Source organism: Luteibacter sp. 1214 (assembly GCF_031455395.1).
In the GTDB taxonomy this organism is placed as follows: domain Bacteria; phylum Pseudomonadota; class Gammaproteobacteria; order Xanthomonadales; family Rhodanobacteraceae; genus Luteibacter; species Luteibacter mycovicinus.
Genome location: NZ_JAVDSQ010000002.1, coordinates 403701 through 461371 on the forward strand (window position 1 = coordinate 403701; position 57671 = coordinate 461371).

48 protein-coding genes (2 of these 48 cut by a window edge) are annotated in these 57671 nt (G+C 66.2%); 22 read left to right on the plus strand and 26 right to left on the minus strand.

From position 1 onward, the window contains the following. Both J2X57_RS06400 and J2X57_RS06405 read left to right on the plus strand, forming a co-directional pair. A protein-coding gene (locus tag J2X57_RS06400) for a DegV family protein (RefSeq protein WP_176809146.1) crosses the window boundary here: on the plus strand, nucleotides 1-360 show its 3' portion. Its footprint begins 585 nt before the window's first position; 360 of the gene's 945 nt are visible here — the last part of the coding sequence; its start codon lies beyond the left edge, outside the window; it ends in the stop codon at nucleotides 358-360. A 2-nt stretch (nucleotides 361-362) separates the two neighbouring features. Beyond that, nucleotides 363-1007 (plus strand): DUF4124 domain-containing protein, encoded by a 645-nt coding sequence (locus tag J2X57_RS06405; RefSeq protein ID WP_079523090.1) that lies wholly within the window; start codon nucleotides 363-365, stop codon nucleotides 1005-1007. Nucleotides 1008-1019: 12 nt separating this feature from the next. Here J2X57_RS06405 and J2X57_RS06410 read toward each other — a convergent pair whose 3' ends face one another. Beyond that, nucleotides 1020-1802 carry an SDR family oxidoreductase gene (locus J2X57_RS06410; RefSeq protein ID WP_043696263.1) on the minus strand — a complete coding sequence of 261 codons (783 nt, stop codon included), beginning with the start codon at nucleotides 1800-1802 and terminating at the stop codon, nucleotides 1020-1022. 46 nt (nucleotides 1803-1848) lie between these two features. On the opposite strand from J2X57_RS06410, the gene J2X57_RS06415 reads away from it, so the two are divergent. Further along, nucleotides 1849-2649 carry an ATP-binding cassette domain-containing protein gene (locus J2X57_RS06415; protein ID WP_036109812.1) on the plus strand — a complete coding sequence of 267 codons (801 nt, stop codon included), beginning with the start codon at nucleotides 1849-1851 and terminating at the stop codon, nucleotides 2647-2649. A 47-nt stretch (nucleotides 2650-2696) separates the two neighbouring features. Beyond that, complete coding sequence (locus tag J2X57_RS06420) at nucleotides 2697-2912, plus strand: hypothetical protein (RefSeq protein WP_308846459.1); 216 nt, start codon at nucleotides 2697-2699, stop codon at nucleotides 2910-2912. Nucleotides 2913-2983: 71 nt separating this feature from the next. Here the strand turns inward: J2X57_RS06420 and sppA are convergent, their stop codons facing one another. Together sppA and J2X57_RS06430 are read right to left on the minus strand one after the other, a co-directional pair. Next, complete coding sequence (gene sppA, locus J2X57_RS06425) at nucleotides 2984-4810, minus strand: signal peptide peptidase SppA (RefSeq protein ID WP_239739928.1); 1827 nt, start codon at nucleotides 4808-4810, stop codon at nucleotides 2984-2986. A 146-nt stretch (nucleotides 4811-4956) separates the two neighbouring features. After that, nucleotides 4957-6345, minus strand: coding sequence for an MATE family efflux transporter (locus J2X57_RS06430; RefSeq protein ID WP_309865023.1), 1389 nt, complete (start codon nucleotides 6343-6345; stop codon nucleotides 4957-4959). Between the two features lie 87 nt (nucleotides 6346-6432). On the opposite strand from J2X57_RS06430, the gene J2X57_RS06435 reads away from it, so the two are divergent. The 3 genes from J2X57_RS06435 to tal all read left to right on the plus strand — a co-directional run bounded on the left by J2X57_RS06435 (nucleotide 6433) and on the right by tal (nucleotide 11193). Continuing rightward, a complete protein-coding gene (locus J2X57_RS06435; protein WP_309865025.1) occupies nucleotides 6433-7605 on the plus strand; it encodes a DUF3667 domain-containing protein in 1173 nt (390 codons plus the stop codon). Between the two features lie 371 nt (nucleotides 7606-7976). Continuing rightward, nucleotides 7977-10151 carry a primosomal protein N' gene (locus tag J2X57_RS06440; RefSeq protein WP_309865027.1) on the plus strand — a complete coding sequence of 725 codons (2175 nt, stop codon included), beginning with the start codon at nucleotides 7977-7979 and terminating at the stop codon, nucleotides 10149-10151. An 88-nt stretch (nucleotides 10152-10239) separates the two neighbouring features. After that, nucleotides 10240-11193 carry a transaldolase gene (gene tal / locus J2X57_RS06445; protein WP_036109799.1) on the plus strand — a complete coding sequence of 318 codons (954 nt, stop codon included), beginning with the start codon at nucleotides 10240-10242 and terminating at the stop codon, nucleotides 11191-11193. A 68-nt stretch (nucleotides 11194-11261) separates the two neighbouring features. On the opposite strand, the gene J2X57_RS06450 is transcribed toward tal, so the two are convergent. The 12 genes from J2X57_RS06450 to J2X57_RS06505 all read right to left on the minus strand — a co-directional run bounded on the left by J2X57_RS06450 (nucleotide 11262) and on the right by J2X57_RS06505 (nucleotide 27044). After that, a complete protein-coding gene (locus tag J2X57_RS06450) occupies nucleotides 11262-12659 on the minus strand; it encodes a coniferyl aldehyde dehydrogenase (protein ID WP_309865033.1) in 1398 nt (465 codons plus the stop codon). 121 nt (nucleotides 12660-12780) lie between these two features. Then, the gene (locus J2X57_RS06455) at nucleotides 12781-14274 is read right to left on the minus strand and encodes an efflux transporter outer membrane subunit (RefSeq protein ID WP_308846455.1); all 1494 of its coding nucleotides are present in this window, start codon (nucleotides 14272-14274) and stop codon (nucleotides 12781-12783) included. Beyond that, on the minus strand, nucleotides 14261-15436 hold the full coding sequence (locus J2X57_RS06460; protein ID WP_036109792.1) for an efflux RND transporter periplasmic adaptor subunit: 1176 nt from the start codon (nucleotides 15434-15436) through the stop codon (nucleotides 14261-14263). The genes J2X57_RS06455 and J2X57_RS06460 overlap by 14 nt, the downstream gene beginning before the upstream one ends. Beyond that, nucleotides 15426-18626, minus strand: coding sequence for an efflux RND transporter permease subunit (locus tag J2X57_RS06465; protein ID WP_309865038.1), 3201 nt, complete (start codon nucleotides 18624-18626; stop codon nucleotides 15426-15428). The genes J2X57_RS06460 and J2X57_RS06465 overlap by 11 nt, the downstream gene beginning before the upstream one ends. Before the next feature lie 80 nt (nucleotides 18627-18706). After that, entirely contained in the window at nucleotides 18707-20080 is a 1374-nt protein-coding gene (locus J2X57_RS06470) for a HAMP domain-containing sensor histidine kinase (protein WP_309865040.1), read from the minus strand. Then, nucleotides 20064-20744 carry a response regulator transcription factor gene (locus J2X57_RS06475; RefSeq protein WP_079522281.1) on the minus strand — a complete coding sequence of 227 codons (681 nt, stop codon included), beginning with the start codon at nucleotides 20742-20744 and terminating at the stop codon, nucleotides 20064-20066. Before J2X57_RS06475 ends, J2X57_RS06470 begins: the two co-directional genes overlap by 17 nt. A gap of 82 nt (nucleotides 20745-20826) precedes the next feature. After that, a complete protein-coding gene (rpoH, locus tag J2X57_RS06480) occupies nucleotides 20827-21687 on the minus strand; it encodes an RNA polymerase sigma factor RpoH (protein ID WP_036109786.1) in 861 nt (286 codons plus the stop codon). Nucleotides 21688-21927: 240 nt separating this feature from the next. Beyond that, entirely contained in the window at nucleotides 21928-22635 is a 708-nt protein-coding gene (gene ung, locus J2X57_RS06485) for a uracil-DNA glycosylase (RefSeq protein WP_309865043.1), read from the minus strand. Beyond that, nucleotides 22632-23471, minus strand: a complete 840-nt coding sequence (locus J2X57_RS06490; RefSeq protein ID WP_051943227.1) for a response regulator — start codon at nucleotides 23469-23471, stop codon at nucleotides 22632-22634. Before J2X57_RS06490 ends, ung begins: the two co-directional genes overlap by 4 nt. A gap of 15 nt (nucleotides 23472-23486) precedes the next feature. Then, nucleotides 23487-24467 carry a permease-like cell division protein FtsX gene (gene ftsX, locus J2X57_RS06495; RefSeq protein ID WP_309865046.1) on the minus strand — a complete coding sequence of 327 codons (981 nt, stop codon included), beginning with the start codon at nucleotides 24465-24467 and terminating at the stop codon, nucleotides 23487-23489. Continuing rightward, nucleotides 24464-25141 (minus strand): cell division ATP-binding protein FtsE, encoded by a 678-nt coding sequence (gene ftsE, locus J2X57_RS06500; RefSeq protein ID WP_036109778.1) that lies wholly within the window; start codon nucleotides 25139-25141, stop codon nucleotides 24464-24466. The genes ftsX and ftsE overlap by 4 nt, the downstream gene beginning before the upstream one ends. A gap of 133 nt (nucleotides 25142-25274) precedes the next feature. Beyond that, nucleotides 25275-27044: a DEAD/DEAH box helicase gene (locus tag J2X57_RS06505; protein ID WP_309865050.1), complete on the minus strand. Its 1770-nt coding sequence runs from the start codon at nucleotides 27042-27044 to the stop codon at nucleotides 25275-25277. Nucleotides 27045-27475: 431 nt separating this feature from the next. Between J2X57_RS06505 and trxA the strand changes: the two genes are divergently transcribed. Continuing rightward, entirely contained in the window at nucleotides 27476-27802 is a 327-nt protein-coding gene (gene trxA / locus J2X57_RS06510) for a thioredoxin TrxA (RefSeq protein ID WP_043696284.1), read from the plus strand. 151 nt (nucleotides 27803-27953) lie between these two features. Beyond that, nucleotides 27954-29837, plus strand: a complete 1884-nt coding sequence (rho, locus tag J2X57_RS06515) for a transcription termination factor Rho (RefSeq protein WP_309865055.1) — start codon at nucleotides 27954-27956, stop codon at nucleotides 29835-29837. A 219-nt stretch (nucleotides 29838-30056) separates the two neighbouring features. On the opposite strand, the gene J2X57_RS06520 is transcribed toward rho, so the two are convergent. Further along, nucleotides 30057-30956, minus strand: coding sequence for a DUF3800 domain-containing protein (locus tag J2X57_RS06520; RefSeq protein ID WP_079522287.1), 900 nt, complete (start codon nucleotides 30954-30956; stop codon nucleotides 30057-30059). Between the two features lie 248 nt (nucleotides 30957-31204). On the opposite strand from J2X57_RS06520, the gene J2X57_RS06525 reads away from it, so the two are divergent. Together J2X57_RS06525 and J2X57_RS06530 are read left to right on the plus strand one after the other, a co-directional pair. Further along, a complete protein-coding gene (locus J2X57_RS06525) occupies nucleotides 31205-32575 on the plus strand; it encodes a glutamate--cysteine ligase (protein ID WP_036109768.1) in 1371 nt (456 codons plus the stop codon). A 9-nt stretch (nucleotides 32576-32584) separates the two neighbouring features. Next, nucleotides 32585-33283 (plus strand): UPF0149 family protein, encoded by a 699-nt coding sequence (locus J2X57_RS06530; RefSeq protein ID WP_036109764.1) that lies wholly within the window; start codon nucleotides 32585-32587, stop codon nucleotides 33281-33283. 114 nt (nucleotides 33284-33397) lie between these two features. Here J2X57_RS06530 and J2X57_RS06535 read toward each other — a convergent pair whose 3' ends face one another. Then, nucleotides 33398-34822, minus strand: coding sequence for an outer membrane protein transport protein (locus J2X57_RS06535; RefSeq protein ID WP_309865059.1), 1425 nt, complete (start codon nucleotides 34820-34822; stop codon nucleotides 33398-33400). 231 nt (nucleotides 34823-35053) lie between these two features. Here J2X57_RS06535 and J2X57_RS06540 point away from each other — a divergent pair, with 231 nt between their 5' ends. Together J2X57_RS06540 and J2X57_RS06545 are read left to right on the plus strand one after the other, a co-directional pair. Further along, a complete protein-coding gene (locus J2X57_RS06540) occupies nucleotides 35054-35356 on the plus strand; it encodes a YcgL domain-containing protein (RefSeq protein WP_036109757.1) in 303 nt (100 codons plus the stop codon). Nucleotides 35357-35421: 65 nt separating this feature from the next. Next, complete coding sequence (locus J2X57_RS06545; RefSeq protein ID WP_309865062.1) at nucleotides 35422-38877, plus strand: ankyrin repeat domain-containing protein; 3456 nt, start codon at nucleotides 35422-35424, stop codon at nucleotides 38875-38877. Nucleotides 38878-38961: 84 nt separating this feature from the next. Here J2X57_RS06545 and J2X57_RS06550 read toward each other — a convergent pair whose 3' ends face one another. The 3 genes from J2X57_RS06550 to ugpC form a co-directional block, all read right to left on the minus strand. Beyond that, the gene (locus J2X57_RS06550) at nucleotides 38962-40764 is read right to left on the minus strand and encodes a monovalent cation:proton antiporter-2 (CPA2) family protein (RefSeq protein WP_036109754.1); all 1803 of its coding nucleotides are present in this window, start codon (nucleotides 40762-40764) and stop codon (nucleotides 38962-38964) included. Between the two features lie 71 nt (nucleotides 40765-40835). Further along, nucleotides 40836-41825, minus strand: a complete 990-nt coding sequence (hemB, locus tag J2X57_RS06555; RefSeq protein WP_309865065.1) for a porphobilinogen synthase — start codon at nucleotides 41823-41825, stop codon at nucleotides 40836-40838. 158 nt (nucleotides 41826-41983) lie between these two features. Next, nucleotides 41984-43078 carry a sn-glycerol-3-phosphate ABC transporter ATP-binding protein UgpC gene (gene ugpC, locus J2X57_RS06560; protein WP_090352886.1) on the minus strand — a complete coding sequence of 365 codons (1095 nt, stop codon included), beginning with the start codon at nucleotides 43076-43078 and terminating at the stop codon, nucleotides 41984-41986. Nucleotides 43079-43303: 225 nt separating this feature from the next. Here ugpC and glk point away from each other — a divergent pair, with 225 nt between their 5' ends. Beyond that, nucleotides 43304-44344, plus strand: coding sequence for a glucokinase (gene glk / locus J2X57_RS06565; protein WP_036109744.1), 1041 nt, complete (start codon nucleotides 43304-43306; stop codon nucleotides 44342-44344). A gap of 151 nt (nucleotides 44345-44495) precedes the next feature. On the opposite strand, the gene J2X57_RS06570 is transcribed toward glk, so the two are convergent. The 3 genes from J2X57_RS06570 to secB all read right to left on the minus strand — a co-directional run bounded on the left by J2X57_RS06570 (nucleotide 44496) and on the right by secB (nucleotide 49163). Beyond that, nucleotides 44496-47468: a DEAD/DEAH box helicase gene (locus tag J2X57_RS06570; RefSeq protein WP_309865068.1), complete on the minus strand. Its 2973-nt coding sequence runs from the start codon at nucleotides 47466-47468 to the stop codon at nucleotides 44496-44498. 159 nt (nucleotides 47469-47627) lie between these two features. After that, entirely contained in the window at nucleotides 47628-48665 is a 1038-nt protein-coding gene (locus tag J2X57_RS06575) for an NAD(P)H-dependent glycerol-3-phosphate dehydrogenase (RefSeq protein ID WP_309865071.1), read from the minus strand. A gap of 3 nt (nucleotides 48666-48668) precedes the next feature. Next, nucleotides 48669-49163: a protein-export chaperone SecB gene (gene secB, locus J2X57_RS06580; protein WP_036109736.1), complete on the minus strand. Its 495-nt coding sequence runs from the start codon at nucleotides 49161-49163 to the stop codon at nucleotides 48669-48671. A 305-nt stretch (nucleotides 49164-49468) separates the two neighbouring features. On the opposite strand from secB, the gene rpmB reads away from it, so the two are divergent. Continuing rightward, on the plus strand, nucleotides 49469-49705 hold the full coding sequence (gene rpmB / locus J2X57_RS06585; protein WP_036109731.1) for a 50S ribosomal protein L28: 237 nt from the start codon (nucleotides 49469-49471) through the stop codon (nucleotides 49703-49705). A gap of 11 nt (nucleotides 49706-49716) precedes the next feature. Beyond that, nucleotides 49717-49881, plus strand: coding sequence for a 50S ribosomal protein L33 (gene rpmG / locus J2X57_RS06590; protein ID WP_036109728.1), 165 nt, complete (start codon nucleotides 49717-49719; stop codon nucleotides 49879-49881). A 226-nt stretch (nucleotides 49882-50107) separates the two neighbouring features. On the opposite strand, the gene J2X57_RS06595 is transcribed toward rpmG, so the two are convergent. Continuing rightward, on the minus strand, nucleotides 50108-51301 hold the full coding sequence (locus J2X57_RS06595; protein ID WP_036109723.1) for a fatty acid desaturase: 1194 nt from the start codon (nucleotides 51299-51301) through the stop codon (nucleotides 50108-50110). A gap of 235 nt (nucleotides 51302-51536) precedes the next feature. Here J2X57_RS06595 and J2X57_RS06600 point away from each other — a divergent pair, with 235 nt between their 5' ends. The 6 genes from J2X57_RS06600 to J2X57_RS06625 all read left to right on the plus strand — a co-directional run bounded on the left by J2X57_RS06600 (nucleotide 51537) and on the right by J2X57_RS06625 (nucleotide 56724). Next, nucleotides 51537-52265, plus strand: coding sequence for an ABC transporter ATP-binding protein (locus tag J2X57_RS06600; RefSeq protein ID WP_309865082.1), 729 nt, complete (start codon nucleotides 51537-51539; stop codon nucleotides 52263-52265). Continuing rightward, complete coding sequence (locus tag J2X57_RS06605; RefSeq protein WP_309865084.1) at nucleotides 52262-53017, plus strand: ABC transporter permease subunit; 756 nt, start codon at nucleotides 52262-52264, stop codon at nucleotides 53015-53017. The genes J2X57_RS06600 and J2X57_RS06605 overlap by 4 nt, the downstream gene beginning before the upstream one ends. Beyond that, entirely contained in the window at nucleotides 53017-54363 is a 1347-nt protein-coding gene (locus J2X57_RS06610; protein WP_309865087.1) for a DUF4350 domain-containing protein, read from the plus strand. Before J2X57_RS06605 ends, J2X57_RS06610 begins: the two co-directional genes overlap by 1 nt. 1 nt (nucleotide 54364) lies before the next feature. After that, nucleotides 54365-54856 (plus strand): hypothetical protein, encoded by a 492-nt coding sequence (locus J2X57_RS06615; protein ID WP_043696300.1) that lies wholly within the window; start codon nucleotides 54365-54367, stop codon nucleotides 54854-54856. A 45-nt stretch (nucleotides 54857-54901) separates the two neighbouring features. Next, a complete protein-coding gene (gene mutM / locus J2X57_RS06620; protein WP_090352899.1) occupies nucleotides 54902-55714 on the plus strand; it encodes a bifunctional DNA-formamidopyrimidine glycosylase/DNA-(apurinic or apyrimidinic site) lyase in 813 nt (270 codons plus the stop codon). 95 nt (nucleotides 55715-55809) lie between these two features. Beyond that, the gene (locus tag J2X57_RS06625) at nucleotides 55810-56724 is read left to right on the plus strand and encodes a hypothetical protein (RefSeq protein WP_309865093.1); all 915 of its coding nucleotides are present in this window, start codon (nucleotides 55810-55812) and stop codon (nucleotides 56722-56724) included. Nucleotides 56725-56735: 11 nt separating this feature from the next. Here the strand turns inward: J2X57_RS06625 and J2X57_RS06630 are convergent, their stop codons facing one another. Both J2X57_RS06630 and J2X57_RS06635 read right to left on the minus strand, forming a co-directional pair. Beyond that, the gene (locus J2X57_RS06630) at nucleotides 56736-57509 is read right to left on the minus strand and encodes a hypothetical protein (protein WP_309865096.1); all 774 of its coding nucleotides are present in this window, start codon (nucleotides 57507-57509) and stop codon (nucleotides 56736-56738) included. Beyond that, nucleotides 57506-57671, minus strand: the end of a protein-coding gene (locus tag J2X57_RS06635; RefSeq protein WP_079522304.1) for a thymidine kinase. Its footprint extends 488 nt past the window's final position; 166 of the gene's 654 nt are visible here — the last part of the coding sequence; the start codon falls outside the window, past its right edge; its stop codon occupies nucleotides 57506-57508. The genes J2X57_RS06630 and J2X57_RS06635 overlap by 4 nt, the downstream gene beginning before the upstream one ends.

A 57671-nucleotide genomic window follows, 5' to 3' on the forward strand; every position in this document is an offset into this window, starting at 1 on the left:
AGCTTTCTCAGTTCGATGCTCGGCACCGCGCTCGATATCAAACCGATCCTCCGCGCGCACCGCGGCGAAACCGGACCGGTCGGCAAGGTCCGTGGTTTCGAGCACGGAGCGCAGGTGCTGTTCGAATACGCCGCCAAGCGGGTCCAGGCCGGGCTGCTCGTGCCCTCGCTGTCACTCAGCTACGGCGGTGACCTGGACGACATGCGCAACCTGCCGGGATATCACCCACTCACGCGCATCTGCGGCGACGCCGGTGTCGAAATCCTCGAGAGCCCCATGAGCATCACGGGCATGGTCAACGTCGGCGAAGGGGCGATGACGATCGGTCTGGCTGGCGAAGACCACATCGCCGAGTTCTGACCATGCGCCCTGCCCGCGTCGCACTCGCCATGCTCGCTCTGGTGACCGGCCCCGCGCTTCATGCGGAGACGGTATACAAGTGTGTCGCCGCCGGGCAGACGATCTACCAACAGACGCCGTGCGCCAAAGCGCAGCGTCAGGAGACGATCCAGCTGGTGGACTCGGCTCCCGCTGACGGCAAGGTCGCTCCCATGCCCGGCGCACCGCCGCCCCGCGACGACGTCGACAGCCCGGAACCGCCGGCACCGCCGGCTGCGTTGCCGCCGCGCATGTACGGCTGCATCCGCGCGACGGATGGCAAGCCATATACCAGCCACAACGGCCACCCGGAGCCTTATCTGGCACCGTCGGGTGTGGTGGGCGATTTCGGGGGGACATTGAGTGATACCTACGGAAACAGCCGCGCGGCGGTCGCGTCCGCACCGGAGCTCAACCGCGGCAAGGGCAGCGTCGGCGCGCTCGTCAACAACAACTACATCTGGGTGCAGGACCAGTGCCGTGCACTGAGCCCCGACGAGACCTGCCGCGTGTTGCGCGACGATGCCGATGCCAACCAGAAGGCGATCCGCAACGCGTTCAAGAGCGATAAGCCGCCGCTCGAAGCGAAGGACGCATCGCTTCGCCGGCAGCTTCAGGCCTGCGGCTGAGCCCGGCGAACGTCAGAAGCCGTAGCGCAGAAATCCTCCGTCCACCGCGATGATCTCGCCCGTGACATAACTGGACGCGGGCAGGCAGAGAAAGGCGACGGCGCCGGCTACTTCTTCGGGCTCACCGATACGTCCCATCGGCGTGCGGTCGAGCACTTCCTCGAGGTATTCCGGGTCGGCCAGCGCGGGCTCGCTGCGCTGTGTCCGGATGTACCACGGGGCCACCGCGTTGACGCGAATGCCGTCTTCAGCCCATTCCACCGCAAGGTTGCGCGTCATCTGGTGCAGCGCGGCCTTGGTCATGCCATACGGCGAGCCCGTGCGCACGTGCGTGATGCCCGAGACCGAGCCGACGTTGACGATCGCGGCATTCGCGTGCTGGATCAGATGCGGGTACGCCGCGCGGCTCATCTCGTAAGCCGAAAACACGTTGAGCTCGAAGAGCGCACGGTATTCGTCAGGCGAATAGTCGAGTGTCGGACGCGGCGTGTTGCCGCCGACGTTATTCACGAGAATCGACAGGTCAACGTCGAGGTCGACTACCCAGTCGAAGACGGCGAGTCGGTCTTCCTGGTCGGAAAGATCGGCGGCCATGCCCAGGATTTCCACCTCGGGACACTCCTCGGCCAGCTCGTCGCGGACTTCCTGCAAGACCAGTTCATCGCGCGCGACGAGCAGCACGTCGGCACCGAGGGCCGCGAGTTCGCGCGCACAGGCGTAGCCGATGCCTTTACTCGCGCCGGTGACGAGTGCGGTGCGGCCGTCGAGGCGCCAGCTGGGAAGTCGTGGATGCATGAGTGGTCTCCTTCGATGTCGGCATCCTACAAGGTATGCTCGGACGATGGACGTCCAGACTCCCCTGCTCGGCATCGACCGGGCCACCGTGATCCGCGAAGGTCGTGCGCTGCTCGACGCCGTGTCGCTGACGATCGCGCCGGGCCAGCACACCGCCATTCTCGGGCCCAACGGCTCGGGCAAGTCCACGCTGGTCAAGCTGATCGAGCGGCGCCTGTACCCGCTCGTGCATGACGACGCGTCGCCCGTGATCCGCGTCTTCGGCCGCGACCGCTGGAACGTCGCGGAACTTCGCTCGCTGCTCGGCGTGGTCTCGGCGGACCTTCGGCGCGAGTTCGAGACATCCGGCGAGACCGCACTGAACGCGGTGCTCTCCGGCTTCTTCGCGTCGATGACGCTCGGTCTCGACCATGACGTGACCGACGACATGCGTTCGCGCGCCGGACAGGCGTTGCAGCGTGTCGGCGCGGCGCACCTGGCATCGCGCGACGTATCGACGCTGTCGACGGGCGAAGCCCGGCGCGTCCTGATCGCACGCGCGCTCGTGCACCGGCCCCGCGCGCTCCTGCTCGACGAACCGTGTGCGGGACTGGATCCGGGTACGCGTCGGCGCTTCCTCGACCTGCTGCGCGAACTCGCTCAGGATGGAACGACGCTGCTGCTGGTTACCCACCATGTCGAGGAAATCGTCCCTGAGATCGGCCATATCGTCATGCTGCGTGACGGCACCTTGTTCGGGGAGGGCCCGAAGGACGAGCTGCTGGCAGCCGACCGGCTGTCCGAGCTGTTCGGCTGGCGTATGGACGTCGACCGGGTGAACGATTTCTACGGCGCGCGATTGCGCTGAAGCGCACGGAGCGCGAGACTCGGCCCGACCCTGAGGACATGCCCGTCATGACACATCGCGCCCTGCCCGTTCTGCTCGTTCTTGCCTGCGCGGCCTGCTCGAAACCCCCGCAGCCGACACCGACCCCGCCCGCACCCCAGGCGCGCGTCGAAACCCCGTGGGATTCGCTCGAGGCGCAGAAAAAGAAGGCGCAGGACGTGCAGAAGACGGTCGACGATCAGGCCAAGGCGCAGGATGCGGCGCTGAAGGCGCAGGAACAATAAAACATCGCGCGCAAGGCGCGCTCCTACGGGTAGGAGCGCGCCTTGCGCGCGATGCCCTTATCGCCGTGCCATCACCGTGGCGAACAGAAGCAGTAGGCGTAAACGTTAGGCTTGCCCGCCTCCGCCGTGCGGAACAACGCGAACTCCGGCGCCAGCTTCGGCAGCATGGCCACCCAGGACGGCAGGCGCATGCCCCACGACAGGGCGACACGCGTTTCGGCGCTGTCGCCGACATTGGTGAGGAAACGCTCGACCGCGCCCATGGGCTTCTCGGCGTAACGCACGTTGAAGTCCTTGCCCAGATGAGCTTCCTGCGCGGCATCGTTGATGGCGTCCTCCAGGCTGCCGAGCTTGTCGACGAGACCGCGATCCAGTGCCTGCTGGCCCGTCCAGACACGTCCCTGCGCAATCGCGTCGATCGCGGCGAAATCCTTGCCGCGCGCCTTCGCCACGTTGCCGACGAAGTCGCGGTAACCCTTGTCGATGATGCTCTGGATCAGCACGCCGACCTTGGGATCGAGCGGACGCGTCACGTCGAACGCGCCCGCCAGCGGACCCGTGGCGACGCCGTCGCTCTTCACGCCGATCTTCGCCAGCGTGTCGGGCACGGTGAAGAACATGCCGAAGATGCCGATCGAACCGGTAATGGTGTTGGGCTCGGCATAGATCCGGTTCGCGTTCATCGAGATCCAGTAACCGCCACTCGCGGCGACGTCGCCCATCGAGACGACCACCGGAATACCGGCGTCGCGCGTGAGTTCGACTTCGCGGCGGATCTGCTCCGCCGCATACACCTCACCGCCCGGCGAATTCACGCGCAGGACCAGCGCCTTGGTGCGACGGTCGTTGCGCACGCTGCGAATGAGCGCCGCGGTGGAATCGCCGCCAATGGTGCCCTGCGCCTGCTTGCCGCCACTGATCTCGCCCTCGGCGACGACCACGGTCACGCCATCGCCGGTCTGCAGCACATCGATATTGGACAGGCCGCGATCGGCGAGATAGCCGCCCAGGTCGACCTGGCGGAAGCCCTGCTCTTTCTTGCCGGCGGGTACGCCCTGCTTGCGCAGCATGTCGACGAACTGCTGCTCCGTAGCGATGCCGTCGACGAGTTTTTCCTCGACGGCGAGATCGGCAAGACTGCCCCTGGCGTCGCGGACGCGCTCAGCCAGCCCGTCCACGTCATCGCGCAGCGTGGCGGGGTCGAGGTGGCGACGCGCGGCGACTTCGTCGATCCAGGTGGACCAGAGGCCGCCCAGCCAGAACGCATCCGCTTCTTTCGATTCGGGCGAAGCGTGATCGAGGATGAACGGCTCCGCCGCGCTCTTGAACTGGCCGACGCGGAACAGGTGCACCTGCACGCCGAGGCGGTCGAGCAGGTCCTTGTAGAACAACCGGTAGTTCGCCAGGCCCGTGGCCATCACGCCGCCCTGCGGGTCGATGTAGACCTTGTCGGCGTGCGACGCCAGGTAGTACTGGCCCTGATCGAGATTGGCGGCCCAGACCAGCACCGGCTTGCCTGACGCACGGAAACGGTCGAGCGCGGCGCCGACTTCGCGCAGCGCGGCGAAACCGCCGGCCTGGATGCGATCCGGACGCAGGACGATACGGCTGACGTGATCGTCCGTGGCGGCCGCGTCGATGGCGCGGACCATGTCGCGCACCTGCACCTGCTTCACGCCGTCGCCGGACATGCGGCTGAGCGCGCGTGACAGCGGATCGGCGCTGTACTGCTCGACCAGCGCGCCCTCGGGCGCGATCACCAGCACCGTCTTGTCGTCCACCCTGGCGTTCCGGCCGCCGAGGAAGAGCGCCAGCAGGAATACCGCCAGCAGACCGAAAAAGAGCACGTTGATGATGATCAGGCGGGTGACGTTGATGCCGCGACCGAGGCCGCGCATGAAACGACCGAAGCCGCCACCGCGACGCGGCGACGGCGCAGGGCGGGAGCGATCCGGCAGGGGCGGCGGCACGGCGTCGTAGCGATCCGACATCTAAGCGATTTCCTTGATGATTGAGTGCAGCGTAGCGCGTCGCAGGGCCTGCATCACGTGTGGATTGGCACAGGCGCGGCGTTGTCGGGATCGTCGCGCCAGCGGCCGCTCGCGCTGCTGCGCCAGAACCGCGCGAAGAGCAGGATCGCGGCCATGCTCAGGCCCGCGATCAGTCCCATCCACATACCGCGCGCGCCCAGCCCCTGCGGAAAGGCGAGCCACCAGCCGATCGGCATGCCGACGCCCCAGTAGGCGAACAGCGTGATGCCCATCGGCACCCGGGTGTCCTTCAGTCCACGCAAGGCGCCGTTGGAGGCCACCTGGATACCGTCGGAGAACTGGAAGAACCCGGCGAGGATCAACAGCTGGGACGCCATGGCGATGACCGCGGCGTCGCTCGTGTACAGGCGGGCGATCGGGCCGGGCAGCGACAGCATGATGCCGGAGGAGATGAACTGCGTGACGAGCACCAGCGTGATGCCGGACATGCCGGCATAGCGCACGCCCGCGGCGTCACGGCGGCCGGCCGCGTTGCCGACGCGCACCGTGATCGCCATGGACAGGCCGAGCGGAATCATGAAGGCCACCGAGGCCACGTTGAGCGCGACATGGTGGCCGGCGGTGACCGTCTCGCCGAGCCGTCCGATCAGCAGGGCCACCGCGACGAACAGGCCCGCCTCCATCAGCAAGGTCACCGCCATGGGCACGCCGATGTGCAGCAGCTGGCCGATCTGTTTCGCGCTGGGCGGCGCCATCCGCTGACGCAGGTTGAGGTCGCGGTAATTGCGGTGACGCCAGACGTAGATGCCGAAACCAAGCATCTCCAGCCAGAGCACGATCGCCGTGGCGATACCGCTGCCACGCGCACCCATCGGCGGAAAACCCAGCTTGCCGTACATCAGTACGTACCCCAGCGGCGCCAGCACGAGCAGTCCGCCGAAGCTGAAGTACATCGAGGGTCGGGGCATCGACAGGCCCTCGGAGAGTCCGCGCAACGCGAAGTACGTGGTGAGGGCCGGGGCGGCCCAGCAGATGGCGTGCAGGAAAGCCCGCACGTCGGCCCGCATGGATTCGACCACGCCGAACAGGTCCATCAAAGGCGAGGCGTTCCAGACCACGATGCCCAGCAGCAACCCAAGACCCCACGCGATATACAACGCCTGGTGGAACACCGCGCCGACCTCACCCCGGCGACCGGCGCCGTCCAGCTGGGCCACGGTGGGCGGCACGGCCATCATGGTGCCGATGCCGGTGACGATGGCCAGGACCCAGATGTTGGCACCCGTGACCACCGAGGCCTGCGTATGCGCGCCCTGGTGCCCGGCAAGCACGGCATCGACCACATTGGTGCCGATGGCGGAAAGCTGCGCGGCGATCATCGGCAGCGCCAACCGGACGGTGGCGCCGATCTCGCGGCGGGCGCGGGCGCGGTCGAAGGACATGGGAGGGCAATGGCGTGTGGGCCGCCCATTGTACCGGGCCGCGTGCGATGATCCGACCCCGTCAGGGGACAATGGGGAACCCACGGAATGAAAGAGCTCGAGCCGTCGCCCGCGCTGCTGTGCGCGAACTGCTCCGCGCCGCTGCGGGGCGCGTTCTGTCACGACTGTGGCCAGTCGATCAAAAGCGTGCTCCAGCCGGTCTCGCACATGCTGGAGGATGCCGGGGACATCTTCTTCCACCTCGACGAGCGCATCGTCCATACGCTGCCACCGCTGTTTACGAAGCCCGGCTTCCTGACCCTGGAGTATTTCTCCGGGCGGCGGGTGCGCTATATCGCGCCGTTCCGGCTGATGTTCGTGTTCTGCCTGCTGGCTTTTTTCCTGCTCCACCTGGCCATCGGCGACACGAAGTTCGGCAGTAACGACGGCAAGCCCGTCGCGGCGGATTCGATGGACGCCTTCGCCGCGGCGAAAACGCCGGACGAGGTGCACGCGATCTACAAGGATCAGGTCCGCGAACTCCATGAGTCGCTGGATGACCCGGAGACCCCGGCCGCGGCCAGGGCGGGCATGAGCGCCCTTTACGGCGTCGTTCGCAACGCCGCCAACACGCGCCTGACCGAACTGAAAGCACCTCCGATCGAACGGCAGGCCGACGAGCCGGCGTCCGATGTGCGACGGAGTGGCGAGGAGCGGGTCGACAGCTGGTTCGGCAACCACGCGAAGATCGACGTCGCCTGGCTGCCCGGTGCCGTCAACCGGCGCCTCGACGCCGCCTTCAGCCACTTCAAAGCCAACCTGATCCCTGTTCTCAACGGCGGTGCGCAGCGTCAGGAGGCCATGCATCGCATCCTCGAGGGATTCTTTTCGGTCCTGCCTCAGGCCATGTTCGTCATGGTCCCGCTGTTCGCCCTGATCCTGAAGGTGTTCTACGCGTTTCGCCGCCGGCTATACATGGAACACGTGATCGTGGCCCTGCACAGCCACGCTTTCCTGTTCCTCTCCCTCATTGCGCTGACGCTGCTGGGCCTCGCGAAGGAGCCGGTCCGGTCTCATCTGGCCGTCGGCGGCAGCGCGATCGGTCTGGTCCAGTTCGCCATCTGGGTGTGGATGCCGCTTTACCTGCTGATCATGCAAAAGCGCGTCTACCGCCAGGGATGGCCGATGACGATCGTAAAGTACTGGCTGATAGGCAGCGTCTATTTCTGGCTACTGCTCTTCGTCATCGCCGTCGCCTTCGTTATCGGCATGACGCATTAGGACTATTTCCTAAGTAGAGAAGGGTTGTGCACAGGCGGAGTGGCGCCTTCGCATTTGTCAAGGTTTTGCGGACGCCCGCTGAACGACCGTGACAAGCAATTTGCAACCAATTGATTAATAAGTATATTTCAGCTTGGTTAAAATGTACGCAAGCTAACCCGGAGGGCCCAACCATGCGCCTTGGACCCCCTCCATCCGAAGCTCATCCACAGAGTTATCCACAGAGCCTGTGGATAACCTCGAAACCCTCCCGACGGCGGGCACTTACTCGCGATTCCTCTTGCCGGAGGTCTCAATAGGTCCCAAACCCATGGCGCCGTGGTCAATCATTGACCAGCAAAATCGGTACACCCCGGTAAACTAGGGCCGGCATGACACTCGTTCTCCGCGTCGCCTTACCCGTCCCTTTGCTCACCCTGTTCGACTACCTGCCGCCGGCGGTGGGCGAAGCGCGGGCGGGATCGCGCGTGCGGCTGCCTTTCGGTAAGGGCGAGATGGTGGGCATCGTGGTGGACCCGGCCGCCGAAGCCGCCGTGGGTGTGAAACGGCTCAAGCGGGTCAGCGAGGTACTGGACGATGCGCCTCTGCTCGATGCCGAGCTCATGGCCACCCTGGCCTGGGCGGCGGATTACTGGGCCGCCGCGCCGGGAGAGGCCTTTTCCAATGCCCTGCCCCTCGCCCTGCGCGAGCCGCGCGCCCTTCCCGCGACCGGGCGTGAAGTCTGGTCGCTGACCCCGGACGGGCAGGCGGCGCGCGAGGCGAAGCGGCGCAAGGGTGGCTCCGCCGCTTTGCTGGACGCCCTCGCCGGGGGCCCGCGTGCCGCCGACGAGCTGGGACTGGCGCTGCCCGACTGGCGGGCCGCCGCGCGTCGGCTCGCCGAGGCCAATCTGGTCGAACGGCAGGAGATCGAGGAAGCCGTCGCTCCGAACAGCCCCGCCCCCGGCCCGGCCCTCAGCGAGGAACAAACCGCCGCCGTCGCCGCCATTGGCGAGGGCTTTGGCGGCTTCCAGCCTTACCTCCTCGACGGCGTGACCGGCAGCGGCAAGACCGAGGTGTACCTCGCGCTGATCGAACGCGCGCTGGCGGAGGGCAGGCAGATCCTGCTGCTCGTTCCCGAAATCGGCCTGGCGCCGCAGACGGTGCGCCGACTGCGCGAGCGACTGGGCGTCGCTATCGAAGTACTGCATTCGAACCTGGCCGAGGGCGAGCGCGCGCGCGCCTGGCTGCGCGCCCGCAACGGCAGCGCACGTGTGGTGCTGGGCACCCGCTCGGCGGTGTTCACACCGTTGCCGTCGGCCGGACTGATCATCGTCGACGAAGAGCACGACGCCTCCTATAAGCAGCAGGAAGGTTTCCGTTACCACGCCCGCGACCTGGCCCTGGTGCGCGCCCGCGCCCACGGGGTGCCAGTGGTGCTCGGCTCGGCGACGCCCTCCCTGGAAACGCTCGGCAACGTCGCGGCAGGTCGCTACAGGCGCCTGGTGCTGCGCGGCCGCCCTGGCGCCACGCAATCGACCCGGGTGCAGATCGTCGACATGCGCGCCCAGCGGCTCGACCACGGCATGTCGCCCACGTTGATCAACGCCGTCGCCGCCTGTGTCGGTCGTGGCGAGCAGGCGCTCGTGTTCCGCAATCGCCGCGGCTACGCGCCGGTGCTGCTCTGCTACGACTGTGGCTGGCACGCGGACTGTCCGCGCTGCGACCGACCGATGACGCTGCACGCGGGCCGTCGGCGCCTGATCTGCCACCACTGCGACAACACCGTGCCGGTGCCGGCGGTGTGTCCGTCCTGCGGATCGGCCAACATCAGCCCGCAGGGCCAGGGCACCGAGCGACTGGAAGAAGCCCTCACCGAACGGTTTCCCGAGGTGCCCGTGGTTCGCATCGATCGCGAGACCACACGGCGCAAGGACGCCTTCGGCGACATCCTCGACGGCCTGCGCGAGGACAAGCCCGCGATCCTCGTCGGCACGCAGATGCTGGCCAAGGGCCACGACCTGCCCAACCTGACGCTCGTCGCCATCGTCGGTGTGGATGAGGGCCTGCACAGCGTGGATTTCCGTGCGAGCGAGCGGCTGGCACAGCTGGTGGTCCAAGTCGCCGGCCGGGCCGGCCGGGCAAGCAAGCCGGGCAGCGTCCTGCTGCAGACCCACCATCCCGATCATCCGATGCTCCATGCGCTTCTTCGCGGCGGCTACGGCGCGGTGGCGACGGAGTTGCTGGAGGAGCGCCGGCTGCTCGAGCTGCCACCGTTCGCCCATCAGGTGCTGCTGCGCGCCGACGCGCACGGCCGCGCGGAGGTCGACGAGTTCCTCGGCCAGGCCAACGCCGTGCTGGGCGATCCGGGCGACCTGCGTGTGGCGGGGCCCATGCCGGCCCCCATGCCGCTCAGAGCCGGTCGTCATCGCGGCCAGCTGCTGGTCGAGGCGGGCACGCGCGCGCGCCTTCACGCGTTTCTGCGGCCGTGGCAGCAGGCGCTTACCGCGCTGCCCGCGGCACGCAAGGTGCGCTGGTCGCTGGACGTCGATCCGATCGATCTGTACTGAGATTACTGAATCGATACCTTCGGATGCCTGTCACTTCACATCGAACGGCGCGACAATAGGGGTCTCATCAGGTAACGGAACTCTCAACGTGACCACTCAGCTCGAGCAACTGCGCAAGATCACCACCGTCGTGGCCGACACCGGCGACATCACCGCCATCGCCAAGTACAAGCCGGAAGACGCGACCACCAATCCGTCGCTGCTGCTGGCCGCCGCCGGTATCCCGACCTACTCGGGCTACATCGACGAAGCCGTGCAGTGGGCCAAGAGCCAGAGCAACAGCCGCGACCAGCAGCTGACCGATGCCAGCGATCGCCTGGCCGTGCTCGTGGGCCGCGAGATCCTCAAGATCGTCCCGGGCCGCGTTTCCACGGAAGTCGATGCCCGCCTCTCCTTCGACACAAACGCCTCGATCGAGAAGGCCAAGCGCCTGATCGGCTTCTACGAAGACATCGGCATCGACAAAGAACGCATCCTGATCAAGCTCGCCTCGACATGGGAAGGCATCCGCGCGGCGGAGAAGCTGCAGAAGGACGGCATCAACTGCAACCTGACGCTTCTCTTCAGCTTCGAACAGGCCGTGGCCTGCGCCGAAGCCGGCGCGTTCCTCATCTCGCCGTTCGTCGGCCGCATCTTCGACTGGTACGTCGCCAATACCGACAAGAAGACCTACGAGCCGGCCGAAGACCCGGGCGTGCAGTCGGTCCGTCGCATCTACGACTGGTACAAGCTGCATGGCTACGAGACCGTCGTCATGGGCGCCAGCTTCCGTAATATCGGCCAGATCCAGGCCCTCGCCGGTTGCGACCGCCTGACCATCTCGCCCAACCTGCTGAAGGAACTGGAAGAGAACAACGACGACCTGCCGGTCGCGCTGAAGGACAGCGGCCGCAGGGAAGACAAGCCGGCCAGGCTCGACGAGGCCAAATTCCGCTGGGGCCACAACGAAAACGCGATGGCCACCGACAAGCTCGCGGAAGGTATCCGCAAGTTCGCGGTCGACCAGCGCAAGCTCGAGGCACTGCTGGGCGCGAAGCTGTAAAGCCACGCGCGGCCGGGTGTAAGACGAAGGGGCCGCGAGGCCCCTTCTTTTTGCCCGTCGCCCGGTATCTACCGGCGGATCTTGAGAGAGAGCAGCCGCTTTATCGTCGTGCCATACGGCGGCCTGAGCATGGCCGTCACGTCGAAGCGGGCCTGTCGGTACACCGACCGCGCGTGGCTGAAGGTGAGAAACCCGTCGTGCCCGTGGTAGGCACCCATGCCCGAAGGACCGATGCCGCCGAAGGGCAGATCGTCCATCGCCAGGTGCATGACGGTGTCGTTGATCGTGACGCCTCCCGCGACCGTCTTCGCCAGCACGCGCTCCTGCTCCCCGGTGTCGTTGCCGAAGTAGTACAGGGCCAGCGGTCGCGCATGCGCATTGATGTAGTCGACCGCACCATCGATATCGTCATAGGGGAGGATCGGGAGCAGCGGCCCGAAGATCTCGTCACGCATGATGTCCATCGAATCGTCGGCGCCGAGGACAACCGTTGGCGCGATGCGGCGATCGTCGAAGCGTTCGTCGCCCTTGCCGAGCACCCTCAATGTCGCGCCTTTCGCACGCGCGTCGTCGAGGTACCCGAGCAGGCGGCCATGGTGACGCTCGTTGACGATGGACGTGTAGTCCGGATTGTCTCGCAGCGTCGGAAACATCGATGCGAGCGAGCGTGACAGCGCATCGACGAAGGCATCGACGTGCTTGCGCGGCACCAGCGCGTAATCGGGCGAGACGCAGACCTGACCGGCATTGAGTGTCTTGCCGAACAGAAGTCGCCTGGCGGCGAGTTCGAGATCGGCGTCGCGTCCTACGATAGCGGGAGATTTTCCGCCAAGCTCCAGCGTCACCGGTACCAGGTTTTCCGCCGCGGCGCGCATGATGTGTTTTGCCACCGATGTCGCGCCGGTAAACAGCAGGTGATCGAAGGGCAGACGCGAAAACGCTTCGCCGACGTCGGAGCCGCCCGTGAACACCGCGATCTCCGTCTCATCGAAGGCCTTGCCGATCATTCGCTGCATCAGTGCCGACGAACGCGGAGTGAACTCGGAAGGTTTGATCATCGCGCGGTTACCCGCCGCGAGGACGCCGGCGAGCGGCGCAAAGGTGAGATTGAACGGAAAATTCCACGGCGAGATGATGCCGACGACGCCCTTGGGCTGATAGTCTATCCAGGCACGCGCGCCGATCAGCGCCAGCGGCGCGGGCGAGACAGGCCGCCGTTCGCGTCGCATCCACCGATGCAGATGGCGCTTCGCGTGCTTCAGCGGCTCGATGGACGCGGCGACGTCGGTGAACATCGATGCGTCGACACTGCGATGACCGAAGTCCTCGCGGAGCGCATCGGTGATGTCGCTGGCGTGGTCGACGAGCAAGCCGATCGCGCGATCGAGGCGATCGATGCGTACCGACGCCGAGGGAGGGCCTTCGGCGAGCTGGGCGGCTTTCTGGCGCTGCAAGGTATCGAGCATCAGCCTAGTGTAGGAGCGCGCCTTGCGCGCGAAAAGCCTACGCAGTGATGAAGATGTGCGGCTTCACCGCTGCGTAGGCTTTTCGCGCGCAAGGCGCGCTCCTACAGGCCGACCGACAACCTCAGGTCGTTGACCAGCCACCACCCAGCGCACGGATCAGCTGCACACTGGCCCGGAGCTGCCGCGTTTCCAGGTCGATCACGCTACGCCGTGCGTCGAGCGCGGTCGTCTGCGCCTGCACCACGTCGAGGTAGCCCACCGCGCCTTCACGGTACCGGTTCAGTGACAGGTCGACCGAACGCTGCGCCGCATCGGCGGCGGCGCGCTGGTCGTTCAGCGCCGAGCCGAGATCGCGCAGCAGCGTCAGGTTGTCTTCCACCTGCGCGAACGCATTCAGCACGACATCGCGATAACGCGCGCCAGCTTCATCGGTCGCTGCCTGTGCCTGCGCCACGACCGCCTTGCGGCGACCGCCGTCGAACAGGTTGAGCGCGAGCGTGGGGCCGATCGCCCAGAAACGGTTCGGTGCGGTGGCGATGCTGCCCCACGCCGAGCTTTGCCAACCGCCCTGAGCGTCCAGCGTCAGCTGCGGGTAGAACGCCGACCTGGCCACACCGATACGCGCGTTGGCGGCGGCGGTACGACGTTCCGCCGCGGCGATGTCGGGGCGACGCTGCAGGATCACCGACGGCACCTCGACCGGAATCGTCGGTACCTTGACCTGCTCGTCGTCGGTGGCGAGCTGGAAGCTCGACGCCGAGTCACCGACGAGAACGGCGATGGCGTGCAACACCAGCGAACGCTGTGCCTGCGCCTGGGTCAGCTGCGATTTAGCGCTGGACAACTGCGTCTGCGCACGCGCGACGTCGAGGCCGGAAGCGATACCCCCTTCATGGCGCGACTGCGTCAGGTTGAGCGCCTTCGCGAAGGCGTCGATGCTTTCGTTCAGCACCTTGATCTGACGATCGAAGCCATTGAGCTGGAGGTAGCTGTCAGCCAGCTGCGCCTGGAGGCTGAGACGTGCGGAGGCGAGATCCGCCGCGGATGCCGCCTGCTCCGCCGTGCCTGCGGTGACGGTGTCGCGCACGCGACCCCACAGGTCGATCTCGTAGTCGAGCTGCGCGCCGATGGTGTACGAGTTGTAGTAAGTCGGCGACGTGGCGCCGCGAAGCGGACGCGTGTCCGACTCGCGGTTACGCGTGCCGTTACCGTTCAGGCCGATCTGCGGGAACAGCCCCGCACGGACCTGGCGCGTGAACGCCTCGGACTGTTCGTAGTGGGCGAGTGCGGCCGCGAGTGACGCGTTATTCGCGACGAGCTTTGTCTGCAGGTCATTCAGGCGGCTGTCGCCGTAGAGCTTCCACCAGCCGTCGCGATCGAGGTGATCGGCGGGCCTGGCTTCGGTCCACGGCGATTCCGCGTTGGCGTATTGCGGGGCGACGGGGACGTCGGGGGTTTTGTACGCGGGTGCGAGGGAGCAGGCTGACAGGCCCAGTGAGACCACGAGGCCGGCGAGGATCGATCGTGTCGGGGAGCCTTCGCCGACAGGGTTCGCTCCCATCACAGCCCGCATGGCCAGGCCGGTCCGCTGCCGTGTGGAATCACGCCTTGGCATGGTCGGCTTCCGCTTTCTTCGGCGCGTTGACGCGGACGGTGTCGCCATCGGCGAGGCCATCGGGCGGACTCTCGATCAGGCGATCGCCCTTGGCGATGCCCGAGCCGAGCTGCACGGTCTTGCCCATGTCGCGCGAGATGGTGACGTCCTTGAACTTCACCTTGTTCTGCGCATCGAGCACCGCCACGCGCAGGCCCTTGTCGTCGAAGACGAGCGCGCTTGCCGGCACGTTGAAGAGTGCCACGTTGCCAGGAAGGTCGAAGGTGACGCTCGCGTACGCACCCGGCAGCAACTTGCCGTCCTGGTTGTCGACGGATACCTGCACCAGCGTGGTGCCGGTCGCCGCGCTGATCGACGAAGACGACGATTCGACCGTACCGGTGAAGGTCTGACCGGGGTATTCCGGCACGGTGAGCTTCACCGTGGCGCCCTGCCTGATCGACGGCGCGTAGTTCTGCGGCACGTTGACGTACATGCGCAGCTTGCGCGTGTCCGACACGACGAACAGTTCCTGGCCACCGCCACCGGCGTTGATCAACGCGCCGACGTCGGTCTCGCGAGCGGTCACCGTACCGTCGAATGGCGCGGTCAGCTTCGCGAAGCCCTTGAGTGCCTGAATGCGTTCGAGGTTCGCCTGCGCCGCGGTCGCCAGCGCGTGCTTGGCGTCGTAGTCACCGGTCTTCTCGTCGACTTCCTGCTTGGAGACCGAATCCGAGTCGCGCATGGACTGCCAGCGCTTCGCCGTGGTCTGCGCCAGCGCCTCGTTGGCACGCGCACTGGCGAGATCGGCTTTCGCCTGAAGCAGCTGCTGGTCGAGATCGGGGGTCTCGATCTCGGCGAGCACGTCGCCTGCCTTCACCTTCTGGCCAATGTCGGCCTTCCAGTATTTCAGGTAGCCGCTGGTACGCGCGTAGATAGGCGCACGGGCATAGGCCTGCAGCCGACCGGGAAGGTTGAGGTCTCCACCGCCCTGCCCGCCTTCCGGGCTGACCACGTTCACCGTGGGCACGGCCTGATCGTCGGTCCACTCGCGCAACTTATGGGAGTCGTTGGCGCGTGTGGCGACGCCGGCAACGACGATGGCGAGAACCACGATCGCAGCGATGATGCCAGCGAGACGGAGACGGCGCGGCGGAGGGGTGTGCAAGGTATCAGGCGACATGGACGGGCTCTCCGGAATTCGCCGGGGTGGGGGACGGGTGACCACGACGCGCGTGGATCATGCTGAAGACGACGGGGACGAAGAACAGCGTGGCGGTCGTGGCGAAGATCAGACCACCGATGACGGCGCGGCCGAGCGGCGCGTTCTGCTCACCGCCTTCGCCCATGCCGAGTGCCATCGGCGCCATGCCGATGATCATCGCCAGCGCGGTCATGAGGACGGGACGGAAGCGGACGAAGCCGCCCTCCAGCGCCGCGGCGGTCGCGTCGCCGAGCTCGGCGAGCCGCTCGCGACAGAAGCTCACGACCAGGATGGAGTTGGCCGTGGCCACACCCATGCACATGATCGCGCCGGTAAGCGCGGGCACCGACAAGGTCGTATGCGTGGCGAACAGCATCCAGATGATGCCCGCGATGGCGGCCGGCAGCGCCGTGACGATCACGAAAGGATCGCTCCACGACTGGAAGTTCACCACGATGAGCAGGTAGATCAGCACGATCGCGCCGAGCAGACCGAAGATCAGGCCGGAGAAGGCGCTGTTCATCGTCTGCACCTGACCCAGCAAAGCGGTGCTGGACGCTTTCGGCAGGAACTTCTTGTTCGCGTCGATCACTTTCTGGATGTCCGCGGCGACCGCACCGAGATCGCGATCCTGCGTCGTCGCGAAGATCTCCACCATCGACTGAATGTTGTACTGGCTGACCACCGAACTCGACGTCGTGCGCGAGACCGTGGCCAGGCCGCCGAGGACCTGCGAGCCACCATTGCCCGTGCTCGGGCTGATCGGTACGTTCTCGAGGTCCGGCAGCGAGTCGATGCTGTACTGAGGCGTCTGCATCACGATCGGATAGGACACGCCGTTCTGCGGATTGAGCCAGAACGTCGGTGCGATCTGACTGGAGCCGGCCAGGTTGACGCCCAGGCTGCTGGTGACGTCACGCTCGGTGATACCGACCTGCTGCGCACGACTGCGGTCGACGTCGACCTTCAGCGTCGGACTGGCGTTCGATTGCTGGATGCGCGCATCCGCCACGCCCGGAATCTTGCGGATATCGCGCAGCAGTCGGCTGGCGTAACCGAAATTGGCGTCGAGGTTCGGACCACGCACCTGCAGATCGATCGGTGCGGGCGAGCCGAAGTTCAGGATCTGACTGATGATGTCCGCCGGCGGGAAGGAAAACGTCACGCCGGGAAACTCACGCGGCAGCTTCTCGCGCATCTCGCGGACGTAGTCGGCGGTGGGCGCGTGCCCCTCATTGAGCGCGATCTGGATGTCGCCGTCCTGCGAACCGACCGTACCGGTGTTGTTGTACGTGTTGTTGATGCCCGAGGAGGACAGGCCGATGTTGTCGACGACGGTGCCGAGCTCTTCCCTGGGCACGATGCGGCGTACGGCGTCGGTCACTTCGGCGAACAGACGCGCGCTCTCCTCCACGCGCGTACCGATCGGCGCGCGGACGTGCATGAGGATCTGCCCCGAGTCCACCGAAGGGAAGAAGTTGCGACCGAGCATCGGCACCAGCGCGAAAGACAACACGACGAAACCCATGAACCCGATCACGAACGCCTTGCGATGATCGAGGGCCAGTCGCAGCAGTCCGTGGTAGCTCTCGCGGATCTTCTCGAAGCGCGCTTCGAAGCGACGCTGGAAACGCACCAGGGGATTGCGCGACGGCGCCTTGCCCTCGCCGTGGGGATCGTCGTGATCGTGCGGATGAAGCAGATACTTCGCCATCGTCGGCACCAGCGTGCGCGAGAGAATGAACGAGGCGATCATCGCGAACATCACCGCCTCGGCCATCGGCACGAAGAGGAAGCGGGCGACGCCGTTGAGGAAGAACATCGGCACGAAGACGATGCAGATGCACAGCAACGAGACGAAGGCCGGGGTGACGATCTGCGCCGCGCCGTCGAGGATCGCCGTCTCCACGTCCTTGCCCTGCTCGAGATGCCAGTTGATGTTCTCGATGGTCACCGTCGCGTCGTCCACCAGGATGCCGACGGCGAGCGCCAGGCCACCCAGGGTCATGATGTTCATGGTCTCGCCGATCGCCGAGAGCGCGGCGATCGAGCCGAGGATCGCCAGCGGAATCGATGTGGCGATGATGACCGTCGAGCGCCAGCTGCCGAGGAACAGCAGGATCATCAGACTCGTGAGCGCCGCCGCGATGATGCCCTCGCGGGCCACGCCCTCGATGGCCCCGCTGACGAACAGGGACTGGTCGCCGATCGGTGCGATCTTGAGATTGGCCGGAAGACCGTCCTTCATTGCCGCCACGCGCTCCTTGATGCCGGCGATGATCGCCAGCGTGGAAGCGGAACCGTTCTTCAGCACCGTCATCAGCACCGAGCGGTTGCCGTCGACGTGGACGATGTTGGTCTGCGGCGGCGATCCGTCGCGCACGTTGGCGACGTCGCGGATGAACACGGTGGCACCGTTGACCGTCTTCACCGGCAGGTTGCCCAGTTCGTCGATCACCGAGGGCGAGTTGTTGAGCTGCAGGGTGTATTCGTACTTGCCGATCTTCTGCGTGCCCACGGGCGTGATCAGGTTCTGCGCCGCGAGGGCGTTGGCCACGTCCTGGGCCGACAGTCCGCGGGCCTGCAAAGCCGGCGGATCGATGTCGATCTGCACCTGGCGCGTCTTGCCGCCGAACGGATACGGAATAGCGGCGCCCGCCACCGAGGTCAGCTGGGGTCGGATGATATTGAGGCCCAGATCGGCCAGGTTCTGCTCGGTCAGGCCGTCACCGGAGAGCGCCAGCTGGATGATCGGCACCGTCGAGGCGTTGTAGTTGAGGATCAGCGGTGGTGTCGTGCCCGCGGGCAGCTGGCGCAGCAGCGTCTGGGCCACGGCGGTGACCTGCGCGTTCGCCGTGCGGATGTCCACCGTCGGCTGGAAGAAGATCTTGACGATGCCGAAGCCCTGGATCGAGTTGGCCTCGATGTGCTCGACGTCATTGACCGTGGTGGTGAGCACCCGCTCGAATGGCGACGACACGCGGCCGACCATCTGATCCGGCGGCAGGCCGGTGTACTGCCAGACCACCGCGATGACGGGAATCTTGATGTCGGGAAAGATATCCGTCGGCGTGCGCAGCGCGGCCAGCGGACCCACGATGAGGATCAGCAGGGCGAGGACGACGAAGGTATACGGTCGCGAGAGTGCGATCCGGACGATGCCAATCATGAGGGACGGATTCCGTGCGCGAATGTTGCGTCGCGGCGAATTTTGCGCCCATGACGATCGTCGTCGTAGTTAAGATTTGTTTATGAGCTTACGACCGGGGGGCAGGTGACTGAAAACACAGCGCCTTTTTCGTCCCCACCGACCGACAGCGAGTACCCGTGCAGACGAACGATCGCGCTGACGATGGCCAGCCCCAGACCGCAACCGGGCTTCGTACGGGTTTCGTCCCCGCGGTAGAAACGACGGAACACCGCCTCGCGCTCGCCCTTGGGAATACCGGGGCCTGTATCGGCGATATCGATCCGCGCGTCGCCGGCGGCGTCGGTGGTCGCGACGAGGCGAACCGCCCCGCCGTCCGGGGTGAACTTGATCGCGTTGCCGACGAGGTTGGCGAACGCCTCGAACATCAGTTGCGGATCGCCTCGCAGCGGCGGCAGTTTGTCCAGCCGGATCTCGAAAGCCTGCCCGCGGTCCTCGGCGAGCGGCGCATAGAAGTCATGGACGTTGCGCAGGACCGCGCCGATGTCCAGTTCCTCGAAGCAGGCGCTGCGCTGGCGATCTTCCAGTTCGGACACGCGCAGCAGCGCGCGGAAGCGTCCCAGCACCGTATCGATCTCGGCAACGCACGCTTCCAGCTGATCGCCTTCGGGCGTCTCGGCGAACTGTTGCTGCAGACGGTAAAGCCGCGTGCGCATGCGCGTCAGCGGTGTGCGAAGGTCGTGGGCGATGTTGTCGCTGACGCCCTTGACCTCGCCCAGGAGGCGCTCGATTTCGCCCAGCGTGGTGTTGACCGTCGCGGCGAGCAGGTCGACCTCGTCGCCGCCGCGGCTCACGGGCAGACGCACGCTTAGGTCGCCTTCGCGGATGGGCTCCATGGCTTGCTGAATCGCACGGATGCGGCGGGCTGGCCCTCGTGCGATGAGCACGCCGCCCAGCACGCCCGGGATCAACGTAAGCGACAGACCCCAGAGCAGGCCGCGCCGGATGATCGCACCGAGACCGTCGATCGTGGTGCTGTCCTTGATCACGACCAGGCGGCGTCCGTCGGGGAGCTCCCGCGTGATGCCGCGTGCCCGCATCGGCGTGTCGCGCGAGGCATCCACCAGCATGGCCTTCACCGAGGTCACGGTGCCGTCCTCGCTCAGTTCATCCGGTACGCGGGCGATGTTGCCGGCGACGCGCCGGCCATGGGCATCGAACAGGCCCACGCGCATGAAGCCCTGGACGTCGACCGCACTGGCCGTCGCCACCGTGTCTGGAAGGTTCCGCGCGTCGGTGCCTTCCAGATAATGGATGCGTGCGACCAGCATCTGGTCGACCACGCGCGACAGGTAGCGTGACGCCTCCCACTGCACCACGCCAAGCAATACGACACACCAGATCGCGAACAGCGCCCCGTAGATGAGGATCAGTCGTGAGGTGGCGGAACGCCAGGCGTCAGTCAGCGGGCGCAAGGAGATACCCCGATCCACGAACGGTACGAATCAGAGGCGCCTGCCCCGTGCCGTCGATCTTGCGGCGCAGGCGTCCGATATGGACGTCGATCACGTTGGTGCCCGGATCGAAATGGAATCCCCAGACGTGCTCGAAGATCATCTGCCGTGTGACGACCTGACCGGCATTGCGCATGAGGAATTCGAGCAGGCGAAACTCGGTGGGCAGCAGCGTGAGCGGCTGACCGCCGCGCAGCGCGTTGTGCCTGACCAGGTCGAGTTCGAGGTCGGCGACACGCAGGCGGGTTTCGTTGGCGGCGGGCCGGCGACGACGCAGCAGCACTTCCGCTCGCGCGGCCAGTTCGTCCGGTGAAAACGGCTTGGTCAGATAATCGTCGCCGCCGGCGCGCAGACCGCGCACGCGTTCGTCGACATCGGACAGCGCGCTGATCATCAGCACAGGCGTATCGATACGTCGCTCGCGCAGCGCGGACACGATGTCGATACCGTCCATGCCGGGAAGCATGCGGTCGAGAGTGATGATGTCGTAGCCATCGGCCAGCGCGCGGGTCAGCCCGTCGCGGCCATTGGCCACCCACTCGGCCGTCAGGCCGTGCGCGCTCAGCTCCGCGACGATGTCGCGGGCGGTGACTTCATCGTCTTCGATGACCAGTGCCCTGGGCATCCGCTTGGACTCCTGACTCAAAGGGGCAACGGAAAACGGCCCCACGAGGGGGCCGCTCCGGATCTTACGCCGAACGGGGCACTCAGGCCGCGATGGCGACGCGCATCTTCTTCATGGCGTTCGCTTCGATCTGACGGATACGCTCGGCGGAAACGCCGTACTCGTCCGCAAGATCCTGCAGCGTGGCCTTGTTGTCTTCCGCCAGCCAGCGACGCTGGATGATGTCGCGCGAGCGGGCATCCAGGTTGCCGAGCGCCGACGACAGCGCGCCCATCTGGTTGTTGCTCGCGTCTTCCTCGGCGAGGTTGTCGTACGGATCGGCGCCTTCGTCGACGAGGAAGGCGGCCGGTGCCGGCTTGTCGTCGTCATCGGCATCGGCCGGGGCCTCGAAGCCCACGTCACGACCCGACAGACGCGATTCCATCTCGCGGACGGTGGCTTCCGGGACACCCAGGTCGTGAGCGACGACGCGGACTTCCTCGGCGTTCATCCAGCCCAGGCGCTTCTTGCTCTTGCGCAGGTTGAAGAACAGCTTGCGCTGCGCCTTGGTCGTGGCGACCTTCACGATGCGCCAGTTGCGCAGGATGAACTCGTGCATCTCGGCACGGATCCAGTGCACCGCGAAGCTCACCAGGCGAACGCCCTGATCCGGGTCGAAACGCTTGACCGCCTTCATCAGGCCGATGTTGCCTTCCTGGATGAGGTCCGACAGCTGCAGGCCGTAGCCGTTATAGCCGCGGGCCACATGGACCACGAAACGCAGGTGGGACATAACGAGCTGCTTGGCGGCGTCAAGATCGGCGTCGTCACGGAAGCGGCGCGCCAGCGACTGCTCCTCGTCAAGGCTGAGCACCGGGATGCGATGAACCGCCGAGATGTAGGAATCCAGACTGCCGACGACGCTCGGGAGCCCGTAGTTACGGGTAACGAGTGCTTGGGACATGTGTGGAACCTCCTGAAGTCTGTATGCAGATTAGCAGTCCCGATGTGAGAGTGCTAAGTCAGCCCGAAGTTCATCGGTTAACTGTACGCTATGGTACAGAAATACCCCCGGCCTGTCCAGAGTCGATGCCGGGGTGTTCAGGAGGCAGACGGCTCCCCGGCCGCGAAAACGCGGCGCCGAGGGCGTCGACGGCGGCTATGTGTCCGCCGTTGCTACAGTTATTGGGGCTTGACGCTGACTTTAAAGGGCGGAGACCAAAGCGGCCTTTGGCGGCAGCGACCAGTCGATCGGCGCCTCCCCGCGTGATTCGAGGTACGCGTTCGTATCGGCGAAGTGCCCACAGCCCAGAAAACCGCGATGCGCCGACAGTGGCGACGGATGCACGCTGCGCAGAATCTTGTGGCGCCTGGCGTCGATCAGCTGGCCCTTCTTCTGGGCATGGCTACCCCAAAGCAGGAAGACCAGGCCCTCGCGCTCGCGGTTGAGGGCGTCGATCGCCGCATCGGTAAATCCTTCCCATCCCTTGCCCTGATGCGATGCAGCCTGTCCCGCTTCCACGGTAAGCACCGCGTTGAGCAACAGGACGCCCTGATCGGCCCAGGGCGTGAGGCATCCGTGGTCGGGGCGCGGTATACCGAGGCTGGCCTCGATTTCCTTGAACATGTTTTGCAGTGAGGGCGGCACGCGGACGCCGGGCCGCACGGAAAAGCTCAGGCCGTGCGCCTGTCCGGGACCGTGGTACGGATCCTGGCCGAGGATGACGACGCGTACGCGATGGAAAGGCGTGTGCGCGAACGCATTGAAGATCTCGGGGCCGGGCGGATAGATGACCTTCCCCGCCGCCTTCTCCTCGCGCAGAAATGCCGACAGCGCCAGCATCTCCGGACGATCGAGGTAATCGCCGATCCGCTCCTTCCACGATGCTTCCAGCTTGACCCGCTCGTTCAACCTTCCGCCCTTTCACGCAGGTGTAGCGCCACCCGCAACTGGAACAACAGCTTCGTGATCAGCAACTTTTCTTCCACCGGCTTCTCGACGAGATCGTTCGCGCCGGCGCGCAGCAACGCGGCCTGGTTCGCGGGGTTTTCGTCGCCGGTCATGATCAGCGTGGGCAGCTGCCCCTTGCCGTAGCCGAACTCGTTGCGGATGCGTTCGACGAGATCGCCACCGGTGAGTTCACCCTTGAGGCTGACGTCGGTAAGAACGATGTCGGCGCCCATGTCGCCGCGGGCCTTCGCCTCGTGCAGGTACACGATGGCGTCTTCGGCACTGATCACGTGGTGCACCGTCAGGCCGTACTTTTCCATCATGCGGCGCGTGGCCAGGGCGACCACACGACTGTCCTCGACGTACAGCACCTCGCCCTCGGCACCGCCTTCCGGGCGCACGTAGCCACGGATGAATTCAGCCAGCGCGCCGAAGCCCAGTGACTTGTCGAAGTAGTCGGTGACGAACTCGCCGAGTTCCCGGCGATGAAGGCGCTCTTCCACGTCGCCGGAGACGACGACGATCGGCATGTAGATCTGCGGCGCGGATTCGCGCACGAAGCGTGCGATGTCCAGACCGTCCATGTCGGGCAGCCGCAGCGCCACGGTGACGAAGTCGAAGACCCCTCGCTGCAGTTCGGCTTGCGCCTCCGCTCCGGTGGAGACGCCCACGATCTCGACGCCCGGCACCTCGGCGCTGACCACGCGCGAAATCAGCTGGCGGACGACCTTGGAGCCGTCGACCAGGAGAATCCGCGGCGCCGCGCCGGCAACGCCTGAACCGATGTGAGTCGCCACCCCAAATCCCCTTGTCTAGACCGCCGCGGCGCGACGGATCTGTCGTGCACTCACCAGACGGGCACCCAGCCAGCCGAGCAACGCGGCGGCGACGGGTACCGAAAGCAACAACCACGCGGGCAACCCGCCGAAGCTCACACTGCCATCGTACGCGGCGGCAAGACGTCCCACCGGGCCGGCCATCGCAAGTTCGAGCACGACGGCCAGCACCACGGCCAGAACGCCGGCAAGAAACCCGAGCCAGATGCCCGCGTAGAGATAAGGACGGCGAACGAAGGGACGGCTGGCACCGATAAGCAGCAGCACACCGATCTCCGCGCTGCGGCTCTGGATATCGACACGAATGGTGTTGCCGACCACCAGAAGGGCCGCGATACCCAGCAAGGCCGCCAGCAGACTCACCGCCCGTGTGCCCACGCCAAGCAGCGCGTCGAGACGCTGGCGCCATGCGCCGGTGTCCTGAACCATGTCGACGCCCGGTGTGGCCTTCATCGCATCGACCAGGCGTCCGGCATCTTCGGCCGCCAGACCCGGTCGGGGCTGGACCGAGAGGACGTATGGCAGCGGATTGACGTCGAGGGACTGCAGGGAGCCGGAAAACCCCTGGACTTCGGCGAGCTCATCGAGCCCGTCTTTGGGCGTGCGAACGACGACGTCCGCCACTTCCGGGCGCCCGCGCAGCGCGGAGGCGGCGGTTTCCGCCATGGCCGCGTTCTGGCCCGGCTTCATGAAGGCGCTGATGGACTGGTTGCGGCCCAGCGCGTCGCCCATACGCTCGACGTTGCCGAGCAGGAGGTAAAACGCGAGCGGCAGAGCCAGGGCCACGCCCATGACGGCGACGGTCAGCAACGTGCTGAGCGGCCGGGCCGCCAGACGGCGCCAGCTGATCGACAGGCTCCAGGCGTGATGCTCGCGCCAGGCGCCGACCTTGCGCCCTTCGCTGCGCTGGGTCTTCGGCGGCTCCGGCGGACGACGGGATTCGCGAACGGTATTCATACGACCTCCGTCGCAGGCACGTCGGCCACCAGCTTGCCGTGGTCGAGTACGACCACCCGCTTCTTCATTCGCTTGATCAGCATGAGGTCGTGGCTGGCCACGAGGACGGCCGTGCCGACCTGCTGGAATTCCGCAAAGAGGGTCATGATTTCCATGGCCAGCTGTGGATCGAGGTTGCCCGTCGGTTCGTCGGCAATCAGGACCGCCGGCTTCGCGACGATCGCGCGCGCGATACCGACGCGCTGCTGCTCACCCGTGGACAGCGCCTCGGGCAGCTGTTTTTCGTAGCTGAGCAGGCCGACCTTTTCCAGAGCGGCGCGCACGCGACGCGACCGGTCGGCCGGCGCCACGCCGGCGATCACCAGCGGCAGTTCGACATTGGCGAAGACCGTGCGATCCAGGAGCAGGCGGTGATCCTGAAAGACCATGCCCAGCTTGCGGCGGATGCGCGGGATATCCGACGAGCGGACCGTGTTGAGTTTCTGGCCGTCGAGGGTGACGACGCCGTTGGTCGGCCGTTCGATCATGGCCAGCAACTTGAGCAGGGTGCTCTTGCCGGCGCCGGAATGCCCGGTAACGAAGGCCATTTCACCGGCCGCGACCTGGAACGATACATCGGTAAGGGCCTGGTGACCGCCCTCGTATCGTTTGCTCACCAGATCGAAACCGATCACCGCATTACCTGTTGGCCCGTTGGACCCCAGAGGATAAGGGATGTCGGGTGGGTTGTGCGGGGTGGAACGTGCCGGGCATGTGCCGGACGGGATGCAGGAGCGCGCGCGGGGCGCGCTCCTACCTGTCGTGGGTTTACCGGCCGCCGAACAGCCGGCCGATGCGGCGGAAGAAACCGACCTTCTCATGCGTATGCGGTGCAGGCGCCGGAGCGGCAGCGGCAGCGGCAGCGGTCGGGCGGTTCGCTGCGACCTGACGCGACGGGCGGCTGCCCTGACGCGACTGACCATCCGCGTGACGCGACGGGGCGGCTGCCTTCGGGCCTGCGGCCTGATCGGTGGCGCCGCTACCCTCGACGTTCTCCACGCCTTCGCGCGCGCCGCGGCCACGACCACCGCGACGGCGGCGACGCTTCTTCGGGGCGCCATCGGCAGCGATGGCCTCGGCAGCGGCCGGCAGCTCCTCGACCGACTCGGCAACGATCACGGTCTTTACCGGGACCTCCGTGGAGGCGGCGGTGAAGCCACCGACCGGGGTGTCCTCGCGCGGCGGGCGCGGGCGACGCTCGCGGCTGCCGGAGCGCTCGCCCGAGCGGGAACCGCCACGACCACCCTCCCGACCGCCACGACCGCCCTTCTCCGGCGGTGCGCCGCGCGTCGGGATGTGACCGCCCGTATCGTTCGGATCGTCGACTTCGTCCTGCACGCCGTCGGCGCGCGGGCGCGGCGCCGGCATCACCAACATCTTCGCTTCGATCGAGGCGGTCGGAATCTTCTGGTTGATGTACGTCTCGATGTCCGGAAGGCCCATCGCGTAGAGGTCGCAGGCGAAGCTGATCGCGTCGCCTTCAGCGCCCAGGCGGGCCGTACGGCCGATGCGGTGCACGTAGTCCTCGGCATCCTGCGGCAGGTCGTAATTGAAGACGTGACTGACGGCGGGAATGTGCAGACCGCGCGCGGCGACGTCGGTCGCCACGAGCATGTCGATCTGGCCGTCCTGGAAACGCTGCAGCAGCTTCTGGCGCTTGACCTGCGGCACGTCGCCCGAGATGGCGCCGACACGGAAGTTGTGGCGCTTGAGACGATCGGTGATGCGCTCGGCGGCGGCCTTGGTGTTGACGAAGATGATGCTGCGCTCGGCCTTGGTCTCTTCGAGCAGGTTGAGCAGCAGCGGCATCTTCTCTTCCTTGGACGGGAAGTAGACGACCTGGCGGACGCGGTCGGCGGTGACGTTTTCCGTCTCGACGACCAGCTTTTCGGCCTCGTGCATGTGCTCGTAGGCCAGCTCCAGCACGCGATGGCTCAGCGTGGCGGAAAACAGCAGCACCTGACGCTGCTCGCGGGCCGGCAGGCGGCGGAAGATGAAGCGGACGTCCTTGATGAAACCAAGGTCGAACATGCGGTCGGCTTCGTCGATGACCATGACTTCGACCGAGCCGAAGCCGAACACGTCCTGCTTGTGGTAGTCGAGCAGGCGACCCGGCGTGGCGATGATGATGTCGCAGCCGTCGCGCAGCTGCTGGCGCTGCTTGTCGTAATCGACGCCGCCGTAGATGAGCGCGCTGCGCAGACCGGTGGCCTTGCCGATGGTCTGGAAGTCCTTCTCGATCTGGATGGCCAGTTCGCGCGTCGGCGCGATGATCAGGGCGCGCGGATCCGCGTCGCGGCGGTTGGGCGCGGCCGGATGCTTCAGCAGGCGGTCCATCAGGGCGACCAGGAAGGCGAAGGTCTTGCCCGTGCCCGTCTGCGCCTGACCCGCTACGTCACGGCCCGTCAGGGCGAGCGGCAGGGTCAGCGCCTGGATGGGCGTGCAGCGGGTGATGCCGGCGGCGGCAAGGCCCTGATGGAGAAGCGGATGAAGGTCGAGGTTTTCGTAGAAGACGTCGGTGAGAACGGTTTGGGACATAGGTATGAATGGCCTGGCGTCTCGTCGCGCGGAGGCGCGACGGCATCCCGGCGGCCGGGCGGGCCTCGGGACGGTGGGTGATCCGGCCGGCGTCACGGGAGAGTCGGGGGCGGCCAGGTGTCAGTCCGGCGGCCAGACGACGCGCCCGGCGCACGATGGCCGGAGGCGGCGGCGCGCGACCCGACGGTTCCCGCTGGCATAGGTGAAGAGGCTTGAAACGATTAACCTTTTCACCTATGTCAACGGAAACCATCCCGTCGGCGCCCTTGAATCGCTTGAATCGCGCCCCTAGTTGCGTTGGAATGAGGGCCAGCGGCTGCAATGGCCAAGACCTTCGGTTCCGGTTGGACCCGCGACATGAGGCTCCTTAGTGTAGCCGATGCAGGCGTCACGGTCGTCAACCCCCTATTACCCCCATTCTGGAGATCACGGTGAGCGAAAAGATCACCCATACGAGCGACTCTGCCTTCCAGCAGGAAGTCCTCGATTCCGACACCCCGGTCCTGCTCGATTTCTGGGCCGAGTGGTGCGGCCCGTGCAAGTCGATCGCTCCGGTGCTCGATGAACTGGCCGGCGAGTACGAAGGCAAACTGAAAATCGTCAAGATCAACATCGACGAAAATCAGCAGACGCCCCGCCAGTTCGGCGTCCGTGGCATCCCGACCCTGATGATCTTCAAGGACGGCAAGGTCGCCGGCACCCAGATCGGCGCCGTCGGCAAGGGTCAGCTGACCCAGTTCATCGAAAAGTCCCTCTGAATTCCCCGTTTCACCCACGCCGCCGCGTGAGGCGCTTTACGCCGCGCCTCACGCGATGCTAGGCTCTAGGAGTTCGCCGGGACACCGCTTGTCCCCTCCAGTCGCGAACCCTCTCCCTTCTTCTTTTAACGGCGCCCCGTGAGGTTTGCCCGTGTCCGATATCGAAACTAAAGATTCCATCGACGCCAAGGGCGCCGGCGACCAGCCTGCGACCGAACCGCGTCCCCGTACGCGCCGAAAGGCGCCAGCCGCCGCACCCGCGGTAGAGACGAGCGCACCCGCGCCGGCTCCCGTCGCGCCGCCGGCGGTCAAGTCTCCGCCGCCGCTGCCTCCGGTACCGACACCGGCGCCGCAGGCCGAGTTGCAGTTGAGCAACGCGCCGGCGTCACCGGCGGAGCCGCGCCCCGCGGCCCCGTCGAATGAAACGCGCGACGGCGGCCAGCCTGCCCCTTCGCAGGGCGGCGGTCAGGGTCAGGGTCAGGGCGGTCAGCAGCAGGCCCGGGGCGACAACCCCAACCAGCAGCCGAATCGCAACGACCGTAACAACCCGAACAACCCGAATAACCCGAACAACGAGCGCGAGGGCCGGGGCCGTCGTCGCCGGAACGAACGCAACGACCGCGGCGACCGTGGCGACCGTGGCGACCGGAACAACCAGCAGCGCCCAGGTGGCGGTAACCCCGGCAACGGCGGCAACTACCAGCACCCGCGCAACAACAACGGTTATCCCGTCGACGATGACGAGAACGCCGACGCCGGCAGCAACGATCGCCTGATCAACCTGACCGAACTCAAGCGCAAGAACGCGATCCAGCTGCTCGAGTTCGCCGAGTCGCTCGGTGTCCGCGAGGGCGTGGCCCGCCAGCGCAAGCAGGACGTCGTCTTCAATATCCTGAAGGCCCACGCCCGTTCGGGCGGCGGCATCTGGGCGGAGGGCGTGCTCGAAATCCTCCAGGACGGCTTCGGCTTCCTGCGCTCGGCCGACGAGTCGTACCTGGCCGGCCCGGACGACATCTACGTCTCCCCCAGCCAGATCCGCCGCTTCAACCTGCGCACGGGTGATTACATCACCGGACGCGTCCGCCATCCCAAGGAAGGCGAGCGTTACTTCGCGATGCTCAAGGTCGACGACATCAACGGCGATCCGCCGGAGGCGTCGAAGAACAAGCTGCTGTTCGAGAACCTCACCCCGCTGTTCCCGCGCAAGTCGTTCAAGCTCGAGCGCGGAAACGGGTCCACCGAGGACATCACGGGCCGCATTCTCGACTTGGTCGCACCCATTGGCCGCGGCCAGCGTGGCCTCATCGTCTCCCAGCCGAAATCCGGTAAGACGATGATGTTGCAGAACATCGCGCAGGCTATCCAGTACAACCATCCGGACGTCCATCTGATCATGCTGCTGATCGATGAGCGCCCTGAGGAAGTCACGGAAATCGCGCGCACGGTTCGCGCCGAAGTCATCAGCTCGACCTTCGACGAGCCGGCCGTTCGCCATGTGCAGGTCGCCGAAATGGTGATCGAGCGCGCCAAGCGTCTGGTCGAGCACAAGAAGGACGTGGTGATCCTGCTCGACTCGATCACCCGCCTGGCCCGTGCCTACAACACCGTGGTACCGAGCTCCGGCAAGGTCCTCACCGGCGGTGTCGACGCCAATGCCCTGCAGCGCCCCAAGCGCTTCTTCGGCGCGGCGCGTAACGTCGAGGAAGGCGGCAGCCTGACGATCATCGCCACCGCGCTGACCGACACGGGCTCCAAGATGGATGAGGTGATCTACGAAGAGTTCAAGGGCACCGGCAACATGGAAGTGCACCTGTCCCGTCGTATCTCCGAGAAGCGCGTCTATCCGGCCATCGATATCAACCGCTCGGGCACCCGCCGCGAAGACCTGCTCATCGATCCGGACCTGCTCGCCAAGATCTGGATCCTGCGCAAGCTGCTGCACCCGATGGATGAGCTCGCCGCGATGGAGTTCATGCTCGACAAGATGAAGAACACGAAGTCCAACGACGAGTTCTTCAATTCGATGAAGCGCTGATCGCGCCGCACCGGATCTTGCGAAGAGGCCGCCCATCGGGCGGCCTCTTCGTCTTTGGAGTGCCAGCACACGCGCCGGTCAGGCAAGTGAGAGGCGCGCGCGAGAATTTGCAACGTATCGACGGCGAAGGGGGGTGCCTTGTGCCACTGGCCGCCCCGTTCTAAACTTCACGCCTAAGTGGACTGGGGGTTCCCGGTCGGCGTCATAGCCTCGGTGAGTTCACCGGGGCTTTTCGCTTTCTGCGTCAGGGAAAAGCTTGAGCCCCCACCCTTCGAAGTCGACGCCAAGCTTTTTGCGCCCTCCTTTGCAGAAGAACTTACGCTTGAGCACCTCAAATGCCCGATTAGGGCTTTGCGGTCGAAGGACCGACAGGCCGATGGGCCGGGCTACGAGATCGGCGAGTTGCAGTCCGGAGGAGTTGGTCTTCTTGTCGGCGAATTTAATGGCGAATGGCAGCTGGCGCCCCCACCTGTTAGCGCCGTCACAAATTCTCCGGAATTCCAGCTCCAGATCACGATCTTCTTTTTTACCTCGGCACTCAACGACGACGTGAGTCGGACGATCGCCCTGTTCTTTCTCCTCAACAAGCTCAAACAGCGTCTCGAGACAGAATCCGAGAGCCAGATGGTATGGATTGCTTTCAAGCTGAGCACGCTCCCTGAGCCTCGCCTTGCTGATGACGCAGCTGATCAGAATAAAGTTGCTCGTGTCGATCAACCCAGTGAGCTCGTCAAGGAAAACTTCCTTTTCCAGGCGATTGTTGAAGCGGAAGATTCCCTTTTCCTTCCGTATGTCGTGTTCGTGAAGCACGACGATGTCATGCCCGAAGTGCCTGAACTTGAATGACTCGATCGCGGGGACGATGGCATCCGCATAATGCCCTTTGTGAAAGACACAAAATGCCAGCACGAAAACAGGATAGTTCGGGTCTACGGTTTCAAGACCATGATCGCCGCTCTCGTCAACGTAAACGACGTAGTTACTGAACCGGCCTGCTGGCGCCACGGCCAGAGCCTCATCGACCGCGTGATCGACCCCGGGCGACAACGGCAGCACCCATTGGCCGGTCGGCAACGCCTCAGGCTCTTGCTCCTTGCTTGACCTTCGCTTGACGGTCATCGCCTCATGACTCCCTTGTCGATGCATATTGCCGCCAGAGTATAGGAAGCATCGACGCATGCCTGGATAGCTGCGCGACTGACGAGCGCCAGGGTCGGCAAGGGCAGAAGGTCCCGACCTCCTCGTTTTCACCGACTCGCCGACGCATTTGCTACCCTGCGCCGCCGGCATGCCACCTTTTCCCGGCGGGCATGCGCCCCCATCTGGGCCGCATCCGGCCAAAAAGCCCCCTCTTCAAGGAAAGCCCCGTGTCCATCCCCAGCGCCGCCAAGAGCACGCCCATCGGCGACCGTGACGATCTGGTCGCCTATCTCGCCAGGGGCGAGAAGCCGCGTGAAGCCTGGCGCATCGGAACGGAGCACGAGAAATTCGGCTTCTACAGCGATGACCTCACCCCGCCACCGTTCGACGGGGACCGTCCGGGCATCCGCCAGCTACTGGAGACCCTGGCGACGCGCTTCGGCTGGGACGTGGCCCGTGAAGGCGACACCCCGGTCGCGCTGACCAAGGGCATGGCGAACATCACCCTCGAACCGGCCGGGCAGCTGGAGCTCTCCGGTGCGCCGCTGGAGACGATCCACGAGACCTGCGACGAAGTCACCAACCACCTGAAGGAAGTCCGCTCGGTGGCCGAGGAACTCGGCATCGGCTTCCTGGGAATGGGCTTCCAGCCCAAGTGGCGTCGCGACCAGATGCCGTGGATGCCCAAGGGCCGCTACAAGATCATGCGCGAGTACATGCCCAAGGTCGGTTCGCTCGGCCTCGACATGATGACGCGCACCTGCACGGTGCAGGTCAACCTCGACTACGCGACCGAGGCGGACATGGTGAAGAAGTTCCGCGTGGGCCTCGCGCTGCAGCCGATCGCCACGGCGCTGTTCGCCAACTCCCCCTTCACCGAAGGCAAGCCCAACGGTTACAAGTCGTATCGTTCGCACGTCTGGACCGATACCGACGCCGACCGCACGGGCATGCTCGATTTCGTTTTCGAAGACGGTTTCGGCTACGAGCGCTACGTCGACTACATCCTCGACGTGCCGATGTACTTCAGCTATCGCGACGGCAAGTATGTCGACCTGTCCGGCCAGGACTTCAAGAAGTTCATGCGTGGTGAGCTGGCCGCCTTGCCGGGCGAGAAGGCCAACATGCGCGACTGGGCCGATCACCTGACCACCGCCTTCCCCGAGGTGCGCCTGAAGCAGTACCTCGAGATGCGCGGCGCCGATACCAGCACGTGGAACTCGCTGTGCGCACTGCCCGCGTTCTGGGTGGGCCTGCTGTACGACGACACCGCGCTGGACGCCGCATGGGACCTCGTGAAGGACTTCACGAAGGCCGAGCGCCACGCGCTGCGTGACGGCGTACCGAAGGAGGCGCTCGCGCTTCGCTTCCGCGACCACAGCGTGCGCGAGCTGTCACTGGAGGCGGTGAAGATCGCCCGCGAAGGCCTCAAGCGGCGCAACCGCACCGGTCACCGCGGCGTCGACGAATCCGTCTACCTCGAACCGCTGGAAGAGATCGCCCTCTCCGGCAAAACCCAGGCCGACACCAAGCTCGAGCTCTTCCAGAGCGAATGGAACGGCAGCGTCGATCCCGTGTTCCGCGACTACGCTTACTGAGTCATTGCCATGCAGATGAATGAAACGCGCCTGGGCCGTCTCGACGACCTCCTGATCTCGACCAACCGCTATTCGCTGGAGACGCTGGACGGGCTCTTCTCGGCGGCGATCGTGGGCCCGGCCGACGTCGACATCGACGACTGCATGGCGATCCTCGACACCGACGAGGCGACGCCCTGGGAGTCCGAGGCCGTGCACGCGGAGGTCGCCACGCTGCTCAAGGAATTCTGGGCGGTGATCGAGGCACGCGTGTCGGGCGATCCCAAGGTACTGGCGGAAGACGCTCTGCCCTTCATCGACTCGCCCGAGGAATTCGACGAGATCGAGGACGTCGCTTCGTACAATGGCGACTTCCCGCTCGCGAGCGACTGGGCGCTGGGCTTTCGCTTCGCCCTCAGCGAGTGGGAAGAGGAATGGTCCGAGTGGCTGGATGAAAAGACCTATCCGTTCGTCGGCATGCTGCTGACCCTGACGGCGGATCAGACCGATCCGGACCCGGGCACACCGACGGTGGCCCTGCCGTCGTTCGAGGAGCGGATGAATCTGCTCAACGAGATCCCGTTCCAGCTCGCCCAGCTCTACCGTCGCCGCCATCCGCGGCACGGCAAGCCCGTACAGCGCGACGAGTCGAAAGTCGGCCGCAACGACGTCTGCCCATGCGGCAGCGGCAAGAAATTCAAAAAATGCCACGGCGCCGAAGGCCTGTAGGAGCGCGCCCCGCGCGCGATCCCGTTCGACTGGCCTGAAGGCCACCCACAAAAAAACCTCCCCGTCACCGGGGAGGTTTTTTTACTGGCTCGTATCAGCCGATCGGGGAGACGATCAGAACTGGTACTTGGCCGAGACGCTCAGCAGGTTGCCCTTGTCGTCGTTCTGGCCGACCAGACGGTCGTTGGTGGCATTGGTGACGCCAGCGATGTGAGCCTTGTTCACGAAGATGTGGGCGTAACCCGCGTTGACTTCGAAACGGTCGGTGGCCTTGTAGCCGATACCGAAGGCCAGCCACTTGCGGGTCGAGTCCGGCACGCGCGGGGAGCGGGTATCGTCGTAGGTCGGCGTCGTGTCGACGGCGACACCGGCGCGCAGCGTCAGCTTGTCGGTCGGGTAGTACTCGCCACCGGCGGACAGGAAGTAGCTGTTGCGCCAGCTGTAGTCTTCGCTGGTGGACGGCTGGTTCGGGTTCGAGTAGTTGACCGTGAGGTCCTTGAACTCGTTCCACTTGGTCCACGACAGATCGAAGCCCAGGCCGAACTTCACGTCCTGGTGCCAGAAGCTCGCGGTGGCGACGGACGGCGTGGTGAAGTCAGCCGTACCGTTGGTGTGGGTGAACGGCGGCTGGCCCGAACCGAGCAGCGCACCGACGGCCGGGTTGGACAGCACGGCCGTCACGTTGCTCGGCATCGTGAAGTTACCGGTGCCTTCCAGCTTGTGGCTGATCTTGCTGCGGTAGTTCAGGGCGATGCGGTCGTTCTGGGTCAGCTTCCACAGACCACCGATCTGCCAGCCGTAGGCCCAGTCGTCACCCTTGATCTTGGCGACGCCGTCGCTACCCGGCGGAACCACGGCGGCGTACTGTGCGGCCAGGGCGCGGGCGGTGGCGGGCGGCAGCTGACCCGCGGCGGCGGCGCGCTGAATCAGGCCGAGGCCGACCGTGTTGTAGTTGATCGCACTGGTCAGTTCCGCGGTCGTCTTCTGCGCGATGAAGCTTGCGCCGAGGGCGAAGTCGTCCGTCACGTCGAACGACGCCGACAGCGTCGCGTCATACGACTTGAAGTCGGACTTGATGGCGTTGTAACGACCCTTCCAGTCGGAGTCGTATTCGGTCTTGAAACCGAACGGGGCGGTCAGGCCGAGGCCGATGTGCCAGCGATCGCTGACCTGGGTCGCGACGTAGAACGCCGGAACCGGGATCGTGGTGCCGGCGTCGCCGCCGTTGCCGCCCGAGATGGGACGACCCTGCGCGTCGGTCGCGGTGCCGTGGAACTTGGTGCTGAAGTTGATGCCGGTGACGTCGGCCTGGAACGTGGTGCCCTTGAGCAGGCTCATGGCGGCCGGGTTGTTCACGATCACCGAGGCGTCGTCACCCGCGGCGGCGGAACCGGCGAAAGCGCGACCGAGGGCGGCGGCGCTGTTTTCCTTCAGCTGGAAGGCGCTGGCGTGAGCGGCCTGCGGAGCCACCAGCGCGCCGGCGATGGCCAGCGAAAGGGCGGCGACGGCCAGCGAACGGGTATGGGTCAACTTCTGCATGCGTGGTGGCTCCTGCTTTTGTTCTGTTCTGGGTCGATGTCACGTGCGCGAAACGGAAAAGTTAGCCGTTTTCATACGCGCGTTTAACAATCTGGGGTGGGACTCTGGACGACTTGACGAATAATTTGCAAGTGCATGTGCAACAAAGTCGAAACATCCGACGTTTATGCACACTTGCGTCGCCCCTCTTTTGCTAACGTATGCTGCCGATCCGCAAGCGAGACCGCCGTCATGCACTGCTACGTCTACGCAAGCCTTCGCAAGCCCGATACTTACGTCTGGATGACCCGCCGGGACGGCTTCGACATGCTTCCCGAGCCGCTCGTCCTCCTGCTGGGTGAGCTCCGCTTCGTGCTGGAGTTCGAACTCACGCCGCAGCGCAAGCTCCCGCACAACGACACTGAGCAGGTGCTCATCAACCTCGCGGGTTGCGGCTGGCATCTGCAGACGCCTCCCGGCGACACGCTCACCGTCTGCAATCAGCCGAACCACAATCGCGAGATCGACCCCGACCGGACGCTCGTGCGCGTCTGATCGGCCGAATCCGCGCACAGGCAGAGTGCGCGGCATGGGTTAACACGTCGTTACCGCGTGATGCCATGCGCGTCCGTATACTCGCGCGCATGGCCAATCCCAAACGTCGTCGACCATCGCTGATCAAGGCGCTGCCCTGGTTCCTTCCCGCCCTCGCCGCTGTCGCCTGCGCGGGTCTCACGGCGTCGCCGCTTGCGCTGATTCCGCTGCTGCTCGCTAACGCCCTGGTGATGGCCGCGGTCTGTCACGCGATCGGTTTCGATCCCGAAACGAGCTTCCTGCGTACGGCCTTGCGCCGTGGTTCGGCGCACGTCGTGATCTTCACGGCCTACACCTTCGTCGTGTTCGTGCTCGTCGCCTGGCCGCTGCTCAAGCTGACGCAGGCGCCCAGCCTGGGCGTGGCGCTGTTACTGGCAGCGACGCTCGTGGTCGCGCTGGCGGCGCTGTGGCGCATGTGGCCGGCGTTCGGACTTCTTTTCCTCTGGGACGATGCCTACCCCGAGGACAGCGGTAACGGCTCGTGGATCTTCACCGCGGTGGCCCGCTCGGTCAGCTTCGGCCGCCACCTTTCCGCCGAGGAACGTTTCTTCTCGCATTTCCTGCCCGCCGCCTTCAGCCTGCTCGTACTCGCCTTTTGCGCCGTGGCCCTCTCCGGCCTGTACGGCGTCTTTCCCCCGGAGATGCGGATCGCCGCGCTGGCGATCTATGGCGTGGTGCTGCTGCCCGTCGCCGGCATGGTGATCGCGAACCGCACCCTGCGTGCGCTGCTCTGCGAGCGCCGCGGGCATATCCGTACGGCCCGCGCCGAGCCCCGGCGTGAGCCGGGCATCGAGCCGGACGTGGCTGCGCCGCCTCCGCCCATTCCCGTACTCAGCACCGAAGAAAGTCAGCCCGGCGTACGTGAGCACGCGCTCCTGGCAGCGGCCCGCGAAGGCGACATCGCACGGGCCGTGGCGCTCGTCGAAGCCGGTGCCGACCCCAACACCGCCGCGGAACCGGGCGATCGCGACCAGCGCCCCGTGCTGACGCTCGCCGCCCTTTCCCCCGACATCCGCCTGCTGCGTGCGCTGATCGCGCGTGGCGCGCAGGTCAGCCGTGCCCATCAGGGCGTGACCGCGTTGCACGCCGCGACGCGCGACAGCTGGCACGGTCGCCCTGAAGCCGTCCTCACCCTGCTGACCAACGGCGCGAACGCCGCCGCCACCGATGCCGAGGGCAACACCGCACTGCACGGGGCGGTGCTCAGCGCCGAGCCGACCGTCGCCGCCATGCTGCTCGATGCAGGCGCGCCGGTCGACGCCGTCAACGCCGCCGGCGACACGCCGCTGGCCATCGCGTGCCGCGCGGCCAACTGGGCACTCGTACGCTTCCTTCTCGAGCACGGTGCCAAACCCGCTCCCGTCGGCGGCGAGCCCGCCCTGGTCGCCGCCGCCGGTATCGCCGACGACGACGCGGAAGGTGTGAAGGTGCTGCTGCGCTACAAGGCACCGGTGAACGCCACCGACGCCCACGGACGCTCGGCCCTGATCGCCGCCTCCGCGGAAGGTCACGAGCAGATCGCCCGGGCCCTGCTTCAGGCCCACGCTCAGCCGAACCTCGCCGACCGGCATGGCACCACCGCCCTCATGGAGGCCGCGCGTGCCGGCGCTCACGGCATCGTCCAGTTGCTGGCCGACGCCCAGGCCAATGCCTCGCCGCGCGACAGCCACGGACGCGACGCGCTGACGCTGGCCTGCCAGTCGCCGCGCGCCCAGGCCGCCACGGTACGCGCGCTGCTCGCGCTGGGAGCCCAGCCGAAGGAAGCCGGCGCGGATGGACGCAGCGCGCTCGACCACGCGGCCGGTACGGGCCGCTGGGACTTCGTCGCCCTGCTCGACCCGGAGACGCCACTGCCGACATCGCTGAGCGAATCGGTCGTACCGGAGGCGGGGGCGGATTCGCCGATGCATCTCTACGATGCCTTGCGCTTCGGACACTGGGCCGTCGCGTCCACGTTCACCGCCAAGGTTCGCGCTTGGCCCGCGGAAGAACTCGCCGCGCTGTATGTCGATCTGGCTGGCACGGGCTTCGACGCGGCACGCGCGTGGCTGCTGGACCATGGCCTTCATGCCGAGGCGCGGCTGGCGCCCCCGGCCGACGGAACCGACACGACCGGTCGCCGGCTGTTCGACGCCCTGCTCCCCCAGCTTCCCCAGTCGGCCGACGCGCTGCTGCAGCTGATGCGCGCGGGCGCCACCCCCGCGGGTGCGGGCCTCCTAGGTCAGGCGGTGTGCCGCCTGGACGGTGCCGACGAACGCCTGACGCTCGCGATGCTCGAAGCCGGTGCCGACCCCTTCGGCGCCGACGCGCGCGGTCGCACGCCGGTACACATGGCGGCGGCCACCGGCCGCAGCGCGTTGCTCGGTGCCTTGCTCGCCCGGGGCATGGACCCGAACGTGCGCGACGCGGGAGGCCGTACGCCCCTGCATGCCGCGCTGGAACAGGGCGGCGAGAGCCTGCCCCTCGTCCGCCTGCTGGTCGCTCATGGCGCGGACCCGGAAGCGGCGGACGTCAATGGCGAGACGCCGTACGGCCTCGGCATCGGCCATGGCGATGTCGAGCGCTGGCTGAGCTGGACCGCGTGGCCACTGCCGCGCCGTCCGCTGCGTGCCGATGACTTACCCGCCGCCGCCGCGGCGGGCGACATACAGGCGGTCGACCGGCTGCTCGAACTCGGTTTCGCCGTGGACACGCGCGATGCGCAAGGCGCCACCGCCCTGCTTCGTGCCGCCGGCGCCGGACGGCGGGATGTGGCCGAACACCTCATCGAAGCGGGCGCCGATCCCACGCTCGCCGCCGCGTCGGGCATCACGCCACTAGCCGCCGCGGTGAACGCGCGTCGCGACACGATCGTCGAAGCGTTGCTCGCGCGCGGCGTGGCGGCGGACCAGCGACTGCCGGGCGATACGACCGCCCTGATGATCGCCGCCGCCCTCGGCCACCCCGAGATCGCCGAGATGCTGCTCGCGGCAGGCGCCGATGCCCGCGCCGAGGACGCGCACGGACACACGGCGCTGCATGCCGCCGCGCAGTACTGCTTCAGCAGTAGCGACAGCCTGCGCGCACGCCGCCTGCTCGATACGGTCATCTGCAAGGGTGCCGATGTGAACAAGGCGGACAAGGACGGCGTGACCCCGCTGCTGATGCTGCTGGGTGCGCATCTGCGCCCCGGTACCGAGGCGGATGCCACCCACCTTGGCGCGCTGGTACCCGTCCTGCTCGACGCGGGCGCGAAGATCGAACACGCCGACCATCGCGGCGTCAGCGCGCTGCACGCAAGCGCGATGCATGCGCTGCTGGGCCCGGCCCGCGTCCTGATCCATCGCGGTGCGAACCGTCAGGCGGCCGATGCGTTCGGCCGGACCGCTGGCGACGTCGCGCGGCATCTTGGGTACGTGGATATTGCGCATGAGCTCGGAACGCGTGTCGGCGCGATTCCGAGCGTAAGGCAGACCTTGCGGCAGCCGGCGCAGCCGGACTAAGACCACGGCCGCCTGTGGCTCCCTCGCGACGGGCTGTCGCGAGCGGGGCTCGCTCCTACAGCGAGCGCGCTCGCCTCTTCAGGGTCAGGCTTCCTTTTCGCGCTCTTCCACCGCATCGGCCTCGAAGAGCTGCTGCAGGTCGTGCAGGGCTTCCTTCGAGGACTGCATGAGGGCGGCATCGTCGTCATACACCAGGTACTGCGCGCGCAGCACCTGCTCGTCGTGCTTGCGGAACCGCGCGATGCGGCTGTCGACGACGTCGGCCGACATGTCCAGCGACTGGAGCACGTGGCGGGTCATCTCCAGGCTGGAGTAGAAGGTCTCGCGCACGGGATCTTCGATGCCGATATCCATGAGACGGAACGCATGCTGACGGTTACGCGCGCGGGCGACGATCTTGAGGTGCGGGTACTGGCGCTTCACCAGCCGCGCGGTGCGGATGTTGGCTTCGGGATCGTCGGTGGCGATGACGAACACCTCGGCCTTGTCCGCCTGCGCGGCACGCAGCATTTCCGGACGCCCGGGATCGCCGAAAAACAGCGACGTGCCGCCGAAGCGGCGCGAGGTTTCCACCTGCTCCACCGAGCTCTCCAATGCGACGAACTGGATGCCCTGCGCACGCAGCACGCGAGCGACGATCTGGCCCATGCGCCCGAAGCCGGCGATGATGACGCGGGGCGTATCGGCCTCGATGGTGTCGAATGCACGGTCCGGCTTGCGCACACGCTCATGCACGAGACGCGACGCGGCAAGCACGAGCAACGGCGTCAGCGCCATCGACAGCGAGATCGCCATGACCATGAGGCCACGCTGGCTGTCGTCGATCAGGCGATTCTGCTGTGCGAGGTTGAGGATGACGAAGGCGAATTCGCCGCCGCTCGCCAGCACGGCCGCCAGGCGCACCGAATCGGCGGTGGTCAGCGAGGCGACCAGCCGGCCCAGCGGAACGATCAGCAAGGCCTTGACCGTGAGCAGCAGCGCCACCATGCCCAGCACGAGCAGCGGCTTGGCGACCAGCAACGCGAGGTCGACCGACATGCCCACGCTGACGAAGAACAGGCCGAGCAGCAGCCCCTTGAAGGGTTCGATATTCGACTCGAGCTCGTGGCGATACTCCGAATCCGCCAGCAGCAGGCCGGCGAGGAACGCGCCGAGCGTCACGGAGATGCCCGCCAGCTCCATCAGCCATGCCGTGCCCATGACCACCAGCAGCGCCGTCGCGGTGAACACCTCGGTGCTCTTGGCGCGGGCGACGAAGCGGAACACATGGCGCAGCAGCAGCCGGCCGCCGAGGATCACGGCGAAGATGGTGCCGACGACCCGGACCACGCTCATCGTGTCGGGACCGTGCGCGCCGTGGGCGACCGCGCCACCGAGCAACGGCACCGCGGCGATCAACGGAATGGCGGCGAGATCCTGGAAGAGCAGGATGGCGAAGGCCTGGCGACCGTAGGCGGCGCCGGCCTCTTTGCGCTCAGCGAGGATCTGAAGGCCGAACGCGGTGGACGACAGCGCAAGGCTGCCACCGACGATCACGCCCGCCTTCCAGGTCAGGCCGAACAGGAAGTAGCCGATAGCACCCAGGGCGAGCGCGCAGGTGATCACCTGCAGGCTGCCGCTGCCGAACACCGCACGGCGCATCACCCACAGGCGAGACGGCGACAGCTCGAGGCCGATCACGAACAGCATCAGCACGACGCCGAAATCGGAGATCGTCGCAACGCCCTCGGTGTCGCTGACCAGGCCGAGGACGGACGGCCCGATGACGACGCCCGCCAGCAGGTAACCCAGCACGGCACCCAGACGGAAGCGTTTGGTGAGCGGCACGGCAACCACCGTCGCCAGCAGGAAGACGACGGCCGTCTCTAGAAAGTGATGTCCATCCATGCTGCGGCTCCCGGGAAATCGTCCCGGATTATGTCATGCGGATCCCGCTGCCGTTTTGGACGAAATGCCGCTCAACCCTTCAGCCAGCGCGCCACGTCCACCGCGAAGTAGGTCAGGATCGCATCGGCGCCCGCCCGTTTCATCGCCAGCAGCGATTCCATGACGACGGCCCTCTCGTCCAGCCAGCCGTTCTGCGAGGCCGCCTTGATCATGGCGTACTCCCCGCTGACCTGATAGACGAACGTGGGCGCGCCGAAGGCGTCTTTCACCCGCCGTACGATGTCCAGATAAGGCAGGCCCGGCTTCACCATCACGGCATCGGCGCCTTCGGCGAGATCCAGTTCGACCTCGCGCAGGGCCTCGTCGCTGTTGCCGACGTCCATCTGATAGGTGTGCTTGTTGCCCTTGCCCAGATTGGCCGACGAGCCGACCGCGTCGCGGAACGGGCCGTAGAAACTCGACGCGTACTTCGCCGAATACGCAAGGATGCGGGTGTGGATGTAGCCGGCGTCTTCGAGCGCGTCGCGAATCGCGCCGATGCGGCCGTCCATCATGTCCGAAGGAGCCACGAAGTCCATGCCCGCTTCGGCCTGGGCCAGCGACATCTTGATCAGCGCCTCCACGGTCGGCTCGTTCATGACGTAACCGTCGGCGTCGATCAGACCGTCCTGACCGTGCGTGGTGTACGGATCGAGTGCCACGTCACCGATGAGACCCAGTTCCGGAAAGCGCTTCTTCAGCTCGCGCGTGGCGCGCTGGAACAGGGCATCGGGATTCCACGCCTCACGGGCGTCTTCGCTTTTCACCCCGTCGCCGACGGACGGGAACAGCGCCAGCGCCGGTATACCCAGGGCGACGCACTCCTCGGCGAGCTTCAGCAGTTCATCGATCGACAGCCGGTCGACACCCGGCATGGACGAGACCGGCTGGCGCACGCCTTCGCCATCGACCACGAAAGCGACCATGATCAGGTCGGACACGGTGAGCACGTTCTCGCGCATAAGGGCGCGGGAGAAAGCGTCGCGGCGCATGCGGCGCATGCGGACGGCGGGAAAAGTCATGGGACGGCGGCCTGTTGGTTGGCGATCGCTCCATTTTACGCCTCGGCCGACGCGCCGGTGGTGGCAAGGCGTCGCAGGCGTCTCACGCCCACCGATACGACGGCCGGGGGGTATAGCGCATCGGCGGAACGCCGCCATGGGGCCGCCCCGCCCCATGCTTACACGTCGATTCGCAGCGTGGTTTCCGGATCGAAGAAGTGGACCCGCTCCAGATGGAAGCCCAGCGCGACGTCGCTGTCCGGCTGCACCGTCGAATGGGGCGGTACGCGCGAGACGAGCTCTTCGCTACCGTGACGCATGTTGAGGAACACTTCGTTACCCACGGGCTCCACCACGTCGACATGCGCCTGCAGGCGTGCGTCGACACCGGGATGGTCGCTGACCGTGAGCAGGTCCTCCGGGCGTACCCCGACGATCAGCGGCTTATCGATGTAGGGGTCGAGTGCGGCCGCCTCGGTGGCGAGCGCGAGCGAGCCATCCTTCATCTCCAGACGAAGCCCGTCGGCGCGACGCAGCGTCCCGTGGAAAAGATTCATGGCGGGGCTGCCGAGGAAACCCGCGACGAAAAGATTCGCCGGCTTGTTGTAGAGATTCATCGGCGTATCCAGCTGCTGGATCACACCGCCGTTCAACACCACGATGCGCTGACCGAGCGTCATCGCTTCGATCTGGTCGTGCGTCACGTACACCATCGTGGCGCCCACGCGGCGGTGAATACGCGCGATCTCCACGCGTGTGGACAGGCGCAGCTTCGCATCCAGATTCGACAGCGGTTCGTCGAGCAGGAAAACGGAGGGATCGCGCACCATCGCACGCCCCAGCGCCACGCGCTGCCGCTGACCGCCGGACAGCGCGGCGGGACGATGATCGAGGCGTTCGTCGAGGCCGAGCATCTCCGAGGCGCCGGCGACACGGCGATCGATCTCCGCCTTGTCCACGCCGCGCAGGCGCAGGCCGAAGCCGAGGTTCTCGCGAACGGTCATGTGCGGGTACAGCGCGTAGTTCTGGAAGACCATCGCGATGTCGCGATCCTTCGGCGGCACGTCGTTGACGACGCGGTCGCCGATGCTCAGCGTGCCACCCGAGATGGACTCGAGTCCGGCGATCATCCGGAGCAGCGTGGTCTTGCCGCAACCCGAGGGCCCGACCAGCACCAGCAGTTCGCCATCGGCGATTTCGAAGCTCGCCTCCTTCAGGGCCACATGCCCGTTCGGATAAACCTTGCGCACCTTCTCGAGGCGAACCACTGCCATCACATACTCTCCCGTTGTACCCGTGCCTGGCAGGCAACTGCCTGCCATTGACCCGGGCGATGGGGTATTCTGCCGACGTAAACGTTTACGTCAAAGTGCCGGTCCCCACCGTCACACCGGGAGGCTCTGCGTATGTCAAGACGGCGCAGAGCAAACCGTCACTAGACGCCAGCGCCCGCGCGAGGCAACCTTGCGGGCTTCCGTGATCTGACAGGTCCTTAAAACATGTCCAAAGTTAGCGCCGCGGCGCCGACCCTGCTCGCCGACCTCGGCGGCACCAACGTGCGCTTCGGCATTGCGCATCCGGAAGCAGATCAACCGCTTATCCAGGAAAGCATCCGGCGTTACCACGTCAAGGACTACGCGTCGCTGGGCGATGCCGCCAAGCAGTACTTCAAGGAAACCGGCCACGAGGCGCAGCGCGCCATCATCGCCGCCGCCGGTCGCATCGATAACGGCGAGACGGTGAAGGTCACCAACAACCCCTGGGCCATCTCGGCGAAGAATCTCGCCGCGGAGCTGGATCTGGAGTGGGTTCACCTGGTGAACGACTTCGCGGCGCAGTCGATGGCCGTGATGCTGATGAGCGCGGACAAGGACGCCCAGGGCCACCAGGATCTGGTGGAAGTCGGCACCCTGCCCGTGCCGAAAATCGGCGCCAAGGAAGAGCAGACCTTCGTCGTCGTCGGTCCGGGCACCGGGCTTGGCGTGGGCGGCCTGCTCATTCGTGGCGACAAGGTCAGCGTGCTGCAGACCGAAGGCGGCCATGCCGGCTTCGCGGCGCACAGCGCCGAGGACATCGAGATCCTCAAGGTGCTCAACCTTCGCTACGGCCGCGTGTCCAACGAACGCCTGATCTGTGGCCAGGGTCTGGTGAATCTCTACGAGGCGATTTGCGAAATCTCCGGTCAGAAGCCGCAGGCCGACATCACCCCGGAAGAGATCACCAAGCGCGCCACCGACGAAACCTGCCCCATGTGCGCACGCGCGGTCGAAACGTTCGCGGGCATCTTCGGCAGCGTGGCCGGTGACCTCGTGCTCACGCTGGGCGCGTGGGACGGCGTGTACCTCACAGGCGGCATGACGCCGATCCTGCTGCCGTGGATCCAGAAGGGCAAGTTCCGCGAACGCTTCGAAGCCAAGGGCCGCTTCCGCGACACCATGGAGCAGGTACCGACCCAGGCCATCATGAACCCGGAGCCGGGCCTCATCGGTGGCGCCGCGCTGGCGATCGTCGAAGCCGGCGGTACGCCGCTGCGCCGTTAAGCCCGTCGACCGGTAAACGTCATGCCGCGCGCAGGTGGATGCCTGGCGCGCGGATGACGCGCATGACCGTTGAGAACCCGGGATTCCCGTCCGCCGGGAGTGCGCGATCGCTCCTACGCAGCACGGCGGGAGAGCCCGCAGACCGAGTGGTTCAGGCCGGCGGAGCGAGCAGCGCGTCGAGATCGCTTTCGTCGAAGCTCAGTCGCTCACGGCTTCCGCCACCTTCGAGCACGGCGTCGGCAAGCTCGGCCTTGCGGGCTTTAAGTTCCTCGATGCGTTCTTCGACGGTGCCCGCTGTGATCAGCCGGTAAACGAACACGGGCTTGTCCTGACCGATGCGATGCGCACGGTCGCTGGCCTGTGCCTCGGCCGCCGGATTCCACCAGGGGTCGTAGTGGATGACGGTATCGGCGCTGGTCAGGTTCAGGCCCACGCCGCCCGCCTTGAGCGAGAGCAGGAACAACGGCACCTCGCCGTCCTGAAAGCGCTGCACCGGCTCCGCGCGATCGCGCGTTTCGCCCGTCAGCGTCACGTAACTGATGCGCCGTCGATCGAGCTCGACCGCGATCAGCTTGAGCATTTCAGTGAACTGACTGAACAACAGGACACGGCGGCCTTCGGCCAGCAGCGCGGGAAGCATGTCCATCAACAGTTCGAACTTGGCGGACTCGCGCACGCCACGGGCGGCCTCGAGCTTCACCAGCCGCGGATCGCAGCAGACCTGACGCAGCTTGAGCAGCGCATCGAGGACCACGATGCCGCTATGGGCGATGCCGCGCTGCGCGATGACCTCGCGCAGTTCCTCCGCCAGCGAGAGGCGCAGGCTTTCGTAGAGATCGCGCTGACGCGGCTCCATCACCACACGACGTGTGATCTCGGTCTTCGCCGGCAACTCCGACGCGACCTGCGCTTTGGTGCGACGAAGGATGAACGGCGCAATGCGACGGTTCAGACGGTCCTGGCACTCGATGTCCTGGTGCTTCTCGATCGGCGCACGGTAGTGGCGACGGAACGCACCTTCGTCACCCAGCAAGCCGGGCACGGCGAGATCGATCTGCGACCACAATTCGCCGAGGTGATTTTCCAGCGGCGTGCCGGTGAGGCAAAGGCAACGCGGCACCTTCAACGCGAGCAACGCGCGGCGCGCCTGCGTGCGCGGGTTCTTCACCTGCTGCGCTTCGTCGAGCACCACGAGGGAGAACGCCTGCTTCTTCAGCGTTTCGACGTCGCGCGGAAGTAATGCGTACGTCGTGAGGATGACATCGTTCTCGCCGATGTGCGCGAACGTTTCCGCGCGTTGGGGACCATGCAGCGCCAAGACACGCAGACTCGGTGCGAAGCGCGCGAGTTCGGACGACCAGTTCGGCACGAGGCTGGTCGGCACGACGACGAGCGCGGGCGACTCGAGGTTGCCGTTTTCCTTCAGCGCCAGCAGATGCGTGATGAGCTGGAGCGTCTTGCCCAGGCCCATGTCGTCGGCGAGTACGCCACCAGTACCGGCTTCGGCAAGGGCGTTCATCCAGCGCAGGCCATCGCGCTGATAGCCGCGAAGCTCCGCCTGCAACGCCTCGGGAACCACATCGCTGGCGCGCTCGGCCGCTTCACGCAGACGCCTGGTAAAACCACGCAGCCGCTCGGGCGCTTCGAACGAGCCGCCACTGGGCAAGGCCTGCGCGAGCTCTTCGAGACGACCGGCCTGTACGCGAGGCAGATGCAGTTGCTGACGCGGCTTCTCGAGGTATTCGGCGAGCGGAGCGAGCAAGCCTCGCAATTCTTTCAGACGCACCGGGACGCGACGGCGTTCGTCGACAGGCGCGTACCAGACCGAGTCTTCAGCCTCACCGGGCGTCGGGCTCAGACTGAGCTGGTGCTCGGCCAGCGCCTGCGCGACGGCAGGCAGCAGGTTGACGCGCTTGCCCTCGACTTCGATGCCGATTTCCAGATCGAACGCACGGTCCGCGTCGTCTTCGTGCGCCTTCCCGTACCAGTGCACGGGACCCTCGAGCACTTCGAAGGGGAAACTGCGGTCGTACTCCAGCACGAAGCCATCGCCTTCGAGCCGGGGACGCAAGGCAAGCCATCGGGCCGGTGTATTGACCTCCAACGCACCGGCATAGCCCTTGCCCGGGAACAGCCACGCGTCATCGGGCAGCGTGTCGGCCATGTCCCAAGGCAAGCCCTCGGTATCGACCGCGGGATTGAGGCCTGCGCCTTCCAGCGTTTCCATCGAGGCGAGTTCTTCAGCACGGCGTCGCGTGATTTCAAGCAGCGCACCGTTGCGCACGCGTCGGACCAGCGGCTCACCGCCGCGTCCGGGCAGGCGCTCGCCTGCGTAGTCGAAGGCAAGCCTTCCATAGGCCAGGGGGGGCGTACCCGCGGCGAGCCGCGCATGCCGGGTCAGGGCGTGGAGTACGAGCACCGGGCGCGGGGAAACTTCCGCCCGACGCATGTCACCGAACACCTGCGGCGGCGGCACGCGCGGCCCCATGCGCGTGCCTTCCATCCGGGCGAGGAACGCGGCCGTGCTTTCGGGCGGCAGAGGCGGAAGATCGAGCCAGGCGCCTTCGTCAGGAGAACCTTCCAGCGGACCGATCTCGGCATGCTCCGCGTCGAGGAACCAGAGCGAGCCCACACGAAAAAGACGCTGACTGGTCGGAAGCGCCGGCACCAGCTTCTGGCTGCCGTCCTTTTCGAGGTTCCAGCGCCAGCTCAGGGGATGAGCCTGCCCGCGCGACAGCTTCAGACCGGCAACGCCGCCGAAGAAACACGGTGCGCCATCGAGCACTTCAGCCAGGAGCTGGTCGCCTAGCGCACCGGCGAAACGCGCGTAGCTGCGACTCTTGCGCAAGGTCTGCGGCAGGCCGAGCACCGTGGCCGCCAGACGCTTCTCGGCCACCGTGAGCGCGGCTTCGGGCAGGTGGCGGCTATCCAGCGGCAGGGGGCGGGAGTAACGGCCCTCCGCACTCAGCGTGAGCAGGACCGGAGCGGCATCCAGCCGGGCCGCCGGCTCGTGGTCGTCGTTGACGCCCTCGAGGAAGAAACCCAGCACACTGCGCTCGGCCAGCGGAGGAGCGGCCGGCTCGTCGAATGCGCGCTGCCACGCCAGAGGCAGCACTTCTGCCATGGCGTGACGCCTGCGCTTGTCGTCCGGTTGATGCATCCGTATGCGAGCCTGTCAGCGCGACCAAAACAGGAAGCTTAGCAAAGGCGGGATGACGTGCCCGTAGGACTTTTTACCCGGCGGACCGGCCCGGTTCAGCCAGACGGGAGACGCGCCGCGGCGTCAGTCGCGGCGGTGGGGAAACAAATCGACGGGATATTCCGCCTTCTGCTCGCGCCCCATGAGGGTGCGCAGACCCTCTTCCGGGGTGACTTCGCCATGCAGCACCGACCGGACGGCGGCCGAGATGGGCAGGTCCAGCCCATGGAAGCCGGCGAGGCGGGCGACTTCGTCGGCCGTCACGACGCTCTCGACCACCTGACCGATCTGGCGAACCGCTTCCGTCAACGGAATGCCCCTGCCCAGGGCCAGACCCAGGCGGCGGTTTCGTGACAGGTCGCCGGTGCAGGTCAGGACGAGATCGCCCAGGCCGGCAAGGCCCATGAGCGTCTCGGCACGCGCCCCAAGCGCGACACCGAGGCGAAGCATCTCGTTCATGCCGCGGGTGATGAGGCCAGCGCGGGCGTTGAGCCCCAGCTCCATACCGTCGGCGACGCCGGTGGCGACAGCCAGCACGTTCTTCATCGCACCGCCGAGCTCGGCCCCCAGGATGTCGTTACCCGTGTAGGCGCGGAAGTTGGGCGCGTGCAGCAGCACGGCGAGTTCCTTGCCGAAGGCGTCGTCCGTGGCGTGGACCGTGACGGCACTGGGCAGGCCGGCGGTCACCTCGCGGGCGAACGAGGGGCCGGTGACGACCGCGGCAGGCCTGCCGGGAAGCTTTTCGTTGACCAGTTCGTGCAGGAAACGCCCCGTACCCGTCTCGAAACCCTTGGTAGCCCACGAGATGCGGACACCGGGTTCGAGCATGGGCACGATCTGGTCGAGCAGCGCGGCGAACGCGTGGCTCGGCACCACGAGCAGAACGATGTCCGCCCCCCGCAGCACGCTGGCCAGGTCGCCGTCGTAGGCGAGTTCCAGCGGCAGGTCGAGGTCGGGCAGGTAACGCAGGTTGCGACGCGCCGCGGCCATTTCCGCGAGCGCGTCGGCGTCGCGCCCCCACAACCGGGTGGGGACGTCGTTGCGCGCCAGAAGCGCAGCCAGCGCGGTACCCCAGGAACCGGCGCCGAGAACGGCGACGGTGGGTCGGGAGGCGGAGGTCATCGCTCAGCTGTTGAGCGTATGGGTACCGGCGCCGCCTTCGACCTGCTGACGCTGCTGCTCGGCGTAGAGGGCGTCGAAGTTGATCGGCTGCAGCAGGAACGGCGGGAAGCCACCTTCCTGGATCATCGCCGAGACCATCTGACGGGCGTAAGGGAACAGCAGGTTCGGGCAGTACGAACCGAGGATGCCGTCGCGGTCGTCATCGGTGAAACCACCGATGCCGAAGATGCCGGCCTGGTGCACTTCGGCGAGGTAAGCGGTGCGCTCGCCGAGGTTGCAGGTGAGGGTGAGGCTGAGCACGACTTCGAACAGGTCGTTGCCGAGGTCGACGGCCTTGTGGCCGAGGTTGAGCTGGACCTGCGGCTGCGCCTCGGTCTCGCCCATTTCCTGGAACACCTGCGGAGCGTTCGGCGCTTCGAAGGAAGCATCCTTGACGTAGATCTTCTGCAGCACGAGCTGCGGCTGGCCGGCCTGGCCGTTGGCGGTGATTTCTGCCATTGCGTGAGTCCTCGAGAAGGCGTCGTGTGGGCGGGATACGTGCCGCTGGCACGAAAGCCGGGATTGTTTCACACAACCCGGCGCCCCGCACAGTCCGGCTTGCGCGACGACGTAGGATTCTGAGAGAATGCCCGGCTTCCCTATGCCAACCCGATCCGTCGGGAACGCCCGTCATGCGATGCGGGCCTCATTGTCAGGGATGTTCCACCCCCTCCAGCCATCGCATGGCGCCCCGTAACCGGGTCGTGGCTGGGCCGTCGCCACCCTGGCCAAAGGGCGGTCCAACGAATCTAAAGGAGGTCATCATGGCCCGTAGATGCCAAGTCACCAATAAGGGCGTGCAGAGCGGCAACAACGTCTCGCACGCAAACAACAAGACCCGTCGCCGCTGGTTGCCGAACCTGCACGAGCGCCGCTTCTGGGTCGCCAGCGAGAACCGCTGGGTGAAGCTCCGCGTTTCCAACCACGCGCTGCGCACCATCGACAAGAACGGCATCGAAGCCGTGCTGGCCGACCTCCGTTCCCGCGGCGAAAAGATCTAAGGAGATCAACCATGGCAAGCAAGCGCGATAAGCACCGCCTGATTTCCACCGCGGGCACCGGTCACTTCTACACGACCACGAAGAACAAGAAGAACACGCCGGAAAAGATGGTGTTCATGAAGTACGATCCTGTCGTCCGCAAGCATGTGGAATACAAGGAAGGTAAGATCAAATAAAAATTGGCCGCCGAATGGCGGCCTTTTTTTATTTACGCGGCGCAAGCCGCGCGTAGGAGCGCACTCCGTGCGCGAACCCTCAGCACGACATTCGTGCGAATGAGGCCTTACGCCACCTCGAGCCCGATGTCCCGGCTACGAAGCGGCTTTACGGCTCTTACGCATGTGCCAAACAAAAAAGGGCCCGCCAGATGGCGGGCCCTTTTTTCGAATCGGCTTGATCGTGTTAGGCGCCGACCGCCGAGTAACCCTTCAGCCGCTGGGCAAACTGCTGCAACGAACGGATGCCGCTTTCTTCCGCCTCGACGATCCACTGCTGCAGAGACTTCAGCGCCTTGTCGGCACCGCGCTCTTCCATCAGGGCGACCAGGCGCGCGCGGAACTCGCACACCGTGGTGAGCGCCGGGCGATTGGCCAGCGCGGCATGCATGCGCTCACGCGCATCGTTGTCGAGCCAGCGACCACCGTCGGCCAGCGCACGACGAACACGACGCGGCACGGCTTTCAGATTGTCTCCGGCCTGACTGACTTCTTCGCGCATGGTCGGAAGGATGACGTTGCGGTAGTAGTCCGTCGTGGCCTGGAAACGCAGTGCGAGGACGCCCTTGAGCGTTTCGGCATCCGGCAGGTGCACGTTCGGACGGATGTTCAGCGTCGGCGCGACACGCAGCACCTTGGCCAGACGGAAGAAGCGCAGGCTGCAGATCACCGCCCAGCCGATATCGAACTCCCACTTGCGCAGGGCGAACTTGGCCGAGCTCGGGAAGGCGTGATGATTGTTATGCAGCTCTTCGCCGCCGATCCAGAAGCCCCACGGCGAGATGTTGGTCGCGGTGTCGGAGCTTTCGAAGTTGCGGTAACCCCACCAGTGGCCGATGCCGTTGACGAAACCGGCGGCCCAGAACGGAATCCAGATCATCTGCACGGCCCAGATGGCCATGCCGATCACGCCGAACAGCGCGACATCGATAAAGGCCATCAGCACCGGGCCCCAGTACGGGTGCGCGCCGAACAGCTTGCGCTCGAACCAGTCGTCGGGGGTGCCACGGCCGTACTTCTCCATGTCGGCCTTGTTGTAGCTGGCCTCACGATAGAGCGACACACCGTCCAGGAAGACCTTCTTGATACCGAAGACCTGCGGGCTGTGCGGATCTTCCTCGGTCTCGACCTTGGCGTGATGCTTGCGATGGATCGCTACCCATTCCTTGACGACCATACCCGTGGTCAGCCAGCCCCAGAAACGGAAGAAGCCGTTGAGGGTCCAGTGGAAATCCACACCACGATGGGTCGCGCTGCGGTGGTAGTACAGCGTCACCGTGAAAATGGTGAGCTGGGTGACCACGAGCACATAGACAGCGATCTCGCCCCAGCTTGCGTGGGTGAGGCCGTTGGCCAGGAAATCGAGCAGGGTGTCGAGCATCAGGTCGGTACCGCGCGGGAAGTGAAGGGGTCGTACAGGTACCAGTCTAACGAGCCGATTCCATACCCACCAGCACGGAATTCGGCGAAATGTGAAGCCCGCTGTTGTGGTTTCCGAACGCCTTTCCGCACAATCGCGGGATGACCGCCCCCTCGCTCGTTCAGCATGATCACTCCCCTGCGTCTTTTTGCTCGCAAGATAGTGCGCGTTACGCGGTGTTCGGCGACGTAGCCGCATGAGCGCGGCCCATTTGCTGAATGTCGCAGACGTTACGAGACGCCGTGCCGGGCGCCTGGCCGTCGAGGGGGTGTCGTTTTGCCTGAACCGTGGTGAAGTCCTGGGCCTCCTCGGCGTCAATGGCGCGGGCAAGTCCACCACGCTTTCGATGCTCGCCGGTGCCCTTCGCCCTGACAGCGGACATATCGAGCTGGACGGCATGGATTTCGCTCGGCAACCGACCATGGCGCGACGTCTGCTCGGCTGGCTGCCTGAAAGCGCCCCGCTGTGGCCGGAGCTGTCCGTCGACGAGCACCTGATCGCGTTTTCCCGGCTCCGCGGCGCCAGCCGGGCCGTGGCAAAGCGCGCGGCGGACACGATCGTCGCCCGCCTGCAGCTCGGCGACCTTCGCAGGCGCCTCGCGGGGGTCCTGTCGCAGGGCCAGCGCCAGCGACTCGGGCTCGCCTGCGCCCTCGTCCACGACCCGGCGCTGATCATTCTCGACGAACCCGCCAATGCACTGGATCCGGTGCAGGTGGGCGAGCTGCGCCGACTGATCCGCGAGCGGGCCGCCGCCGGTGCCGCTGTGATCCTGTCGACTCACGTCCTCGGTGAGGTGGTCGCCGTGTGCGACCGCGTGGCGATCCTTCACGAAGGGCGCCTGCGTCACGATGCGCCGCTGCACGACGACCACGGCAGCGACATCGAATCCGTCTTCTTCGGCATCGCCACGGGAGCCGGCGCATGAGCATCGCCGCCGTCGCCCGCCTGGAATGGCGCCGCCTCGCTGTCCGCCCGCTTGCATGGGCGCTCGCCGCACTCACCATCGCCTGGCTGGCCTGGACCTTCGTCCTGGGCCTCGGGCAATTTCTCGGTGCGCAGGTGAAGCTGGCGGGGATCGCCGACGCGCCGGGCTTCACGGATCTGGTCGCCATTCCGCTGCTGGCGGAACTGGTCAAGCTCGCGTTTCTGGTGGTCCCGCTGATGACGATGACCCAGCTCGCCGGTGAACGCCGCGCGGGCACCCTCGCCCTGCTGGCCTCCACGGGCCTGTCACCGACACGCATCGTGCTGGGCAAATACATCGCCGTGCTCGGATGGCTGGCACTTTGGCTGCTTGCCACGCTGGCGATGCCCCTGCTGGTCGGTGCCGAATCCACCGCCGACTGGGGCAAGCTCGCCGCGGCGACACTGGGCACGGCCCTGCTCCTGGCGACACTGGCCGCGATCGGCCTCGCCTGCTCCGCGGCGACGTCGTTCCCTGCCATTGCCGCGGCGATGGCACTCATCGTGACGCTCGTCCTCTGGACGATCGATCGGGGCGCTCAGGCGGCAGGCCTGAGTGGCGGCTTTCTCGGCTGGCTGACCATGGCCACGCATCTGCAGAACCTGCTTCGCGGGCTGGTGGTCTCCAGCGATCTCATCTGGTTCGCACTGGCCATCGCCCTGTCACTGATCCTCGCCATCCGCCGACTCCGCGCCGACCGGGAGCGCCAGTAATGCGCCGCCTCGATCGCTGGCTCGTCCTGCTCGGCCTGCTGGTCGCCACCGGTTGCATCGGTTTCCTCAGCACACGTCACACATGGACGGCCGACTGGTCGCGAGGCGCGCGCGCCAGCCTCGCGCCGGAAAGTGTGGCGGTGCTCGACACACTGCACGGCCCGGTCGAGGTGGTCGGCTACCTCTCGCCCACCGGGCCTCTGCGCGAGCAGATCGCCGCCGTCATCGAGCGCTATACGCGTGAAAAGAAAGACCTGACGCTGTCCTTCGTCGACCCCGACCTCGACCCGGCGGCCTCGCGCCAGCTCGGTATCGCCGGCGACGGCGCCCTGCTGGTGCGCTATCAGGGCCGCGAGCAGCGGGTCGAAAGCCCGATCAACGAACGCAACCTGTCGAACGCCCTCGAGCGGCTGGCCCGGGGCGGCGAACGCGTGGTCGCGTTCGTCACCGGCGACGGCGAACGCCAGCCCGACGGTCGCGCCAATGCGGACCTGGGCACGTTCATGACCCAGGTGGAGCGCCGCGGCATTCGTGCCGTACCGCTCAACTTCAGCCAGACGCGCGGGGTGCCGGATCACACCGACCTGGTCGTGCTCGCCAGCCCCACGAGCTCCCTTCCGGCGGACAGCGTCGCCGCGCTGGTCGACTACGTGCATGGCGGCGGCAACCTGCTCTGGCTCACCGAACCGGGTAACGAGGATCTGGGCACCGGCCCGCTGGCCGACGTGCTCGGCGTGCGTGTGCTTCCGGGCGTCCTCGTCGACGGTCAGGGCAGCACCCTCAACGTCAACGATCCCCGGATGGTCGTGCTCGGCGACTACCCGTTCCACGCCATCACTCGCGGGTTCCGGGAAAGCACCCTTTTCCCGCAGGTATCGGGACTGGCCCAGGTCTCCGACCACGACTGGGCCGTGGTGCCTTTCCTGCGCTCGGGCGAGCGCAGCTGGACGGCCTTCGGCGGTATCGATAACGCCAGACCGTCGACGATCGCCTTCCACCCGGAAGCGGGTGAACTCAAGGGTCCGCTGGATTTCGGCTTCGCCCTGAACCGACTGTCACCCAGCCCCGATCGCAATGAGCAGCGCGCCGTCGTGATCGGCGATGGCGACTTCCTGTCCAACACGTACATCGGCAATGGCGGCAATCGCGCGCTCGGCGAACGCGTGCTCGACTGGCTCCTCGGCGACGACGTACTGGTCGACCTGCCGACGCGCGGTGCACCGGACCGGGTGATCTCGTTGTCGCAGGACGGGCTCAACGCCATCAGCTTCGGCTTCCTCATCGCGTTGCCGGTGACGCTGCTCGGCCTCGGCGTCGGCATCGCCTGGCGCAGACGGAGACGCTGACGTGCGCACGCGACTGATCGGCCTGCTCGTCGTCCTCGCGCTGATCGTCGCGGTGGCCTGGCAATGGCGCGCGGATGAAAGCGATGCGCGCGCGCACCTGCTTACCGCGCTGGATCCGGACACGGTGAGCCATGTCGAGCTGACCCTGAAGGGGTCGCCTGCCCAGCGTTTCGAACGGCACGACGGTCAGTGGCTGACCGATGGCACCCGGATCGCCGATCAGGGCCGTGCCGACGAACTCGCCTCACTGGCCGCCACGCCGGTCGCAACGTGGAATCCAGCCTCGACGTTCGATGAGGCAAAAATCGGGCTGGCACCGCCGGTCGCCGTGCTGGTGCTCGACGGCGTCCGCGTCGAGTTCGGCGACATGGCCGCCCTGGGTAAGCAGCGCTACGCGAAAGTCGGCGACCGGATCGCCTTCGTACCCGCTCAGGCCCTGCCGCGCGCACCACGCACGGCCTCGCTGCCGACCCACGACTCACCGGCGCCCTGACCGGCAGCGGTTGCCAGCCGCCGCGACAGCCCCCATCTTCGGCCCATGCCAGAACTTCCCGAAGTCGAAACCACCCGTCGCGGTATCGCACCTCACCTGGAAGGGCGTCGCGTGACGGGCGTCGTGCTGCGTCGACCCGACCTGCGCTGGCCGATTCCACCGGAAATCTCCTCGTTGCTGCCCGGGCAGGTCATCGAAGCGGTGGACCGACGCGCCAAATACCTGTTGCTGCGAACACAGGCGGGGACCGCCCTGTTCCATCTGGGCATGTCCGGCATGCTGCGCGTGCTTCCTCCCGACACGCCCGTGGGCAAACACGACCACGTCGACCTGATGCTCGAATCCGATCGCGTGCTGCGCTTTACCGACCCCCGCCGGTTTGGTGCGCTGCTGTGGCAGATGCCCGGCGAGACGCACGCCTTGCTCGAAGGTATCGGTCCGGAACCTCTGACCGACGCGTTCGACGGTGACGTGTTGTGGCGACTGTCCCGCGGCCGCAGCGCCGCGGTAAAGACCTTCATCATGGACAACGCGGTCGTGGTCGGCGTCGGCAACATCTACGCCAGCGAGGCGTTGTTCGCTGCGGGAATCGATCCGCGCCGCGCCGCCGGCAAGGTGTCACGCGAGCGCTACGCGAAGCTCGCCAGTGAGATCAAACGGATTCTCGCGTACGCCATCACACGAGGGGGCACCACCCTGCGCGATTTTCTCGCGCCGGATGGCGCCCCCGGATACTTCTTTCAGGAGTTGTTCGCTTACGGACGCGCCGGCGAGCCGTGCCGAACCTGCGCGACTCCGATCAAGGTCGTGACGCTCGGACAGCGAGCGTCGTTCTATTGCCCTACATGCCAGCATTAGAAAAGACGACACGGTATCGAGCGTTTCGCGGACTTCGAAGCGCGTGGGCACACTACTAGGCTGACAGTCATCCTACCGCGGCAGGGAATGCCCTCATGAAAAAACTGCTGTTCGCCGTGGCGACATCGATCGCTACACCGATGGCCCTTGCGGGCCCGACGGAAACCCTCGGCCTGGACGAACCCTTCGACCGCTACACGTGGCTGACCGCGCACAACGCCTTCACCAGCAACGGACTGATTCGGAATCAGCGGACCACGATCGCCGAGCAACTCGAGGCTGGCGTACGCGCGTTCATGCTCGACCTGCATCCGTTCGAGGGACGCGTGGCACTGTGTCATGCGAAGTGCACGTACGGCCCCGGCACCGAGCGGTTCGCCACGCTGCTGCAGGCGACCATCCTGCCCTACCTGGATACCCATCCGGAGGCGGTCATCACGCTCCAGCTCGAGGATTTCAGCACGCTGGCACAACTCAAAGCCGAGCTGCGACGTGTTCCCCGCCTGGGGAGCGTCACCTTCGATCCCACGACCTGGGATACCGAACGATGGCCGACCTATCGCGAGCTGATCAGCCGCGGCCAGCGCCTGTTGATCTTCAGCCTCAACGAAGCGAACAGCGGTGCGATCTTCACCGCGCACGGGACCGTACACATCATGCCGACCGTCCGCTACACCGTTGAGAACTACTGGAGCCTGGGCATGACGATGCTGACCCACGACCGCAGCTGCCGCAGCCGGTGGGATGCGGACGTACAGCCCCTCGACCGCACGTCCATCCCCGGCAAACCGGGCTGGCGACCGCTGTTCACCATGAATCATTTCCACGGTTTACCGGTCGCACACCACGCAGGTCACGACAACGCCTTTGAAGAGCTGCGTAGCCGTTACCTCGACTACTGCCTTCCGGCAGCGAAGCGCAAGCCCAACTACGTCGCCGTCGACTTCCACGACGAAGGCGATGCGCAGGCGTTCGTCGACTGGCTCAATCAGCTACCTGACGCGCGCTGAACCACGCTGACTCAGTCAGGCCAGCGCATCGCCGCATGCGAGTTGTTGAACAGCGGATCGCTCTCGTCACCGGAGAGAGCCACGGTCAGGCCACCTTTGACCCCATCGACCTCGACGGTCTGATCCTGCTCGAAATGCGCGCCCAGCGCCCCGAGGTCGACGAAGCGCTCGGACAAGGCGCCCGCGCGGTCGATGTCGCGATCGGGCACGTTGGTCAGACTGATATCCGGACGACCGAACTTGCGCATGCCACGCGTACGGATCCACGAGCGCCCCTTGGTTTCCTCAGGGCTGCAGAGAATCAGCACGTGATTCCGCGTCGGCGCGCCACCCTGGACCAGGTAGTGCTCGCGCCAGTCGGCGGCATCGAAAAGGGTCAGGATCTGCGGATCGACGACGGCCTTGCCACCGATGTCGGTCAGCGCGGCTACGACGCCGAGGGTGTCACGCAGATAGTCGAGATTGTCGCGGTCCGGGAAGCGGCCGCGGATCGCCACCACATGCGGCGCCGCCTTGGCGGCGGCGAAGGCCTCGGGGCTATCTTCGCGGAGCAGGTCGCCCAGGGCGCCGGACAGCGGGTACCCCTCCCAGCGCGACAGCACGGCGTTCTGAAAACGCTGCAACTCCACACCTTCGGGCAGGCCCGGGCTGCCATAGCGGGCAGCGGGGATGGCGAGATCCTGCGGAAAAGCGCCGAAGACGAAGAAGAGCAGAACAGCCTCCTCGTGACTCGGCTGCCAATGGGGGCGCGGCCAGCTGGCGGCGGTGGTCGTCGTCTCGGTCACGCGGGCTTTCCTTCGTCGGAATCGGATTCGCCGAGCGGCAGCACGGATTGCTGCAGCTCGATACGGCCTTCACCACCGGTAATGCTCTTGAACTCGGCGCGGCTGACGGAGACATAGCGGTCGTTGCCGCCGATCTCAACCTGCGGCCCCTGGGTGACGGCG

What these genes read in the sequence shown, in the direction of transcription:
- hemB (WP_309865065.1), bottom strand. Translation starts at nt 41,825, where the DNA reads ATGACTTTTCCCGCCGTCCGCATGCGCCGCATGCGCCGCGACGCTTTC.
- J2X57_RS06405 (WP_079523090.1), top strand. Translation starts at nt 363, where the DNA reads ATGCGCCCTGCCCGCGTCGCACTCGCCATGCTCGCTCTGGTGACCGGC.
- J2X57_RS06505 (WP_309865050.1), bottom strand. Translation starts at nt 27,044, where the DNA reads ATGTCCCAAACCGTTCTCACCGACGTCTTCTACGAAAACCTCGACCTT.
- J2X57_RS06575 (WP_309865071.1), bottom strand. Translation starts at nt 48,665, where the DNA reads ATGACCTCCGCCTCCCGACCCACCGTCGCCGTTCTCGGCGCCGGTTCC.
- J2X57_RS06600 (WP_309865082.1), top strand. Translation starts at nt 51,537, where the DNA reads ATGAGCGCGGCCCATTTGCTGAATGTCGCAGACGTTACGAGACGCCGT.
- secB (WP_036109736.1), bottom strand. Translation starts at nt 49,163, where the DNA reads ATGGCAGAAATCACCGCCAACGGCCAGGCCGGCCAGCCGCAGCTCGTG.
- J2X57_RS06415 (WP_036109812.1), top strand. Translation starts at nt 1,849, where the DNA reads ATGGACGTCCAGACTCCCCTGCTCGGCATCGACCGGGCCACCGTGATC.
- J2X57_RS06465 (WP_309865038.1), bottom strand. Translation starts at nt 18,626, where the DNA reads ATGATTGGCATCGTCCGGATCGCACTCTCGCGACCGTATACCTTCGTC.
- J2X57_RS06625 (WP_309865093.1), top strand. Translation starts at nt 55,810, where the DNA reads ATGAAAAAACTGCTGTTCGCCGTGGCGACATCGATCGCTACACCGATG.
- J2X57_RS06540 (WP_036109757.1), top strand. Translation starts at nt 35,054, where the DNA reads ATGCACTGCTACGTCTACGCAAGCCTTCGCAAGCCCGATACTTACGTC.
- rpmB (WP_036109731.1), top strand. Translation starts at nt 49,469, where the DNA reads ATGGCCCGTAGATGCCAAGTCACCAATAAGGGCGTGCAGAGCGGCAAC.
- J2X57_RS06520 (WP_079522287.1), bottom strand. Translation starts at nt 30,956, where the DNA reads ATGACCGTCAAGCGAAGGTCAAGCAAGGAGCAAGAGCCTGAGGCGTTG.
- J2X57_RS06430 (WP_309865023.1), bottom strand. Translation starts at nt 6,345, where the DNA reads ATGTCCTTCGACCGCGCCCGCGCCCGCCGCGAGATCGGCGCCACCGTC.
- J2X57_RS06460 (WP_036109792.1), bottom strand. Translation starts at nt 15,436, where the DNA reads ATGTCGCCTGATACCTTGCACACCCCTCCGCCGCGCCGTCTCCGTCTC.
- J2X57_RS06545 (WP_309865062.1), top strand. Translation starts at nt 35,422, where the DNA reads ATGCGCGTCCGTATACTCGCGCGCATGGCCAATCCCAAACGTCGTCGA.
- J2X57_RS06435 (WP_309865025.1), top strand. Translation starts at nt 6,433, where the DNA reads ATGAAAGAGCTCGAGCCGTCGCCCGCGCTGCTGTGCGCGAACTGCTCC.
- ftsX (WP_309865046.1), bottom strand. Translation starts at nt 24,467, where the DNA reads ATGAATACCGTTCGCGAATCCCGTCGTCCGCCGGAGCCGCCGAAGACC.
- sppA (WP_239739928.1), bottom strand. Translation starts at nt 4,810, where the DNA reads ATGCGCGGCCTCGGTCGCGGCATCAACGTCACCCGCCTGATCATCATC.
- J2X57_RS06605 (WP_309865084.1), top strand. Translation starts at nt 52,262, where the DNA reads ATGAGCATCGCCGCCGTCGCCCGCCTGGAATGGCGCCGCCTCGCTGTC.
- mutM (WP_090352899.1), top strand. Translation starts at nt 54,902, where the DNA reads ATGCCAGAACTTCCCGAAGTCGAAACCACCCGTCGCGGTATCGCACCT.
- J2X57_RS06530 (WP_036109764.1), top strand. Translation starts at nt 32,585, where the DNA reads ATGCAGATGAATGAAACGCGCCTGGGCCGTCTCGACGACCTCCTGATC.
- rpoH (WP_036109786.1), bottom strand. Translation starts at nt 21,687, where the DNA reads ATGTCCCAAGCACTCGTTACCCGTAACTACGGGCTCCCGAGCGTCGTC.
- J2X57_RS06595 (WP_036109723.1), bottom strand. Translation starts at nt 51,301, where the DNA reads ATGCTCGACACCCTGCTCGATTTCCTGGCCAACGGCCTCACCCACGCA.
- J2X57_RS06410 (WP_043696263.1), bottom strand. Translation starts at nt 1,802, where the DNA reads ATGCATCCACGACTTCCCAGCTGGCGCCTCGACGGCCGCACCGCACTC.
- J2X57_RS06440 (WP_309865027.1), top strand. Translation starts at nt 7,977, where the DNA reads ATGACACTCGTTCTCCGCGTCGCCTTACCCGTCCCTTTGCTCACCCTG.
- J2X57_RS06570 (WP_309865068.1), bottom strand. Translation starts at nt 47,468, where the DNA reads ATGGCAGAAGTGCTGCCTCTGGCGTGGCAGCGCGCATTCGACGAGCCG.
- J2X57_RS06455 (WP_308846455.1), bottom strand. Translation starts at nt 14,274, where the DNA reads ATGCCAAGGCGTGATTCCACACGGCAGCGGACCGGCCTGGCCATGCGG.
- rpmG (WP_036109728.1), top strand. Translation starts at nt 49,717, where the DNA reads ATGGCAAGCAAGCGCGATAAGCACCGCCTGATTTCCACCGCGGGCACC.
- J2X57_RS06535 (WP_309865059.1), bottom strand. Translation starts at nt 34,822, where the DNA reads ATGCAGAAGTTGACCCATACCCGTTCGCTGGCCGTCGCCGCCCTTTCG.
- J2X57_RS06450 (WP_309865033.1), bottom strand. Translation starts at nt 12,659, where the DNA reads ATGCTCGATACCTTGCAGCGCCAGAAAGCCGCCCAGCTCGCCGAAGGC.
- J2X57_RS06420 (WP_308846459.1), top strand. Translation starts at nt 2,697, where the DNA reads ATGACACATCGCGCCCTGCCCGTTCTGCTCGTTCTTGCCTGCGCGGCC.
- ugpC (WP_090352886.1), bottom strand. Translation starts at nt 43,078, where the DNA reads ATGGCAGTGGTTCGCCTCGAGAAGGTGCGCAAGGTTTATCCGAACGGG.
- glk (WP_036109744.1), top strand. Translation starts at nt 43,304, where the DNA reads ATGTCCAAAGTTAGCGCCGCGGCGCCGACCCTGCTCGCCGACCTCGGC.
- J2X57_RS06610 (WP_309865087.1), top strand. Translation starts at nt 53,017, where the DNA reads ATGCGCCGCCTCGATCGCTGGCTCGTCCTGCTCGGCCTGCTGGTCGCC.
- J2X57_RS06550 (WP_036109754.1), bottom strand. Translation starts at nt 40,764, where the DNA reads ATGGATGGACATCACTTTCTAGAGACGGCCGTCGTCTTCCTGCTGGCG.
- J2X57_RS06475 (WP_079522281.1), bottom strand. Translation starts at nt 20,744, where the DNA reads ATGCCCAGGGCACTGGTCATCGAAGACGATGAAGTCACCGCCCGCGAC.